We start from the raw sequence: 56,690 nt of genomic DNA on the forward strand, positions 1-56,690 counted from the left end.
CCTCCCGCTTCCAGAAGCTGGGCGGCCGCATTCCCCGTGGCGTGCTGATGGTCGGCCCCCCGGGTACCGGTAAAACCCTGCTGGCCCGTGCCATCGCCGGCGAGGCCAAGGTGCCGTTCTTCTCCATCTCCGGTTCGGACTTCGTCGAGATGTTCGTCGGCGTGGGTGCCGCGCGTGTGCGCGACATGTTCGAAAATGCCAAGAAGCACGCTCCCTGCATCGTCTTCATCGACGAGATCGATGCCGTTGGCCGCCAGCGTGGTGCCGGCCTGGGTGGTGGCAATGACGAGCGCGAACAGACGCTGAACCAGCTGCTGGTCGAGATGGACGGCTTCGAAACCGGCCAGGGCATCATCCTGATCGCCGCCACCAACCGCCCCGACGTGCTGGACCCGGCGCTGCTGCGTCCCGGCCGCTTCGACCGCCAGGTGGTGGTGTCGCTGCCCGACATCCGTGGCCGCGAGCAGATCCTCACCGTGCACATGCGCAAGGTGCCGGTGGGGCCGGATGTGAAGGCCGACGTGCTGGCTCGTGGCACGCCGGGCATGTCCGGCGCCGACCTGGCCAACCTGGTCAACGAGGCCGCCCTGTTTGCCGCCCGGCGCAATGCCCGCCTGGTCGAGATGATCGACTTCGAGCGTGCCAAGGACAAGATCCTGATGGGTACCGAGCGCCGTTCCATGGTCATGACCGAGGACGAGCGCAAGAGCACCGCCTATCACGAGTCCGGCCACGCCATCCTGGGCCGCCTGCTGCCCAAGGCCGATCCGGTGCACAAGGTCACCATCATTCCGCGCGGCCGTGCGCTGGGTGTGACCATGTCGCTGCCCGAGCGTGACCGCTACAGCTACGACCGTGTCTACATGCTGAGCCAGATCGCCATGCTCTTCGGCGGCCGCATTGCCGAGGAGGTGTTCATGAACGAGATGACCACCGGCGCTTCCAACGACTTCGAGCGGGCCACGCATCTGGCCCGCGACATGGTCACACGCTACGGCATGAGCGAGCGTCTGGGGCCGATGGTCTACGCCGAGAACGAGAGTGAGGTGTTCCTCGGCCGTTCGGTAACGAAGACCAACAATGTCTCGGAAGAGACGATGCGTCAGGTGGATCAGGAGATCCGCAGGATCATCGACGAGCAGTATTCGCTGGCCCGTCGCCTGATCGAGGAGCATGCCGACAAGATGCACGCGATGGCGAAGGCGCTGCTGGAGTGGGAAACCATCGGTGTCGAGCAGATCGACGACATCATGGCCGGCCGGCCGCCGCAGCCGCCGAAGGACTGGTCGCCGAAGGGGGGCAACAATTCGTCGCCCACGCCGCCGGCCCAGCCGCCCGCGGTGGAGTCCGAGCCCAACCCGGCGGCTTCGGCCTGATGGTGGGGGCTCCTGCCCCCTGAAAGCCACCGCTGTGGACAGTACGGAAAACGGCTCTTCGGGGCCGTTTCTGCATTCTGACGCCCCGGTTCGTGGAAGATGGCCCCGTTGGGAGAGAACTGGCAAAGCTCCGGACTGGCAGGTTGCTTCCTTTCGCTCTGGGGCAGGCAGTTTACGCAAGACGCCTTCAGGAGGCGTCCCAGGGTATGAAGGACGGCTCCGGGGGGCGCTTTGATGCATGAAGGACGACTTTGAGCGGGGCGGCGTGGGGAGGGGGGCCCTCCTGCGGCTCATACACTCACGCCAACTTTGTTGCCCACGACCTGCGTCGTGGTCAACAAACTTGTCGGGCTGACACTTTCCGACAACCGGGGCTGCGCCCCGCCCGTCAGAAAGTGTTTGCCGCCTGCCGTGAAATCGCCGCAGGAGGGCCCCCTCCCCACGCCGCTTCACGGGTTCGGGCATTGCGGCTTCGACGCGAGGGGGCGGGATGACCTGATTGTCGTTATCCTCTGGTTGCCGCCAGACCCCCACTCCTTGCAACGCTTCACAGGCGTGGGCACGGTGGCTTTGACAGTGGTCAGGCAGAGAGAGGTTTTGTGGACCAGATCTCAGCCCGTCTCCTGCCGGCCTGCTGGGGGAAACACTGCCCTGGTTCCTGTGAGCAGCGATAGCCTGGCGCCTGTCGGGCCCGGTATCAACAGGCCTCCCGGATCATCGGTGAGACTGGGTCAGTATTCATGTCGGGTCGCCCGTCTGATCAAAGTTTCGGTTGTCCGGGACACGAGCACAGTGTTTTCTTCTTCTGCCTTCTGGTGACAGGTAGACCTGCTTATCTTGAGAAAAGCGACGTGGAGCGGGACGGCACTGCGGCGATTTCGCGGTCGGCGTGAAAACTTTGCAACGGGCGGGCGTAGCCCGGTTGTTGCAAAGTTTTATAGCCATCCAGTTTTGTTGACCACGACGCAGGTCGTGGGCAACAAAACTGGATTGAGCGTATGAGCCGCAGGGGCGTACCGGTCCGCGGCGCGTGCCACATCGGAGTCGTCTTTCATGCCGCGCGAAAGCACACCGGAGCCGCCCTCCATGCCGTGAGAACACACCGAAACCATCCTGTTTCCGTTGCTCAGGCGCGCAGCCAGGGCGGATTGAACGCTGTGGCTGTCTTGCCCGCACCGGGAATTTCCTTGTTCGCAGGAAATGCATCAACGACGTCCTCCAGCAGGAACCGTTAACATAAAGATCTTTGCCGATTCGCGCCCCCTCCATGCCCGCAGCACCATCCCCCAGCCCCGAAACCCCCGCCAGCGCCCCTGCGTACTGGCAGTGCGGGCGTTTCCGGCTGGCGCTGGACCGGCCGCAGATCATGGGCATCCTGAACATCACGGACGACTCCTTCTCCGACGGCGGGCGCTTTCGCGATCCGCAGGTAGCCATTGCCGCCGCGCGGCGGATGGTGGAAGAGGGCGCCGGCATCATCGACATCGGGGCCGAATCCACCCGCCCCGGCGCGCGAACCGTCTCGCCCGACGAGGAATGGGCGCGCCTCGCCCCCGTTATCGACGCCTTGGCCGGGCTGGATGTACCGTTGTCCATCGACACGCGTCATCCTGCCACCATGGTGAAGGCCCTCGCGGCAGGCGCCAGCATCATCAACGACATCTCCGGTTTTCGCGCGCCCGAAGCACGTGCCGCCGTGGCAGCCAGCGATGCCGGTGTCGTCACCATGCACATGCTGGGCGACTCGCCCGCCACCATGCAGGCCGATCCCCGGTACGGTGATGTGGTGGCCGAGGTCGGGCAGTTCCTGCTGGAGAGCCGGGCCGCGCTGATGGCTGCCGGCGTGGCGCCGGAGCGCATCTGCCTGGATCCGGGCTTTGGCTTTGGCAAGACGCTGGCACACAACCTGGCCCTCTACCGTGGCATTCCCGGCTGGGCGCAGGTAGCGCCGGTGCTGGTGGGGGTGTCACGCAAGTCCATGCTGGGGGCCATCACCGGCCAGCCGGTGGACCGCCGTCTGCCGGCCAGTCTGGCGGCGGCGCTGGCCGGCGTGCAGGCCGGTGCAACGATCGTACGGGTGCATGACGTACCCGAAACCGCCCAGGCGCTGGCCGTCTGGGTCGCGACAGGACTGCCGGCCATGCGGGCCGGGAGCGTTCACAATGCAGCAGGCCAGACGGGCCACACTGCCGAGGAGTAAAGAGAAGATCATGGGACGTCGTTATTTCGGAACCGATGGTGTACGGGGCAAAGTGGGCGAGCCGCCCATTACGCCGGAGTTCGTGATGCACCTGGGCTATGCCGCGGGCCGGATCTTCTCCGAAGGCACGCGCGGCAAACCGGCCGTCCTGCTGGGCAAGGACACCCGGATCTCCGGCTACCTGCTCGAAGCGGCGCTCACCGCGGGCTTCACCGCAGCGGGCGTGGATGTGCACGTGACTGGTCCCATTCCCACCCCGGCCATTGCCTACCTCACGCGCGGCCTGCGCCTGAACGCCGGTGTGGTGCTGTCGGCCTCGCACAACCCGTATGAAGACAATGGCATCAAGTTCTTCTCGGCCGATGGCAACAAGCTGCCCGACGAGATGGAAGAGCGCATCGAGATGCTGCTCGACGAGCCCATCGTCAGCGTCGAATCCCACCGGCTGGGCAAGGTGCACCGGGTCGACAGCGCCGCAGGCCGCTACATCGAGTTCTGCAAAAGCACCTTCCCGTACAGCCTGGACCTGAAGGGCCTGAAGCTGGTGGTCGACTGCGCCAACGGCGCTGCCTATCACACGGCCCCGCACGTCTTCCACGAGCTGGGGGCCGAGGTGATCGCCATCGGTACCGAACCCAACGGCACCAACATCAACGCCGGCGTCGGCGCCGTGCATCCCAAGACCATGGCCGCCGCCGTGCTGCGCGAGGGGGCCGACCTGGGCATTTCGCTCGATGGCGACGCCGACCGCCTGATCATGTGCGACGCCTCCGGCCGCATCTTCGATGGTGACGAGCTGCTCTACATCATGGTCATGGACCGGCTGGCCCGTCAGGGCAAGGTCGATGGCGTGGTGGGGACGCTGATGACCAACTACGCCTTCGAGCGCGCCATGGCCGACAAGGGCATTCCGTTCGAACGTGCCAAGGTGGGTGACCGCCATGTGCTGGAAATGCTGCAGCAGCGCGGCTGGCTGCTCGGGGGCGAGAACTCCGGTCACCTGCTGGCGCTGGATGCCCACAGCACCGGCGACGGCACCATCAGCGCCCTGCAGGTGCTGGCTGCCGTGCAGCGTACCGGCCACACGCTCTCCGAACTGAAGGGCGAGCTGCACCTGATGCCGCAGAAGATGATCAACGTACGCGTCAAGAAGGGTTTCGACTGGGAAGGGCACGAGGGCCTGCAGGCCAGCATTGCCGAGGCCAAGGCCCGTCTGGGCAACGAGGGTCGCGTGTTGATCCGCCCGTCCGGTACCGAGCCCGTGCTGCGCGTGATGGTCGAGTCCAGCTCCGCCTCGCTGGCCGCCGAACTGGCACAGATGATGGCCAATTCGCTCAATCACTGAAACCACACAGCCGTCGCCGTGATCGCCTGCAGGGCAGGGGATCGCGGCCCGAAATGGAAGAACGCCGGCCAGGCAGCCTCACGGGGCCGCGCCAGCGTTGCCGTCGATGCAGGCCCCGCGCGCTCCCGTATCCCCCGGAGACAGCTCCCGGTGCGAATGGCATAGCCCCCTTGGCAAACGTATTTTGCCTCGGTTATACTCACGCATTCGGGGTGTAGCGTAGCCTGGTAGCGCGCCTGGTTTGGGACCAGGATGTCGGGAGTTCGAATCTCTCCACCCCGACCAGCAAAAAAGCCGAAAATCATGGTATTATCCTGATCTGCCCGGCTCGCTGGGGTCCATCGGCCGGAATAGAACTGCCCGTAGCTCAGCTGGATAGAGCATCAGCCTTCTAAGCTGAGGGTCACAGGTTCGAATCCTGTCGGGCAGGCCAGTAGTTTTTTGCAGTTCAGTGGTGGCTGTAGCTCAGTTGGTAGAGTCCCGGATTGTGATTCCGGTTGTCGTGGGTTCGAGCCCCATCAGCCACCCCATTTTCTTGTCCCGGTTGTATCCTCCCTCGCCTCAGGCCTCCCGTTCCGGGTTGCGCCGTCCTGTAGCAGGTTCTCTGCTGCATTTTCCTTCCCCCATTTCCCTCCGTTGCAGTTTCATAACCGGCCTTCAGGCCTGGTGCGGCGCTGCCTGCGTTGGCGTCTTCAGGAACCGCCTGCACGACAAATCATGCGTGTCTGTCCCTGATGTGCCATGCCTGGCCGTTGCCTGAATCGCAAAACCTGCTTGACGGCAGGGCCGTATCTTCGTCCGACTGCCGGAATAAAAAGAAAAGTTTTGTCTGTTTGTTGGTCTATTGGAAACTTTGAGAAAACAAAATCCTTTTGTTGACACATGAGTATACGCAGGCAATATGCGTTTACCCGCCGGAGGAGAACAGACATTGTGCAGAACATGTGCCCAGCTGAAGGCTGATTCTTCCGTTCTAGAATGAATGCAGATGACCGAATGGGCTGCCGGTTCTGCCCGTCCGGTCCAGGGCGAGGATGGGCTTGGCATGTCCTGTCCGGGTTCTGCGTGTCCGGCTGTCGTGAGTTTCTGCGTGCGCCATGGCTGTGCGTTCGCAATGGCTGACCATGTGTAAAGGTGACCACGGCGGTCCCTTGCAGATTGCGGCGCCTCACGCAGAGCGCGTAGGCCAACGTGAGTGCAGTGGCCCATGCAGATCCGTCCCGTGGTCTCAGGTGCCGGGCGCGTGAGCGCGACACCGGGAGTCAGCCACCGCCAGCAACGTTCGGCACCCAGCCGGGCGCGCAGGTTCCGCAAGGGCATTGCATCGTGGTCCCGGATGATGTTCCCGTCGTGTGCCGCATTTGCTGAACACAATGCACGGCGATTCTCATTCGGATTCCGCAGTGCCCGGATGTCGTGGTGATTGAAACCGGTGCTGACGCCCGCAGGAGGTGCATTACCCGGTTTTACCGGTTATCCGGTTCTGTCCGGAGTCAGCCACAAGGGGCCCCGGAGATGAACGGGCCCATGACACGCCCTGAAGCCTGAACACATTCATTTGAAAGGTCATGCCGACCAGGAGCATTTGACGATGAGCGTCCCGTTCCATTTCGAGCAGGTACAGACCGCTGGTGGTGTGAGAGCCCCCGGGCTCTTCTACAGTGAGACATTGCCCAAGAACCCCTCCCTGCGGGCGCGCAACCGGCAGCAGGTCATCCGCGTGCATGATGCACTCTGCAACCGGCATGACGCCAGCGTGCTCGACACCGACTTTGCCCCGGGCTTCATCGACCATTCCCCCTTCATGTCGGGGGGCCTGCAGGGCGTTCGTGAAATGCTGGAACTGCTCCCCGACCTGCACCATGAGGTCGTGCGGGTGCTCGCCGACGGCGATCTGGTGGCCATCCATGGCCGCTACACCGGTCTGGGCAGCACGCCGCTCGTGGGCTTCGACATCTATCGCCTCAGCGGCGGCCGCATCGTCGAACACTGGGCCGCCCTGGCGGCCGAAGCCGCCCCCAATGCCAGCGGTCGCACCCAGCTCGATGGCCCGACCGCGCCGGGCCGTGGCGACGCCGAAGCCAATCGTGCCTTCGTGGTCCGTCATGTGGTGGGGACCCTGTTCAACGCCAACTACAGCGGCTTTCGCTTCAGCACCGACGGCACCCGCCTGCTGCAGCACAGCCCCGAAATGGCCGACGGCGTCGACGCCGCCATCGACTGGCACGACGCCCTGCGTACACGTGGACAGGCGCCCGACTATCAGCACATCCACCGTACCGTTGCCGAAGGCCAGTTCGTCCTGACCCACAGCGAAGCCCGTCTGGGCGGCGTCCGTCATGCCTGCGTCGAACTCTGGCGCATCGAAAACGGCCTGCTCGCCGAAATGTGGGATCTCATCGTCCCCATGCCCGAAGACGAATACGCGGTTCACCAGAACGGGGTGTTCTAGACCTGGACTCGGTGCACCTTCCCGGCATACGGCCGGGGCCTGTGCGGGGATGAATGAGTTCAGAACGCGCTCTGAAGGCACAAGCCATTCACGACATTCCCCGTCGAAGCCGCGATGCACGCTTCTGGGAAGCGGTGTGGGGAGCGGGAGCCTCCTGCGGCGATTTCGCGGAAGCCGTAAAAAAACTGGGTCTTCGCGGATCAGTGTGGGTGAGATGGGGAGCGAAATTGGCGTTTGACGCCTGAAATCAAGGACTTTACAGCACAGATGATGATGTCGTATCGTGCATCGATACTGGATCGAGGTGCTGTGCATGAAAACAGGTCGCAGTCTGAGGGAACTTTTGTCCGTTCCCGGCTTCGTGGCATCGGCGAGGTTGAAGGGAATCTTCGGGGACCCCAAGGCGAGAGTCGTGCAGCTGAGACGCCGAAAAAAACGGCCATTTGCTCAAATTGCGGGCAGCGCTGCCGGGGGCGTTACGACCAGCGGAGGTGCCGTGTGCGGGATCTTCGGGTGGCAGGCTGGATGGTGTACCTGGAGTTCGAACGTTGGCGGGTACGGTGTTCGGGGTGCGGCGGCGTGCATGTAGAACGGCTTGACTGACTGGCGCAGAATCCACGCTATACCGAGCGCTTTGCGCTGCATGTCGGCAGGTTGTGCACGAGCATGAGCAACAAGGCCGTGGCAGAGCTGGAGCGGCTTCACGACAGCACGGTGAAGGATCTGTCGAAGCTGTACATGCAGGAACAGGTTCGTCGTGCCGGTCGGCTCAGGCCCAGAGCGATAGGCATCGATGAGATAGCGGTCAGAAAGGGGCATGACTATCGCGTGGTGGTCAGTGATCTGGACCAGGGCAGACCGATATGGATGGGCGGCAACGGACGCACGCAAGCCGATGTGGAGCAGTTCTTCGCCCAGCTGGGGAGCAAGGCAAGCGATGGCATCGAGCTTGTGGTGATCGACATGTGGCGCCCGTTTCGCAACGCGGTGCGCGACAAGGCTCCCAACGCAGCGATCGTGTTCGACAAGTTCCACATCATGCGGCATCTCTCGAAGGCGCTCGATCAGGTCAGACGCGACGAGTACAGGCGTCTGCAAGGCAAGGACAGGTCGTGGATCAAGGGGCAGCGCTATACGCTGCTGTCGGCGCGGGAGAACCTGACATTGGAGGGGCGGCAGGCACTCAAGAAGCTGCTGGCAGCCAATCGGCGGCTGAACACGGCCTACCTGCTGAAGGAGTCGTTTGGGCAGCTGTGGAGCTACAGAACCGAGCACGGTGCCAGGGCATTCTTCGAGCGCTGGAAACAAAGCCTGCGATGGCAGCGTCTTGAACCGTACCGAAAGTTTGCCGAAATGATCGAGCGGCACTGGGATGGCATTGCCGCCTACTGCCGCCCCGAGAACAAGGTCAGCCTGGGGATGGTGGAGGGGCTGAACAACAAGATCCGGGTCATTCAGCGCAGTGCTTACGGATACCGGGATGAGGACTATCTGAGGCTCAAGGTCATTGCTAGTTTCCTGCCCCCGCTACCCGAAAACGCCCGATTGCACCCACACTGATCCGCGAAGACCCTAAAAACTTTTCGACGGGCGGGCGCCAGCCCGGTTGTCGAAAAGTTTTATAGGCCTGACGGTTTGTTGACCACGACGCAGGTCGTGGGCGACAAAACGGCAGTGAGCGCATGAGCCGCAGGAGGTTCCCGCTCCCCGCGCCGCCCCGCCTGGAGACGTCCTCCATGGAGCACGAGCCTGCCATCAAATCCGTCCTTCATGAAGTACGAACCTGCATCAGAGCCGTCCTCCATGAAGTACGAACCTGCCATCAAAGCCGTCCTCCATTAACCACGGAACCGGTATCGAGGGGGTTTCCCAAAAAACGGCCCCCGCAGGCGCCGTTCCTTCCAGCCAGTAAGGATACAGAATCAGGCCGCCTTCTCCCCCCGTTTCCACCCCGGATCCGGCAACACCACCATCTGCTCCGTCAGCCCCGCATTCTTCACCACCACCATCGGCTTGCCGCTTTCAGGGCACACATGCTGCGCCGCGCTCACCCGGAACACCTTCGCCAGCATCTCCGCCGTCAGCACCTCCTGCGGTGAGCCTTCACCCATCAGCGCGCCATCCTTCATGATGATCAGATGGTCGCAGTACCGCGCCGCCTGGTTCAGGTCGTGCAGTACCGCCACCACCGTGGCGCCGCGGTCGCGCTGCGCGGCCATCATCTCCATCAGCGCCACCTGGTGATTCAGGTCCAGATAGGTCGTCGGTTCGTCCAGCAGCAGATAGGGCGTTTCCTGTGCCAGCGTCATCGCCAGAAAGGCGCGCTGCTGCTGGCCGCCCGAGAGCTGGTCCACCCGCTTGTCCGCGATGATGTCCGTGTGCGTGGCCGCCATCACCTGCTCGACGATCTGCTCGTCCTCCTTGCCCAGGCTGCCCCACAGGTTCAGGTACGGGCTGCGCCCATAGCCTACCAGCGTGCGCACCGTGATGCCCTCCGGCACCAGCTGGTGCTGCGGCAACAGTGACAGCCTGCGGGAAAAGGCCCGGGGGCTCATCTGGTAGATGGGCTTGCCGTCGATGGTTGCCTCGCCGGCCATCGGTGGCAGCAGGCGCGACAGCGTCTTCAGCAGGGTGGACTTGCACGAGCCGTTGGGGCCGATCAGCGCCGTGATCTTGCCTTCCGGAATGGTGGTGGTCAGGTCGTGGATGGCTTCCTTGCCGCCATAGCCCGCCTTCAGGTTTTTCACGCTCAATGCCATGGTCACAGGCTCCGACGCAGCAGGTAGAAGAAATACGGGGCGCCGATCAGCGCCGTGAAGATGCCGGCCGGCAGTTCCAGCGGTGGCCGGATGGTGCGTACCGCAATGTCGCTGATCTGCAGGATCAGGGCGCCGGTCAGAATGGAGGCCGGCAGCAGCGCCCGGTGCCGTCCGCCCACCAGCTTGCGCGCCAGATGGGGCGCCACCAGGCCCAGAAATGCGATGGGTCCGGAAATGGCCACCGCCACGGCGGCGAGCATCACGGCCAGCCCCAGCAGCAGGATACGGTTGCGGCCCACGTTCACGCCCAGTGTGGAGGCCTTGGCCTCGCCCAGCGTCAGCAGGTCGAACGATTTGGAAAACAGCAGGGCCACCGGCAGCAGCAGCACCAGCAGCGGGGCGCCCACCTCCACAAAGGACCAGGTCCGGCCCCACAGGCTGCCCGTCAGCCACACCATCGCGGTGTTCACTTCCAGCGGATGGGTCAGCATCAGGTAGTCGGTGATGGCCGCGTAGAAGGCCGACAGTGCCACCCCGATCAGCGCCGTCTGCAGCGGTCCGGCATGACGGCCGGCCACCAGCAGCAGCAGAAAGGCCACGGCCGCCCCCACGCACGCCGCCAGCGGCAGCATCCACACCGAGGTGCCCGGCAGGGCCATCAGCGTCAGCACCGCAGCCAGGCTGGCGCCGTGGTTGATGCTCAGGATGTCGGGCGAGGCCAGCGGGTTGTGGATGATGCCCTGGATGATCGTGCCCGACAGCGCCAGCGCCGCGCCCACCAGCACCGCCAGGATCGCCCGCGGCAGACGGTACTGCCAGATGTCGAAGTCATGCTGCACCAGCCCCTGCCAGACGGCGGCCGGGGTCTTGAAGGTGGAGCCGAACATCAGCGCCCCCAGGAAGCACAGCGCCATCAGCACGGCCAGTACCGTCAGATATCGTCCCGGATGGTTCATGCGTCACTCCGCTGTTTGGCAATCAACACAAAGCAGGGCGCACCCAGAATGGCCAGCACGGCCCCGGCCGGCAGCTCGGCCGGATGGGCCAGCGCCCGCGCCAGCAGGTCGGCCGCCACGAAGAGCAGGGCGCCCAGCAGCGCTGCCATCGGTACCGTGCGGCGCAGGTCATAGCCAATCCAGTAACGGGCCAGATGCGGAATCAGCAGGCCGATGAAGGCAATGGGGCCGGTGGTGGCCACGCTGGCCCCCACCCAGATCAGCACCACCACGTTCAGCCAGAAGCGCAGCGAACGCACCGACAGCCCCAGCGACTGGGCAGCTTCGTCGGACAGGTTGAGGATGTTGAGCTTGGGCACCAGCCACACCAGCGGGACGATGGGCAGCGCCACCAGCGGCCAGTAGTCCTTCACCTGCTTCCAGCTCATGTTGCCCACGCCGCCGGCCAGCCAGTTCATCACGCCATAGGCCTGGTTCTCGTCCAGAATCAGCGAGGCCTTGCCCAGCGCCGCGCAGAAGGCGCTCACGGCGATCCCCGAGAGGATCAGCCGGCTCTTCTGCAGCCGGCCATCGCGGTAGCTGATCCACATCACCAGTGCCCACGAGGCAGCACCACCCAGGGCGGCGGCGGTGGACTGGGTCAAGGCGCCCGAGCCGGTCATGAACACCCCCACCAGAATCACGCCCAGCCCGGCGCCGGCGTTGATCGACAGCAGCGAGGGCGAGGCCAGCGGGTTGCGGGTCATGGTCTGCAGCAGCAGGCCGCTGACGGCCAGTACGCTGCCACAGAGCATGGCCACGATGATGCGGGGCAGGCGGGTCTCCACCACCAGCATCTGCGGAATGCTCAGGCTGGTGCTGTTGGGCGACTTCAGCGCCACCAGGACATCGCCCGGCGTGATGTGCAGCGCCCCGGGCGAGAACATGAAGGCCGAGGCAAAGCCCAGTGCTGCCAGCAGCAGCACCGGTACCAGCCACCTCAGCCAGGCTGGGAGGAGGGACATGGTGATCCTTGGAAGAAGGGAAGCAGGTGCAGGCCCGCGGACCGGATCGGCAGCACGGCGCGCTCTGCCGGCTGCCTGCCCGGGGGCGGCCCCGACCCGGGTGGCCGGGGCACCCCCGTCATGGGAGAAACGTGATCAGTGCCTTTTCACGGATCAGTGTTTTTCCACCGCCGCCTTGACCTGATCTGCCATCAGGCTGGCTGCCGTGATGCCACGCGAACGGGCCCACAGCTGCGGGTCCACCGACACGAGCTGGTTCTGGCGGGCCACCGTCAGGGCCTTCCAGAGCGACTCCTGTTCCCATTTGCGCACCACGCTTTCCTGCCGGTAGTGGGCGATGAACATCCAGTCGGGGTTCATGGCCAGCACGTGTTCCAGGTCGATGTCGTAGATGTCCTTGCCACCGGTGTTGTCCGGCACCTTGAAGCCCAGCTCCGTCAGCAGGCCACCGGCGAAGGTGCTGCCGGTGTGCACATCCAGCGTGTTCTCGCGCGAGGCGCCGAACATGGCGGTCTGGCCCGGCTTGATCTCACCTGCGATGCCCTTGATCTTTTGCTGCAGTTCGGTGATTTTTGCCTTCATTTCGGTGGATTTGCCCACCACATCGCCGATGATCTGGTCCTGGTCCAGGATGTCGGTGAAGCCGCCGTAGCGCGAATCCAGCAGCAGCACCGGGGCAATCTTGCGCAGCTGGTCATAGGCGGCCTTGTGGCGCGAGGTGTCGGCGATGATCAGGTCCGGTTTCAGTCCGGCAATCGTTTCCATGTTCGGCTGCGAGCGCGTGCCCACCGATTTCCACGGCTGGATCAGCTTGCGCACCGGCTCGATCACGCGCGAGACCTGGTTGTCATCGGCCACGCCCACCGGCGAGATGCCCACGTTGGCCAGGGCATCCACGAACGAGAACTCCAACGCCACGATGCGGGTGGGGGCCTTGTCGAGCGTCAGTTCGCCGTGGTCGTCCTTCACGGTCACGGCGTGGGCGGCAGAGGCCAGGCCCAGGGAGGAGAGGGTCAGGGCCGTCATGCCGGCCAGCAGGGTGCGTCGGGTCAGGGACATGGGAGACTCCGGGAAACGGTGGGGGGAGCAGAGGGGCCTCCCAGAACGCGGGCAGGCAGGCATCGTCCGCACGTATGTGTGGCGCGGCCAGATCCGGCGAGGACAGACTGGCTGTTACGGCATCATTCGCGCGTGTGTGCAGCGCGACGAATTGTTACTCAAACTCCAGATGACGTGCAACAGAAACATCAATGCGACGCAGGTCAAATCCATCCGTGACAGGGAGTATCCTTTCAGTAAGTCCCCTTCTGGAGAAAATCATGGCATTCATCCACTTCCTGGCCCTGCTGGCCGTGTTTCAGTACCTGCTCTTCGTTGCCCGTACCGGTCAGGCGCGCGACCGTTATCACATCAAGGCGCCCGCCGTCACCGGTGACGAGAACTTCGAGCGGGTCTATCGCGTGCAGATGAATACGCTGGAGCAGCTGGTCGTCTTCCTGCCCGCGCTGCTCATCGCTGGGCACTACTTCGCGGGCACCTGGGTGTCCCTGCTGGGCATCGTCTATCTGGTGGGCCGCTTCGTCTACGCCCGGGCGTACGTGAAGGATCCCAAAACCCGCGCGGCGGGCTTCATGATGACCATCGGCGCCAACATCCTGCTGCTGCTCACGGCATTCTGCGCCATCATCTTCTGACCGGAACCGGAACCGGAACCGGAACCGGCACTGGCACTGGCACTAGCACTGGCATCGGTACAGGCATCGGTACCTGGCCAGGTAAAGTCAGGTCAGGCACTGGCCGGTGAGGCACAGCGCCCGGGCCGGCCGGAAGCGGCTACCGGCCGCCCCGAAAAACGGCTCCATCCCTCAGCCGCCACAGGTACAGCCGCGGCCGCCACATCCACCCGCGCGGTCGACAGCCCCGCCGCCGTCATCCGCGCCGCTTCCGTCTGCGCCGCGCCCGGCGCCAGCAGCGTGCCCGGCGACTGACGGCGGCAGGCGCTCGCCCGGCCCGGCTTCCGGCAGCAGGTCCAGCTTCAGCATCAGCCGCTGGTCGGCGTCTTCCGACGGGTTCTCCGTGGTCAGCAGTTTGTCACCGTAGAAAATCGAATTGGCGCCGGCCATGAAGCACAGGGCCTGCGTGCTCTCCGGCATGTCCTGCCGGCCGGCCGACAGGCGCACATAGCTGCGCGGCATGGTGATGCGCGCCACCGCAATCGTGCGCACGAATTCCGTCCAGTCCAGCTCGTGGGCATCGGCCAGTGGCGTGCCCTCCAGTCGCACCAGCTGGTTGATGGGTACCGATTCCGGCTGTGGCTCCAGATTGGCCAGGCTGGCAATCAGCCCGGCCCGCTGCTTGCGGGTCTCGTCCATGCCGATGATGCCGCCGCAGCACACCTTCAGCCCGGCCTGTCGCACCTTGCCCAGGGTATTGAGCCGGTCATCGAACCGGCGGGTGTGAATCAGCTCGCCGTAATAGCCCGGGTCCGTGTCCAGGTTGTGGTTGTAGTAGTCGAGACCGGCTTCCTTCAGATCCTCGGCCATGCCTTCTTCCAGCAGGCCGAAGGTGCCACAGGTCTCCAGTCCCAGTGCCTTCACCGCCCGGATGATCGCCTGCAGCTTTTCGATGTCGCGCGGCTTCGGGCCACGCCATGCTCCGCCCATGCAGAAGCGGCTGGCACCCCGTGCCTTGGCAATGCGTGCCTTCTCCAGCACGCTCTCCACGTCCATCAGCTTCTGGGCTGGCACCGCATTGGGATGATGGATGGACTGCGGGCAGTATGCGCAGTCCTCGGGGCAGCCCCCGGTCTTCACCGACAGCAGGGTCGAGAGCTGGATGCGCTGCGCATCGAAGTGCTGCCGGTGCACGGTGGCCGCACGATAGACCAGGTCCATGAACGGCGTCTCGAACAGGGCTTCCACCGCGCAGACTGTCCAGTAGGCGGCAGTGGTGTGCGGGGTGGGGCGGCGCAGCTGGACTGCGGTCATCGTATCGGTCATGCATGTGTCTCCTGGTTGTGGCCCGTCGCATCCGGTGGGTACAGTGTATCCGGTGCGTCCAGTCAGTTCCGGTCACTCCCGGTCAGTCCGGCAGTTCCGGTGGTTCCGATCATTCCGATCATTCCGGTCATTCCGGTCATTCCGATCGTCCCGGTGGTTCCAGCCCCGCCAGGGGCTCGGAAGCCGGCAGGGCAGGGCCGGCGCGTCTCCCATACCCGTATGTCTCGAATGGTGTCCTGTTGCGATGTTGACATGCAGGCAATATGGCGCCGTGAAGCGCCGTCTGCTGCGTCTTCGCGTAACAGATGCGTAAATACTATCGCAGACGTTCCGCATGACAGGAAAACCCTGCATGAATTGCCCGATAATTCCGGACGGTTCCAACTGTGATCGCTTTCCCCCATACCTTCCCGCGCCTGCGGGAATCGCTCTGTTCCAGCTCGTGACACGTCCGGCGTCGCCTTTCCGCGTCGTTCGGCTGTTCGCTTGCGGGCCGGGAAAGCGCATGTCTCTCCATGCCCCAATCCATCTCGCCTGCATTCCGGACCAGGTCGTCGCGTCCGGGTGGTGGCCAGTCCGTGCCGCCGCGTTCCTCCCTGCTCACTCCGTCGGACGGGGCGTACCGCCGCCGTTTCGTCAACCGTCTGGCCGTCCTGGTTCTGGCGGCTGCCGCTGCGGGTCTGGTCGATGATGGCGTGGCATGGCGCCGTCTGGTGGCCGACCACCATACCGATGTCGCCCGGCGCGAGGAGGTCGTCATCGACCCGCAAACCCGCCTGCTGCTCAACACCCGCACCTCGCTCGACGTGGGTGGCCAGCCCGACGCCCGTGAAATCCGCCTGCTCGACGGTGAAATCCTGCTCCGCCAGGGTCTTGGTGCCCATCCGCTGGTCGTGCACACGCCGCACGGGCGCATCCTCAGTTCCGATGCCCGCCTGGCCATCAGCCGTCTCGGCGACAGCACCGTCCTCAGTGTCCTGCATGGCTCGGCGCAGGTCCAGGCTGCAGGTGGCAGCGGCGCAGCCCGGCAGGTGCCGGCCGGTCAGCGGCTGGTCATCGGCCCGCAGGGCGCCGGTGAGCTGCAGCCCGTGCAGGAGGCCGATGTGGCCTGGATCAACGGCGAGATCGTCGTTCATGCCTTGAAACCGGTCGCCCAGGGAGGAGCCCCTGAGCGTGTCATGAACTGAGCGCATGGCGTGTGCAGGACGAAGCGGCAGGGATGCATCCCCGATGGCTTCAGGGCACTGCCAGCATGCTCGTGCATCCCAAAGGGGATTTTGCAGGGACGAACAGGTCCATGACACGCGCCAAAGGTGGCCTCGCGGAGACAGACACGCCCGGAACATGTACCCGGCCTGCTACGATCCGGGGGTGTTATCCGTCTCCCACAATGCCGGCATGTCCTTTCTTTTGACCCGAACGCATCGTCTGACCGCCCTTGCCCTGGCCTCGCTCAGCCTGCTGGTGGCCTGTGCCACCACACCTGCACAGGCTGCCCGGCGCGAGCTGCGCTTCACGGGGCCGCAGATCACCCGCCAGCTGGCTCCCTCGTTTCCGCTCAAACGCTGCGTGTTTGGCAACCTGGGCTGCGTGCGGTTGCAGAACCCCGTCGTGCGCATGCAGCCCAATGACCAGCGGCTCTTTCTCGACCTGAAGGTGCAGTTCCAGCCGCTGCCGGGGCAGGGCACCACCAGCGGTACCGCCCAGGTGGCTGGCATCCCGGCCTACGATCCCCGGCAGGGGGCCTTCTACCTGCGCTCGCCCGAGCTGCTCGATCTCTCCGTGGCCGGTCTGGGCATCGCCGAGGCCCGGCAGATCGCCAGCCTCGTCTCCGGCATGCTGGGTGATGAATTCTTCAGCGATCAGCCCCTCTGGACGCTCGACGAATCCGATCCCCGCCAGTCCATGGCCCGCCTGACCCTGCGCAGCCTGGCTGTGCGCAACGGTACGCTCATCGTCACCCTGGGGGATGACGACGAGCCCGTCGATCCGGACTCGGTGACGCCGCATACCCCACACAATCTTGCTCCCGACGGCAGCCGCCGCAGCGACAGGAGCGACAGCAACAACCGGGGTGGCAGCCATGGCAGCGGCCGTGGCAATGGAAACAGTAGCGGCAATGACAACGATGGCGGCGATGACAGCCGTGGCAGTGACGGAAGCAACGGCAGTAACGGCAGCAACGACGCCCGCCGCCCTGCACCTCCCCCCCTGCGGGACGGCAACGAAGCCACGCCAGCGCCCGGCAACGGTCCGGAAGAGGGCGACGGTGGCTCGCCCGTCTGGCTGTGATCCTACAGCGAAAACCGGTACGCAGCCCCCATCAGCAGCGATGGCATCACATGCCGCTTCACGATCGGACTGCGTGCTGCCGTGCCGGTCAGCCGCACGGCGCTGAGGCGCGCCACCCAGATCCAGTGCGGCGAGGGCTCGCCCGTCAGCCCCACCGAGGCGCCCACCTCGCGCAGGCCCGAGCCGGGGTCATACAGCGGCAGGCCACTGGCCGCATGCTCGCGCTCACCAATACCATAGCTGTTGCGCATCGAGTTGCCATTGGCCCAGGTCACGCCGGCATCCACGCTCAGCAGCAGCTTCCTGCCCAGCGGCTTGCTCCAGCCAATGCCCACCGGAATCTCGAAGCCGCCCTGGCGGCCCAGGACATCACCCAGCAGCCGCGCCTGCAGCTGGATGGTGCGCGTCAGGTCATAGCGCATCCGCAGCCGGCCGATCAGCGTACCGCGCAGTGGCTTCAGTCCCTTGGCCAGATCCTCCTCGTCCACATCCCGGCCGCGGTTGATCGACAGCCCCAGCCCGAAACTGAAGCGGTCCACATGCCACAGGGGTCCGGCCAGCCCCGTTTCCGACACCCGGCGGTTGTGACTGGCACTGGCCCGTGCCACGCTCGAGCGGCTGATCGAATAGCCCCGCCAGCTGATCCGGGCCGCCGGTGCAAAGGCGTGCCCCATCTTCCGCGAGCCGCTGTATTCCGGTGAATAGTTGCTCACCAGCCCGATGGCAAAGTGCCAGCGCGGATCATCCTCGCCCGGGCGGCGCAGCACGTCCTCGGCCCGCGTGACGGCCCGCGTGGCCTGCTGCGAAGGCGTCTGCTGTCCCTGCGACAGTGCCGGACCGGCGGTAGCGCATAACAGACCGATCAGCAGCAGCTGTCCAGACAGGGGCACGGGTTTGCGGCTATGTTTGTCGGTACGCGTCATGGGTGCATCCAGCAGGTGGCAGGGGCGGGGAAACGGGCACAGTCTGAAACGGATGAGCCGCCGTTTCCGTCCCGGGCAGACAGACGGATCACAGCGGCTGCCCGGCTCTGGGCTGCACCCTGGCGCGGGCCAGTGGCGTCCTGCTGCGCTGGCCAGAATTTCTGCAAAGTACCTGGGTATGACATGTTGAAAACCGCATTGGGCGAACTGCGTGTACTGCTGGTCGAGGATGATCCGGCCTGGCAGCACATGATCTCGGTAGGGATGGGCGAGAGGGGCATCGACGTCCAGGTCACGGATCAGCTCGGCAAGGCCATTCCCATGCTGGAACGCCTGATGCCCGATGCCGTCATGGTCGACGACTCCCTGTCGGATACCGACAGCGTGGCCTCGGTTCGGCAGCTGCGCGAAGCCATCGGCAGCCGGCAGATCCCCATCATCGTCATGTCCAATCACGACAACGACGTGGGCATCGGCAAGGCCCTGGCGGCCGGCGCCACCGACTACTGCCAGAAATCACAGCAATGGACCCAGCTGGCCGAACGACTGCTGCATGGTATCAATCTTGCCAAGGCACAGGCGGCCGGCAATGATACATCCGGGACACAAAAGGGCGAGAACAGTGGCCGCGATGCCGCTGTCGACCCCCTCGATGCCATCCGCAGCCAGCGCGAGCAGGCCAACCGCGACCCCCTGACCGGCCTGTTCAGCCGTGCCGCCTTCATGCAGAAGGGGCAGATGCTGCTGCGCCGCCGCCGGCCGCAGGGACACGTGGCCGCCATCATGATGCTCGACATCGACCGCTTCCGCCGCATCAACGAGGCCTTCGGCCAGCGGGCCGGCGATCGGGTGCTGCAGCACGTGGCCGAATGCCTGCGTCACGCCTTTCGCAACCTGCGCCAGGCCGATCCCGCCAATGCCGGCGACGACACCGACATGCCCGACCTGCTGATCGGGCGTCTCACCGGCGATGAATATGCGCTGGTCTTCTCCAGCCTGCCCAACGAGGAAACCGCCCGCAAGGCCGCCGAGATCATTCAGGCGCACCTGCGCCGCGCCTTCCAGATCGACGGGCTGGACCTGATGCTGCGCACCTCCATCGGTGCCGCCTGGTTCCCCCGGCACGGCCGCAACTTCGACATGCTGCTGGCCAAGGCCGACGTGGCCATGGGCGTGGCCCGCCAGCAGGGCGGCAACCGCCTGCTCGTCTACGATGACGCCTACGGCGAACAGCTGCGCGGCGACTTCGAACTGCAGTCGGCCCTGGCCACCGTGCTGGACCGCAACGAACTGATCCTGCACTACCAGCCCATCATCGACACCCGCTACAACCGGGTGGTGGGTGTGGAGGCATTGATGCGCTGGATGCGGGGCTCGCAGATGCTCTCGCCCGGCAAGTTCATTCCGCTCGCCGAAGACAGCGGCCTCGACTTCCGCATGGGTGAATGGGCCATTTCCGAGGCCCTGCAGCAGCTGCGCCGCTGGCAGCGGGGTGGGGTGGCCATCCCGGGTGTGTCGGTGAACCTCAGCGTGCGCCACCTGCGCCAGCCCAGCCTGCTGCGCTCCATCCTGCAGGCACTCGAAGCCACCGAAATGCAGCCGTCCGCACTTACGCTCGAACTCACCGAGATCGACGTGATGCGCGACATCGAGAACGTCCTGCCCACCCTCTGGGCGCTCAAGAAGGCCGGCATCCGCATTGCGTTGGATGACTTCGGCACCGGCTTCTCGTCGGTCTCCTACCTGACCCGCATGCCGGTCGATACCCTCAAGATCGACCGCGTCTTCGTCAGCAACATGGAAAACGACATCGCCCAGCTCAAGGTCGTGCGCAGCATCATCGCGCTGGCCGGGGCGCTGGACCTGCAGATCATCGGCGAGGGCGTCGAGCGCACCGAGGAGATGCACATGCTGCAGAAGCTCGGCTGCCAGGACCTGCAGGGCTACCTGTTCAGCAAACCCATGACAGCCGCCCAGCTGGAGCGCTGGATGACCGAGAACCACATCATGCCGGGGCGCGGCTGGCCGGGGGAGGGGACGACAGCCGGCTCCTAGACGCATTCGCCCTCGCGCTGGCTCCAGCTGTGTGCCGGAACGAGTCCACGCACGCTCTGCCCACGACCCGCAGCCCGATGGTGCCATCGTTTCGCGTCCTGCCATACAAAGCGTTACGATAACGCTTTACGGACAACAAATTGCTCCCATGGACGCAGCAGAAAAGGCCGCCCGCAAGGCCCATCAGGACGAACTCAAACAGGCCGCCGCCGAAAAGGCACTCGACTGGCTCACCCCCGGCAAGGTGGTGGGCGTGGGCAGTGGCTCCACCGTCGCCTTCTTCATCGAGGCCCTGGGGCGTCGCCGCAAGGATTTCCCCCAGGCCGTGTCCAGCTCGCTGCGCAGCACCGAACTGCTCCGTGAAGCCGGTATCGAGGTGCTCGACCTCAACCAGATCGACGAGATCGACTGCTACGTCGACGGGGCCGACGAGGTCGATCCCGGCTTTGCCCTCATCAAGGGCGGCGGTGGCGCACTCACCCGCGAGAAGATCGTCGCCCAGGCATCACGCCACTTCGTCTGCATCGTCGACGAATCCAAGTACGTCCCGGTGCTGGGCCAGTTCCCGCTGCCTGTTGAGGTCGTGCCCATGGCCATGCATCTGGTCGGTCGCCAGCTCGAGAAACTGGGTGGTACCGTCCGCGAACGTGCCGGCTACATCACCGACAACGGCAACCCCATTCTCGACGTCTCGGGCCTGCAGATCAGCGACCCCGTCGCGCTGGAAGAGACCATCAACCAGTGGCCGGGCGTCGTCACCAACGGCATCTTCGCCCGCCGCCGTCCCGAAACCGTGCTGATCGCCGGCATGCACGGCGTGCAGGCGTTGGGCAAGGACAAGGCCTGAGCCGGGGCAGGGCTGATCCTGCCTCCACATGGCGGCCCGTCGGTACATGACCGGGGCCGCGCAGGGAGGAACGCGGCCATGCAGCGCCGGGAAACTGCCCCCGGGTCAGCTGCCCGGGCCGGATCTGCCTCGGGGCCTTGCGGGCACGGCCCATCCCGAAAAGTGAAAAGCCGGCCCAGGGCCGGCTTTTCACCGCAAGCCATCAGGAAAAGGTGTCCCTTCCCGACGGCCGGCCATCAGGCCGACGGCGGCACGTAGCCTTCCGGCCGGTCGGCGCCCTCGCCGAAGAAGTAGTTTTCCATCTGCTGGGCCAGATAGCGGCGGGCACGGATGTCTGCCAGATTGAGCCGGTTCTCGTTCACCAGCATCGTCTGGTGGGAAATCCAGCCAGCCCAGGCTTCCTTCGATACGTTTTCGTAGATACGCTTGCCCAGATCGCCGGGATACGGCGGACGATCCAGCCCCTCGGCTTCCTTGTGCAGCTTGATGCAGTGGACCATACGGGCCATGGTGCTCTTCCTCAAAACAAGATGACCGCCGATGGTACCGCGTCCCCCGCCCGGCTGTGAATGGCCTGCCGCCTTTCACAGCCGCTTCAGCAGCACCTGCGACTTGCGCTGCCAGTTGTACAGCTGCCGCCGCGACCCCGGCAGGTCATCCACCGAGCCCATCACGAAACCCCGCTTCAGGAACCAGTGCGCCGTGCGCGTCGTCAGCACGAACAGCCGGGTGATGCCCGCTGCCCGTGCCCGCTGCTCGATCCGCTGCAGCAGCCGTTCCCCGTCCCCCGAACCCTGCACCGACGGGTTCACCGCCAGACAGGCCATCTCCGCCATCCGCTCCTGCGCAAACGCATACATCGCCGCACAGCCAAAGATCACCTGATCGTGCTCGATCACCGTGAAATTGCCGATCTCTGCCTCGATCAGCGCCCGGTCGCGCTTGACCAGTGTCCCGTCCGCCTCCAGCGGCTGGATCAGCGCCAGAATCCCGCTCACATCCTCGATCGTCGCCTCGCGTACCGCCTCCAGCGTCTCCCGCACCACCATCGTCCCCACACCATCGTGCAGGAAGAACTCCAGCAGTACCGAGCCATCCACCGCAAACGGCACCACGTGCGAGCGCGCCACGCCCCCTTCGCACGCCTTCAGCGCTGCCGTCAGATAGATCCGCAGCGGCAGTTCCAGATCCGGCTGCGCCAGCACCGCCCGCGCCTGCGCCTCCGAAATCTCCGTCTGGATCCGCCCGTCCTCGCCCCGCACCCCCGGCACCTCGGCCAGGAACACCAGCTTGTCCGCATTCAGCGCCATGGCCGTGATCGCCGCCACGTCCTCCATGGCCAGATTGAACGCCTCGCCCGTCGCCGAATAGCCGATATTGGACAGCAGCACGATCTGCTGGTTGTCCAGCGCATGCCGGATCGAGGCCGCATCCACCTTGCGCACCAGTCCGCTGTACGCAAAATCCACTCCATCCACGATGCCCACCGGCCGTGCCAGCGTGAAATTGCCCGACACCACCCGGATCCCCGCATTGGCCATTGGCGTATTGGCCAGCCCCTGCGAAAACGCAGCCTCCATGTCGTAGCGGATTTCGCCGGCTGCCTCCTTGGCGCATTCCAGCGCCACCGCATCCGTGATGCGCAGCCCGTCGTGATAGTGCGACGCCTGCCCGCGCAGCCGCAGCTGCGCATTGATCTGTGGCCGGCAGCCGTTGACGATCACCACCCGGATCCCGATGGAGTGCAGCAGGCTCAGATCGTGAATCAGTGCATTCAGCGCGTTTTCCACCAGCAGCATTTCCCCCGGAATGCCCACCACGAAGGTCTGCCCCCGAAACTTGTGGATCGACGGCGCCACCTGCCGCAGCCAGTCCACGAACTGCTGGTGAACCGTCTGCGCTGCCGGTTGCGCCTGCACCGGAGACGAAGCGGCCTGGCCTCCCGCAACGGGTGCGCTCAGCGCGGGCAGGGGGGAAGGGGAATGCGTCATGGCAAAACCTGCGTCATGTCTGGAACGTGTCGGGAGCCTGTTTGCAGCCGCGCAGGGTTGAGCAGATTCATGACACGTCCGGTGGTTCCGGGGATGATCGCTTCCGTGTCAGCGAAACCGAAGGGCCATTGATTCCATGATACGTTCTAGGCAGAAGGGCTGTCGCCCCCGGATGCGCTGGCCGACAGCATTCGCTCCGCTGCCTTGGCCAGAAACCCCGATCGCGTTTCGTGGTGAGCCGAGGCATAGGCGTCCACCCGTGCCAGAAGATACTCGGGCCAGCTTACATTGAAACGGGTCTGCCGGACAGAATATCGACCCACATCGAGGTCGACCAGTCCCCAGATTGCATCGGCATAGCCTTCCTGCAGCTTGAGATCGTCGATACGGCTGGCCTGAATGCCGTTGAATGCCCCGTCTTCGAGCAGCCCCTCGATGTGAAAGCCGATGGCCTCGCGCACGTTCTCCATGGCCTCCTCGACGGTTTCTCCTGCCGAAAAGCAGCCAGGCAGATCCGGCACGCTCACGCCATACACGGACGCCGGATCCTTGTGAATGGCTACCGGAAGATGGATGACACTGCTTCTGGATCGTTTGTCGTTCATTTCAGCCCTGCCTGCCTGAGTATGCTGTTGACCGTTCCCTGTGGAAGATCCTTGTTGGGATGGGGGATCGTCACGCGTCCTGGTTTCTGCGGATGCCGGTACTGCCGATGGCTTCCCCGCGTGGCAACCAGATACCAGCCATCATCCTCGATCATCCTGATCAACTGCCTGCTGTCAACCATGGGGACTCAGTATCTAAAATGTGTATTATTACACACGACAATACGGCCAGCAACGATGCTTTCCAGCAGTGCCCTGAAGTCATTGAGGATTCTGCCCCCCTGCTGCCTTCTCCTGCTCGCCCAGAGAGACAGGGACAAACAGGTCCATACACACTTCCGGCCGCACCGTACCCGGCAAGTTCCCGTCGAAGTCGCGACATGACGAGTCTGGGAAGCGGCACGGGGAGGGGAGGCTCCTGCGGCGATTTCGCGGTAGCCGTGGAACCTTTTTTGCCCCGTGGGCAAAAAAGTTCATAGGCGCCTGTTTTTGCCGGCCACGACGCAGGTCGTGGACGTCAAAAACAGGCTGAGCGCATGAGCCGCAGGAGCCTCCCGCTCCCCGTGCCGCCTCACCCGGAGCCGTCCTCCGCGAAGCCCGGTCCGAAGCCGCCTTTCGCGGCACAAGGCCCTCCCCGAGGCTGTCCCCCGTGATCCAGAACCTCGCCACGGGACGCCTTCCCCACCCCGAAGTTCCGCCGACAGGGATCCCCCGCTTCCCTATAATCGCCCCCGTGAACACGACATCTCCCCAGCCCCCGAAACCGGCTTCCCAGGCGGCCTCCCAGCCCGTGCCGGCCCGCCCCGTTCCCTCCGCCATCCAGACCGTCATCGACGCGCTCCCCGTCACCGAACACCGTGACCGCATCATCGATGCCATCCGCAATCATCGCGTCGTCATCGTCTCCGGCGAAACCGGCTCCGGCAAGACCACCCAGCTGCCCAAGTTCTGCCTCGAAGCCGGTCGTGCGGCCCGCAACGGCAGGACACGCCGCGGCGGCCTCATCGGCCATACCCAGCCACGCCGCATCGCCGCCAGCAGCGTGGCCACCCGCATCGCCGAAGAAATGGGTACCCCGCTGGGCACCGACGTCGGCTACAAGATACGCTTCAACGAAAAGGTCTCCCCCGGCACCCGCATCAAGCTGATGACCGACGGCATCCTGCTGGCCGAAAGCCAGCGCGACCGCCTGCTGTCCGCCTACGACACCCTCATCATCGACGAGGCCCACGAACGCAGCCTCAACATCGATTTTCTGCTGGGCTACCTCAAGCAGCTCATCGACGGCCCCCGGCGGGATGACCTCAAACTCATCATCACCTCCGCCACCATCGATGCCGCCCGCTTCGCCGAACACTTCGGCGAGCCCGGCAAACCGGCCCCCGTCATCGAAGTCTCCGGCCGTCTCTATCCGGTGGAAGTGCGCTACCGCGCACCCGAAGAAACGGCCGGCGAGGATGAGGACGACGAAACCGATCTTCCGTCGGCCATCGAAGCGGCCGTCCACGAACTCTGGAACGAGAAGCCCGGCGACGTGCTGGTCTTCCTGCCCGGCGAACGTGAAATCCGCGAAACCGCCGAACACCTGCAGCGTGCCGTCGCCCGTGGCGGATCATCGGGCGGCCGTGCTGCGAAGGGGCAGGGCGGTCGCAGCCGGGCCGACCTGCTGCTGGCCAGTGCCGAAATCGTTCCGCTCTATGCCCGCCTGCCGGCCGCCGATCAGCAGCGCGTCTTCAATCCGGGCAACGCACCACGCATCGTGCTGGCCACCAACGTGGCCGAAACCTCGCTGACCGTGCCGCGCATCCGTTACGTCATCGATTCGGGGCTGGCGCGCATGCTGCGCTACCGCATTCGCGGCAAGGTCGACCAGCTGCTCATCGAACCCGTTTCCCGCGCCGCTGCCAACCAGCGGGCCGGCCGCTGCGGCCGGGTGGCCGAGGGCGTCTGCATCCGCCTCTTCAGCGAATCCGATTTCCAGAACCGCCCGGCCTTCACCGACCCGGAAATCCTGCGTTCGTCGCTCGCTTCCGTCATCCTGCGCATGAATGCGCTGGGCCTGTCGGAAGTCTCGGCCTTTCCGTTTCTCGACAAACCCTCACCCAAGGCCATTGCCGACGGCTATGCTCTGCTCAACGAGCTGGGCGCCATGGACGACCGCCAGCGCCTCACCCCCATCGGCAAACAGCTGGCGCGCCTGCCGGTCGATCCGCGCCTGGCCCGCATGCTGCTGGCCGGTCACCGTACCGGCTGCCTGAACGAAACACTGATCATCACCGCGGCCCTGTCGGTGCAGGATCCGCGTGAACGCCCACCCACCGCCCAGCAGGCCGCGGATCAGGCACATGCCCGCTTCAACGTGCCCCAGTCCGATTTTCTGTCGTGGCTGAAACTCTGGCGTTACTGGCAGGAACAGCAGGCCACCCGCAGGCAGCGGGGCGAATCGCACCGCGCACTGGCCAACCGCATGGGCCGGGAATTCCTGTCCATTCGCAAACTGCGCGAATGGGCCGATGTGATCAGCCAACTCACCGAACTGGTCCGTGGTCTGAACTGGCACATCAACGAAGACGAAGCGGCGCCGGATGTCATTCACCGCGCGCTGCTCACCGGCCTGCTCGGCAACGTCGCCCACCGCCTGCCCGAAGGTCCGGGCTGGCAGGGTACGCACCAGCAGAAATTCGTGTTGCATCCGTCGTCCATTCTCAACCGCCGGGGGGCCGTGGCCAAACCCGAGCGTGGCAAACCCGGTACCCAGACCCCGCCGCAGAACCAGAAGGGTGCCCGCTGGCTGATGGCGGCCGAAATGGTCGATACGGGTCGCCTGATGGCCCGCACCAATGCCGCTATCAAGCCGGAGTGGATCGAATCGGCCGCGCAGGACCTCATCCAGCGCTCCTGGAGCAATCCTCACTGGGAAAAGAACAGTGGCCGCGCCATGGCACACGAACGCGGTGTTCTCTACGGGCTGGTGCTCTACACTGCCCGCCGCGTGCCCTACGAAAAAATCGATCCGGCCGAATCCCGCCGCCTGATGATCCGCGATGGTCTGGTGGCCGGCGAATGGCCGTTCGATACCGATTTCATCCGTCACAACCGCAAGGTCATTGCCGAGGTCGAACGGCTGGAACACAAGATCCGCCGCCCCGACCTGCTGGTCGATGAAGCATCGCTGGCCGCCTGGTTCGATGCGCAGATCCCGGAGCACATCACCAACGCCCGCGACCTGCAGCAATGGTACCGGGAGGCAACGCAGGGCAAGGGACCTGTACGGGCAAAGGGAGGCTTTGATGCAGGGAGCGCTGGAAAGGCTCAAGATGCATTGCAAGACAGCGCCGGGTCCTCGGGGCGTGAAGTCATTGCAGGCACAGCGGGATTGCTTATGCTTTCCCGTGAAGCCCTGCTGAAGAAGGACACCGACGGCATCGACGAGGCGCGTTTTCCGCGTCTGCTGCGCATGCGTGGCGTGGATTTCACGCTCGGCTACCACTTCGAGCCCGGTGCCGCCGACGATGGTGTGACGCTGACCGTGCCGCTGCACGCACTCAACCAGGTCGATCCCGACCGCTGCGAATGGCTGGTGCCCGGCATGCTGGTGCAGAAGGTGTCGCTGCTGTTCAAGTCGCTGCCGCAGCGCTGGCGCCGCCACCTGCTGCCGCTCGATGCCACTGCTGCGGAATTCGTCAATGGCCTGTCTGGAACGAACGGCCCGGCCGGTGCCGGTGCAGAAACCGGTGCAGGCAGCAAGCCGCTCATCGACGCGTTGCTCGATTTTCTGCGTGCGAAGGGCGGCTGGCGGCTGGCCGCCACCGATTTTCGGCCAGAAAACATTCCCGCCCATCTGCAGATGAATTTCCGGCTGGTCAACGAACACGGCCGCATTCTGGCCGTCTCGCGCCATCTGTCCGAACTGCAGGCCGCCTACGGTTCCCGCGCGCAGTCTGCCTTCCAGAACGAGTTTGCCCGCATTGCGGCGCAGATGCGCACCCGCAAGGAGGGGGAAGGGCAGGACAATGTGCCTGCCGCTAGGCGTGCTTCCGGTACATCCGGCGCATCAGGTGCATCAGGTGCACCGAGCGCCGCCAGGCGGGGCCGTGCTTCCGCCAGCGCCGGCATCACCGGTTCATCGGGACCGGGTGCCTCTCCGGATCACCACGACAGGGCACAGTCCGGCCGGGACGCGCAGGCCGGCGGCAGGCATGACAGCCGTGAGGCAAGCCCCGCGAAGCATGCGGTTCCAGCCGCCCGAGGTGCATCGGCCCCGCCATCCAGCCCCACGGACACCGTCATGCGCGCCGGCCAGCGGCACACCCGCTGGGATTTCGGCACGCTGCCCGAACTGCTGGAACTGCAGACGGCCGCCGGCGAGCGCCTGGTCGGTTTTCCTGCCCTGGTGGACAAGGGGGATGCCGTCGAGATCAGCGTCTACGACGATTCTGCCGTGGCGGCACGCCACCATCGGCAGGGAGTGGTGCGACTGTTCGCCCTGGCCATGGGCGAAGCCGTCAAATCACTGGCCCGCGACGTGAAAAAGAACGCCAGCCTCGAACTGGGCTTCAACGCACTGCCCGGTCACTCGGCCAGATCGGCCCCGCTGGCCGAACAGCTGGCCAGTGCTGCCATCATCCGCAGCTTCCTGCAGCAGGGCCTGCCGCAGAGCGAGGCCCAGTTCCACCAGGCCCTCGGCGAGGGCAAACCCCGCATGCTGCTCACCGCCCAGGAACTGGCGCGCCTGCTGCAGACCATCGTCACCGAACATGGTCAGATCCGCCGCAAGCTCACCGGCTCCCGCGCCGACCGTACCGCGCTCGACGACATCGAGACGCAGCTGGCGGCCCTGTTCCCGCCGGGCTTTCTGCATCAGGTGGACTACGATCACCTGCAGCATTACCCCCGCTACCTGAAGGCCGTCAACATGCGTCTGGACAAGCTGCGCGAAGACCCCGCCCGCGACCGTACCCAGATGTCCTCCATGGCCCCGCTGCTGCAGCGCTGGCGCCAGTGGCAGCGCGACATCGGCATGCAGCCCGACCGCGAGGCCGAGAGTTTTCGCTGGCTGCTCGAGGAGCTGCGCGTCTCGCTCTTCGCCCAGAGCCTGCGCACCCCCATGCCCGTTTCGGTCAAGCGCCTGACGAAGGTGCTCGACCAGCGTGATGGTCGTTGAGTACAGTGCACACCAGCAGAATTTTTGTAACGTTGTAGGGGATGCACGCCATCTGTTGCAGCGTCCCCAACATGGACGACAGCAGGCTGGCCGTCTGTCCCCGAAAAACGGCCGTTCATCGCCGTTGCCGGACGGCAGTCCGTTTCACCGGCCTGACCGGCAGGGCAGGGGGTGGTCAGTACGGATGCAAACGGCTTAAATGCCCGTGTACGGGATTGTCCGTGCACGGGGTCCAGCGTATCGGGAGCCTTTTCGGGAACGTCCGGGCCGGGTCTTCATCCGGATCCCCACCCGAAAATGGAGCCGCCACCATTCATGGACGATGCAAGCAGCCAGGGAAGTGAAGGGAGTCTGAACTTGGAGACTGAAAGTGAACGCCGGAGAAACGTCAGTCTTGCCAAGGCGACCCTGCTGCACCTGACGCAGGCCAGACTGGCGCCCACGCCGGAAAACTACGCGGCCGCATGGGCCGAGGCCGAAAAGCAGTTCGATCCCCCCACCGTGCCGATGATTCGCCCGGGGAGGCGTTTTCCGGACGGCATCGTCGAATCCTACGAAGACACCGAACTGGCCAGCGTACGCCGCCTGGCCGAGCGTCGCCAGCGCCTGATCGTCTCGCTCACCGCACTGCTCGAAACCCTCTGTGATGTCGCCCCGGTGCTGGCCGGCGAAGAGGCCTGGATCACCGAACAGTTCTCGGCCATCCGCCGGGCCGTCGGCATGCAATCCGAAGCGGTGGACCGGGGCGAACTGGAACAGGTTCGCCAGACCGTCCGCAACAACCTGAAGGAACATGGCAACCTGCTGTCCCTGCGCCGCAGCGCACTGGCCGAACTGAAACAGCTGCTGATGCAGTGGGTGGGCAACCTGTCCGAGCTGATGGACACCAGCGTGTCCTATGCCGATTCGCTCGATGGCTTCGTCGAGCGCATCGAGGGCGTGTCCGACATCGACAGCCTGGCCCAGGTGCTGGGTGACATCGTGGGCCGTACTGCCGACATGCGCGAGCATATCGAGCACACCCGCGAGCAGCTGGAGCAGACGGCACGCCGGGCCGACGAACTGGAACGCAACGTCACCGACCTCACGCACGAGCTGAGCGAGGTGGATACCGACACGCTCGTGGACGGCTCAACCTCGCTGCTCAACCGCCGGGGTCTGGACAGGGCATACCGCGAGCTGCAGGCCGAGTGCATCCGGCAGGGCAGGCCGCTGGCCGTGGCTCTGCTGGATGTCGATCACTTCAAGTCGATCAACGATGCCCAGGGGGCGCTGGCCGGCGACGATGCCCTGCATTATTTTGCGGCAGCCATCCGTGGCCAGCTGCGCCCCAGCGACCGTTGCAGCCGCTACGGTGGGGATGAATTCGTCCTGCTGCTGCCCGGCGTCGATGCCGGTACGGCGCTGGACATCCTGCGTCGCCTGCAGCGTGTGGTGGTCGAACGCACGCTCGTCTACAACAGCGGCGAGATGAACCTCAGCTTCTCGGCGGGCGTGACCGTGGCCGAACCGGGTGCTTCGCTGGAGGCCACCCTGCATCGCGCCGATGATGCCCTCTACGAATCCAAGCTGGCTGGCCGCAACCGCGTCTGCGCCTGGAACGGCCAGCGCCACCAGCTGGCAGACCCCGTTCACGAAAAGATCGTCTGATGACCGTTGCCTGCGCCTGTAGCGGGGGGCCGTGATGCAGGCAGGGGTCAGAACCCCCGCATCGGAAAGATCGTCTGACGGTCTTTACGCCAGCAGGTCAGTCAGCCTTTGCCATCTGCCTGTACAGCGCATCCGGTGCCAGATCGATCTCCCCGGGCCAGGTCACGGCACCGTAAACCACGCGTGCCCGCGAAAAGAGCGCAGGGTCGCGCAGCGATGCAAACACCCCTGCATCTTCTGAATGGATCAGTGCGGACAGATCGGTCACCCCCCGGGTTCCGTCCACGAATACCACGTCCAGCCTGTACCCGGGAAGCACCCGGACCGCATGCACACGCCATGGCATCCGGGGTACGACGGGAGGTGTCACGTCAGCGGCACGATCTTCTTGAGCGGTTGATTGCGCGTGCATAGATCCCAGTCCTCCATCAGTTCCGCGCGATGCTCCTGTGCCCATTCGAGGACCAGTGCCAGGGCGCGGCGGGGCAGCTGTCCTTCCAGGACTTCCAGTGTACGGATATCGATCAGTGCTTCGAACTCGCCATAGAGGGCATGGAAGTGAGGTGGGGCGTGATCATTCCAGAACATCTGGATGAGAATGCCATAAAACATGCTGATGGTGGGCATGGTGGATACTCGGTATCGGCAGGGGTGCCATGATAGCGGTGTTGTTTGCCAGCCACAAATCATCAAGGATGTACCGGAAGCCGGTGCACAGAAATGGGGTCAGAATCCCAGCACCGAAAAGATCGCCTGATGCACCTGCGCCAGCGGCGCATACAGCATCGGCAGCCCCATCGTCAGCAGCAGCAGCCCCGATCCGATCGTGATGGGAAAGCCGATGGCAAACACGTTGAGCTGCGGGGCCACGCGCGAAATGAGCCCCAGGCTCAGGTTCACGAACAGCAGCAGCGTCATGTAGGGCAGGGCCATCAGCAGCCCCAGCTCGAAGACCTGGCTGATCACCGCGCCGATATCCAGCCTGGCCATGAACTGCTGTACGCCAGCGCTGACCGGCAGCCGTTCGATACTGGTCATCGTGGCCGCCACCAGCAGCAGTGGCCCGTTGATTACCGCAAACGTGGTCATCGACAGTGCATTGAACAGCCGGCCCACCGCATTGGCGTTGCTGCTGGTGCTCGGGTCGAAAAAGGCCGCAAACGAAAAGCCCATCTGCAGGCCGATGATTTCTCCCGCCATTTCCACGGAGGCCAGCAGCATCCGGCAGACCAGCCCGATCGACAGGCCGATCATCACCTCGGCAGCCAGCAGCGCCGGAAAATCCGGGTCCGTGAACGACGGTGCCGGCTGCTGCGCCAGCGGAGTGGCCAGCAACGCCAGGCAGCCGGCCGCCAGCACCCGGTAGCGTACGGGAATGCTGCGCGAAGACAGCAGCGGCGCCGAGGTGAACAGCCCCAGCAGGCGGAACAGCGGCATCAGCAGTGCCGACAGCCATCCCAGAATCTGTGCTTCGCTGAAAGTGATCATGCTGCGATCAGAATCCCGGCTGCCCGTTGATCACTGCCGGAATCGACAGAATCATCCGCGAGATGAAATCCGTCAGGTTCGACATCATCCACGGCCCGGCAATCACCAGCACCGCAGCCGACAGCAGCAGCTTCGGCACGAAAGACAGCGTCGCCTCGTTGATCTGCGTGAGCGCCTGCAGCACGCTGATCAGCAGGCCCGCCACCAGAATCACCAGCAGCACGGGTGAGGCCGTGGTCATCAGCGTTTCCAGCGCCTGCCGGCCAATGGTCAATACGGTTTCCGGAGTCATGGTTCAGTCATCGATGTTCAACAATCCCGGCGTGCGTGGCCCTTGCGGATGGCGGCCGGTCCTGCCAGCACACGTCCGGAGCCAGCGCGGGGCTAGCCCGCAAAACTCGCCACCAGCGACCCCATCAGCAGGTTCCAGCCATCGGCCAGCACGAACAGCACCAGCTTGAAGGGCAGGGCCACCAGCACGGGTGACACCATCATCATCCCCAGCGACATCAGTACGCTGGCGCAGATCAGATCGATCAGGATGAACGGAATGAAGATCATGAAGCCGATCTGGAACGCCGTCTTCAGCTCGCTGATTACGAAAGCCGGTACGATCACCCGAAAGGGCATGTCCTGCGCCGAAGGGGCCTGACCCTCCCTGGCGGCCGCCGGCGATGCCTCGTGCTTCTGGGCATGTTCGCCGGTGGGCGCCACCCGGGCCATGCGGGCAAACAGTTCCAGGTCACTGGCCCGGGTCTGTTTCAGCATGAAGGCCCGCAGCGGCTCGCTGCCTTTCTGCAGCGCGGCCTCGAAGCCGATGCGCTGTTCGGCAAAAGGCTGATAGGCTTCCGTATGGATGCGCTCCAGCGTCGGTGACATGACGAACGCCGTCAGAAACAGTGCCATGCCCACCAGCACCTGGTTGGGGGGTGAGGCCTGCAGGCCCATGGCCTGCCGCAGCAGCGACAGCACGATGATGATCCGCGTGAAGCTCGTCATCAGCAGCAGCACGGCCGGAATGAACGACAGCGCCGAGAAGAACAGCAGCGTCTGCACCGGCACCGACCAGGTCGTGCCGCCATCGGCCCCCGGCGTGCTGGACAGGCTCAGCGTGGTCTGCGCCAGTGCATCCAGTGGCAGCAGTGACAGCGGCAAGGCCATCAGCGGCAGCAGGGCAGCCAGAGAATGCAGCCTTCCACGGGAAAGCGCGTCACGTGTGAGGCCGCGTGTGTCGCGATGCACGGCGGCGTATGTTTTCCCGGAGACGACGGGATGCATGGTGTCCATTCTGTTCATGAGATTTCTGTCGCGCCTGGCAGCAGGTCTGTCGTGCGTGACAGGTCTGCCTCGTCTGTCATGCCTGCTGCGTCCGGGATGTCCGGTAGCCAGGCGCGGGGACGAATGAGTTCATGACACGCGCCAGGCTGGTATCGTGCCGCGCGCCGATATGGCCTTCCATATGGCCTGGCCGTGTCACGATACCTTTCCTTTTTGCAGCCCCGCCAGCAGCGCACCGAACCCTGACGTGGAAGCGCCGGCGGCAGCCGGAAAAGCCGGCACCTCCGGCAGGCCATCCAGTTCCGTCAGCAGCTGGATCTGCTGGCTGGTGATGCCCACCACCAGCACGCGTTCGCCTACCTTCACCACGGCGATCTGCTCGCGTGGCCCCACGGTGAGGCTGGCCGGCATCGACAGCAGGCCGTTCGTGCGGTTGCCGGGCCATTGCGACAGGCGTTTGACCAGCCACAGCACCAGCGGAATCGACAGCACCACCAGCAGCAGCACGCCGAACGACAGCAGGGCAGAACTCATCGGGTCATCCTTCGCACAGGCAGGCCGCGCCAGCCGGCAGCGCCGGAAACGGCACCGATCCCGGCATCACCGGTTCCGGTGTTCCAGTCCGCTCCGGTAACCCGCGCGGACGGGACGGCAGTCATCGGCACGTTTTGCTCAGCCACGGTTGAGCCGGCGCATGCGTTCGGCCGGCGTCACGATGTCGGTCAGCCGGATGCCGAAGCGGTCGTTCACCACCACCACCTCGCCCTGCGCAATCAGGTAGCCGTTGATCAGCACATCCATCGGGGCACCGGCCTGGGCCTCCAGCTCCACCACCGAGCCGGGAGAGAGCTGCAGCACGTTACTGATGGTGGTACGGGCACGGCCGATTTCCACCGACAGCTGCACCGGAATGTCCAGAATCCGTTCGAGATCGGGCGAGCCGGCAGCCGCTGCCTGCAACGAGGCCATCACGCCGGGAATGCCGCTGGCCACGGCCGGATCGACCGGCCCGTTGCCCGTTTCGTTCCCGGCAGCCTGTTCGGTTTCCGGGGTCAGGGTATTCTGTTCAGACATGGATCAATCCTGAGGAAGGTCGGTATAGGCGTTCACGGTGTCGATGCGCACCGCATAACGGCCGTTGTGTTCGCCATAGCGGCCACTGAAAATGGGTACCTGCCCGATCTTCAGCGTGGCCTGCGGGCCGGGTTCGATCTCGATCACATCACCGGTCTGCAGTCGCATCAGTTCGCCCAGCGTCAGCGTGGCCGTGGTCAGCTCGGCCACCAGCTGCACACCGGCCGGGCGGATTTCCTGCGACATATGGCCCTGCCAGCTGCGCTTCTCTCCCGCACCCTGGGTGTTCAGCGACGAGGCCAGCGTGTTGCGCACCGGTTCCAGCACGCTGTACGGAATGCACACCTGCATCGTGCCGGACTTGCCGCCAAAATCCAGCGTGAACGTGGTACTCACCACCATCTCGGCCGGAATGGCAATGTTGGCAAACTGTGGCTGGGTTTCTGCCCGGGCAAATTCCATTTCGAACGGCATCAGCGGCGCCCAGGCGCGTCCGTATTCGGTACGGGCCAGGTCGATCAGTTTCCTGATCAGCCGCTGCTCGGTCTGCGAGAACTCGCGGCCTTCGCTTTTCTTCACCGGCCGGCCGCTGCCGCCGAACATCAGGTCCACGATGGTGCTGACCAGCTGCCCCTGGAACACCAGCAGGGCAGAACCGGCCAGCGGTTTCGTCTGCATGATGTTGATGCTGCTGGGGTTCTCCACCGTGGCCAGAAAATCGCTGTAGCGGCCCACCACCGGCTCGCTGGCCGTGATCTCGGGGTTGCGCTGCATGAAGGCAAACATCGCCAGCCCCATGCTGCGCGCAAAGCGTTCGTGAATCAGCTCCAGTGCCGGCAGCCGTCCGCGGATGATCCGCTCCTGGCGGGCGAGGTCATAGGGCTGGGGTACGCCACGGTCGACGGGCCGGCCCATGGCGCCAGCAGGGCTGCCTGCACCCTCGGTCGCGGCTTCGGTGGCCTCACCGGAGGCGGCACCATCCGCGGTTTCTGCGGCAGCCTCGCTGTCGCCGGACGCATCGGCCCCGTCGGCAGCCGTGGCTGCTGCGTCCGCAGCATCACCCTGCGGCGTGTCCAGCAGCGCATCGATTTCGTCTTGCGACAGGTACTGCTCGCTCATGGTTACTGCACCAGCAACTGGTTGAAGAGCACGGCCACCACCGGGCCCGGCACCACGATCAGGGGGGAGCCAGCCGGGGCCGCCGCTTTTTTGTCATCACCGTGGCCGCCCGTCGCCTTGTCCCACGCAATGGCCTCGGCCGTGCGCGCCTTGATCGACTCGGCCAGCGCTTCCTTGCCCTTCTCGGTCAGCAGCTGGTCGGCCTTCTGGGCCGAGGCCAGCTTCAGCACGCTGTTGCGCACCACCGGCATCACCTTCTTCAGCTCGCTCTCGGCATGCTGGTTCTGCATCTGCAGCACCACTTCCAGCTGGGCCATGCGGTCGCCCCCTTCATCGGCCAGATTCACCGTGAACGGGTCGAGCTTGACGAACACCGGTTCTGCCGAGGCCTTGTACAGGGCCAGCTTTTCGGCATCGGGGTCCTTCGGCGGCTTCAGGAAGAACCAGCCCGCACCGCCGCCGCCTGCCAGTACCACGGCCAGAATGCCGATCAGCAGACCCTTGCCACCTTTCTTTTTGCCGTCGTCGGCCTTGTCTTCCGTCTTGCCTGACATGAAATGAATCCCTGGTTGAAATGGCATGCCGCCTGCGTGTCTTCACGCGTCTGCCATGCCGTGGAGACCGGTGTGCATGGACGCGTGCACCGGTGTTTCCGCCCTGGCAGACTGGCATTGCCACGATGTCGTGGCCGTCATTGTCGTTGCCGGCCGGGGTGGACGAAAGACCGAGAAAGGCACGAAATCCCGGCCAAATCATCCTGCCCGACCAGCGGCAGTCCAAAGAAAAGGGCGCCCGCAGACGCCCCGTGCAGCGAGTGTGCCGGAACCGGTCACGCAAACAGGTCCAGCCGGCTGTCGGTTGCGGTATTGCCCCCACGGCGGCTGCCGCTGGTGCTGCCCGAAACCGCCGCCGGGCCGCTGCCGGTCGTGGCCATGTCACGGCCGGTGCTGTGTGCATCCGGTGCGCCCCGGCCGTTTCCGCCCTGGCCATTGCCCTGACCAAAGGCGGCCCCGAACTGTTGCGCGCCGGCTGCACCGTCCTGGCCGGGCTGGCGCTGCTGCGACATCAGCCCCTGGTCCATGCGGTAATCGGCCAGCCGCAGGCCATGATCGGCCAGCATCTGGCGCAGCGTGTGCACCGATGACTCGATGGCCGCACGGGTGGCGGCATGCGCCGCGGAAATGTCCAGCGCCGCTTCCTCGGCATTCAGCGCGATCCGGATACGGATGGGCCCCAGCTCGGCCGGCGTCAGCCGGATCTCGGCCCGGTCCTGTCCCTGCACCACCACGCCGGCCACCTGACGGGCAAACTGTTCCTTGAACTCCTCGCTGTGAACCGGACTGTCGATCCGGCTCGACAGCAGCGGGCTGCCATCGACGCGGGAAGGGGAGTGGGCTGGCGCCGCCGGTGTGGCCAGTCCCAGGCTGAATGGCGTGCCTTCTGCGCGCGCAGGTCCGGCGGCCAGCGGGGTGTCCGGGGTGCTCCCGGCCAGCTCGGTTGTCTCGGCACCGGCCGCAGCACGGTCTTCCTGTCCGGACGATGCCCCGGTATCTGTGCTGCTGGTGGCTGCCGCGGACCGTGTCGTGGCCGGCATCCCCGTGCCTGCACCGGCCATGTCCACCTTGCCCCGGCCAGCCTGTGTGCCTGTGCCGGCAGATGCGGTCGCGGCTGCCCCGCGGCGGCTCGAAGGAGGGACTCCTGCCGCCGTACCGGCCAGCTCACCTGCCATCGTGTCTGCGACATCCGCATCGGCCGGCACGGCCGTGGTGGTGGCGGTATCGTCCTGTGCCAGGCCCTGTCCGGTGGCGCGTGCTTCGGCGTCTGCGCCGTTCATACGAGCCATGTCCTGCGCCAGCTGCTGCAGCGTGGCTTCATCGACGGAGGCATCGGCCGTGGCATCGCTACCGTTGCCTGAGTCCATGGCGGTGGATGCCGGGGTGACGGTCACGCCCGCCGGTAGTGCCTGCCCGGCTGCGCCAGCGCCTGCCGGAGTGGACGCAGATGCACTGCCTGCGCCCATGTCGCCGGCCGGCTGTCCGGCACGTGCTGCAGTGGAACCCTGTGCTGCCGCGCGTTCCGCTGCCTGCGGCATGTCTGCCGCTTGCGCCGCAGCGCCGTCGGCCGCCTCTCCGCCCGCGGCTTTGCCAGCCGTGGCAGTGGCCGTCCCGGAAGCCATCCGGGTGCTGTCGGTGCCCGCCGTGCTGCCGGCGCTGCCTGCCTTCCCGGTCTGGGCTGCTTCGTCCGGACGGCCCATGTTTTCAGCCTGCTGCACGGTGCCCTGACGGGTTTCCTGCGCTTCGTCTGATCCGGAAGTCGCCGTGCGGGCACTGCCGCTGCGGGCTGATGGGGTGTTCTGCGCCGGTGCGGATGCGGCGGCCGGCTGCTGGCCCGATGCCCCGGTCTGGCGCGACACGTCGGTCTGCCGGGATGGCTGCGCATCCGCTGAACGGGTGCGGACCGGCTCGCTGCGCGCCGGTGCCTGCGCGCGGGTGTCGCCGCTGCGCGCGGTACGGTGCGGCTCCGGCTGACGTGGTGGTGTCAGGGCCGGGGCAGCCTGCATGTCCTCGGCGCGGGGGCGGCTGCGGTCCCGCTCACGTTCCAGACGGCCCTGTTCGGCCCGGCGTTCGGCCAGCTTCTGCGTCATGTCCCGGAACAGGTCGGCCTTTGGCTGGATGTCGGCAAACAGCGTCTGGAACGACAGGTTGGCGGACTGTCCCTTTGCCATTCCCCGTGCGGCGGCCACACTGCTGGCGCGCAGCTGCTCCAGCACCGGCTTTCCGGTGGCAGCCGGGGGCCGGTTCGTCATCGAAGTTTCGGTTTTCATGCGACGTAGCTTTCCTCGTCCAGCATCAGGGCACGGGCCATTTCGCCGTCCATGCCGGACTGGTTCAGATAACGGATGGCCGCCTGCTCGTCGGTTTCCTGACGTTCGCGGCGGGCTTCGGCAGCGGCCTGCTGCAGGGCGCGCTGCTTCATGATCGATTCCACGGCCTTCAGGCGTTTCTGCGCATCCAGCAGGATCATGCGCTTCTGTTCGATGCGTTTTTCCGCCTGCCCGACGAAGCGCAGCTGCTGTTTCACGGCGCCTTCGATGCGGGCGGCCAGATGCGTATCGAGCTGCAGTGATGTGGCCGTGCGGGCAGCCGTGCCCGGCTCGCGGCGGCGTTCCTGCAGGGTGCTGCGATAGCCTTCGAGGGTGGCCAGCGTATTGCGCAGCGAGGTCAGCTCCTTCTGCGCGTGGGCCAGCGCAGCGGCTGCCTCGTCACGCAGACGCTGATAGTTCTCGATGGCCAGTTCCAGGGCGGGTTTCATGTCGTTCAGTCTTCAGTCGATGTGTTCGGGGAGGAGGCCAGCAGCGTGCGCATCGCATCCACCGATGCCTGCAGGCTGGCCGGATCGTGCACCTCCTGGCACAGGAACGCCTCGATGTCCGGCATCAGGGCGATGGCCCGGTCGATCTTTGCGTCGCTGCCTTCCGTGTAGGCGCCGATGGTGATCAGTTCGCGGCTGCGCCGGTACGCTGACCACAGGGATTTCAGTTGCCGTGCCAGCTGCTGCTGTTCGGCGGAGGTCACCGCCGACATCACCCGGGAAATCGATTTTTCGATATCGATGGCCGGATAATGTCCTGCGTCGGCCAGCTCGCGCGTCAGCACGATGTGGCCATCGAGAAAGGAGCGGCTGGAATCGGCCACCGGATCGTTCTGGTCATCGCCTTCGGCCAGGACGGTATAGAAGGCGGTGATCGAACCCTGACCCCGTGCACCCATGCCGGTGCGCTCCAGCAGGGCCGGCAGTTTTGCAAACACCGAGGGTGGATAGCCCTTGGTGGCCGGCGATTCGCCGATGGACAGGGCAATTTCCCGCGCCGCCATCGCGTACCGGGTCAGCGAGTCCATCAGCAGCAATACGTTCAGGTTCTGGTCGCGGAAATACTCGGCAATGGCCGTGGCGTAATGCGCCCCCTGCATTCGTGTGATCGGCGGCATGTCTGAGGGCGCCGCCACGATCACCGAGCGGCTGCGGTCCGACTCGCCCAGAATGTCTTCCAGAAATTCCTTGATCTCGCGGCCACGTTCGCCGATCAGCCCCACCACGATCACGTCGGCATCGGTGTAGCGGGCCATCATGCCCAGCAGCACGCTCTTGCCCAGACCGGCACCGGCAAACAGACCGATGCGCTGGCCGCGGCCAATGGTGAGCAGCCCGTTGATGGCGCGCACGCCCGTATCCAGCGCCTCACGGATCGGCTCGCGGTCCATCGCATTGATGGCGCGCCCGTGAATGGGCCGGCTTTCCACATCGGTCAGGGCGCCGAAGCGGTCCATCGGCCTGCCGTCGGCATCCACCACCCGGCCCAGCAGCCCGCGGCCGATCGGCAGATGCCGCATCCGGTCGGACTGGCGCCGCCACGGATGGCTGCGCCGGGCCAGCGTCGGTGTCTTCACCGCCGGCTCCAGCGGGCACACCCGGGTTTCCGGCGACAGGCCGCCGGTTTCGCCTGATGGCATCAGATAGGTATGACCATGCCCAAACCCCACCACCTCGGCCTCCACCGCGTGGCCATCGGGCTGCTTCAGCAGACACAGGGCGCCCACGGGCAGGGCGATGCCGGCTGCTTCCACCAGCATGCCCGATACCTTCACCAGACGGCCCTCGGCGGCCACCGGATCGATGTGGGTGGCCAGTTGCTGGCAGTTGCCCAGAAAGGCAGAAAGCTGGTCGTCCAGGCGCATGGTCAAAAAAGGCTCGGTCGGTATCGGTCAGGGGACTCAGCCTGGGGCTGAAGGAATCAGCCGGTGGCTGATGGTTCGGTTGGTCTATCCCGTGCAGGGGAGGTGGGGGCCTGCGCCCCGATCCTGCGTTTCCTGGAAGCAGTCCGTGGCGTGTCCGTGCTGCCGCCGGTTCCCGGTATGGTTTCCGCGTCGGCCGCAACAGGTGCGTGAGCGGCCCTGTCCAGCGCGTCCGTGCTGCCGCCGGTTTCCGGTATGGCTTCCTGGCCGGCTGCAGCAGGTTCGCGACTGGCCATGTCCGGCGCGGCTGCTGTCGGCACATCACCCGCACGTCCCTGCGTTTCGCGCCCGGGCCGTGCGTCGCGGCTGTGTCCCAGCGCGGCAAAGGCGCGGGCCACCCGGGTTTCCAGCTGGCCGTCCACCCGGGTACTGCCTGCAGCCAGTGTGCAGCCGCCACGGCTCACCCGCCCAGCGGCAAGCACCCTGACGGTGATTTCCGGATGATTGGCGGCAAACCATTGTTGTGCCACGTCCACATCGGCCGGATTGACCGTCACCTCCACGTGCCGGGCCCGCTCGCTGATGTGCTTCACCGACTCCGCCAGCACGGGGGCCAGCGCCTCTCTCGACAGACGGATCTGCTCGCAGGCGATGCGCTCGGCCAGGGTGAGCGCCAGTGTCAGCACCTCGTCGGCCAGCCCTTCGTGCAGGGCCTTCAGGCCCGCATCGAAATCGGCCAGCAGGGCACCGGCCCGCGCGCGTACCGTCATGCCGTGCTGTCTTTCTTCCTCACGGTGTCTTGCGTCGGCCTCGGCCACGCCTGCCTCGTGGCCTGCCTGCCACGATGCTTCCAGCTGACGCGCCAGTTCCTGTTCTGCACGGGCGGCCGCTTCGGCCTCCAGCTCCGCCTTCGTTTTCTGCGGTGCCTGCGGGCCGTCGAACGACATCACGGCCAGTGGCTGCCAGGCATCCTGCCGGCTGATGCGGGCAGGGCGGGGCGCCGTGGCGGCAGACGCCAGCGACAGGGCATCAGACCAGGGCATCGGCGCCTCCCGTGCTCACCACGATGGTGCCTTCGTCGGCCAGGCGCTTCACCGTCTTCAGGATTTCCTTCTGCTGCGCCTCCACTTCCGACAGGCGCACCGGTCCCTTCGACTCCAGGTCTTCCTTCAGCGCCTCGGCTGCACGCGAACTCATGTTTTTGAAGATCTTGTCGCGCAGCGCCGGTTCGGCCCCTTTCAGTGCAATGATCAGCTGGTCGTTCTGCACCTCGCGCAGCACCGTCTGCACGGCGCGGTCATCCAGGCTCAGCAGGTCGTCGAAGGTGAACATCAGGTCCTCGATTTCCTGGGCCAGATCGGCGTTTTCGGCACGCAGCGTTTCCAGCAGCGTCGCCTCCTCGCCACCACCCAGGAAGTTCAGAATCTCGGCGGCTGCCTTGCTGCCGCCCAGCCGCGGGCGCTTGATGCGGTCGCTGCCGCCCGTCAGCACGCGGGAGAGGGCTTCGTTCAGTTCCTTCAGTGCGCTGGGCTGGATGCTGTCCAGTGTGGCAATGCGCAGCATCACGTCCGCCCGCAGGTCGGCCGGGAGCTGCTGCAGAATGGCGGACGCATGGTCGCGCTCCAGATGCACCAGGATGGATGCAATGATCTGCGGATGCTCGTGGCGGATCAGTTCCGCCACCGAGGCCGCATCCATCCAGCGCAGGCTCTCGATGCCCGACACGTCACTGCCCTGCACGATGCGGTCGATCAGCATGCCGGCCTTGTCGTCGCCCAGCGCCCGGCGCAGCACGCCGCGCACATAGGCGTTGGGGTCATGCACCAGCGTGCTCTGCTTCGAAGCCTGCGCATGGAATTTCTCCAGCACCTGCTCGATGTGATCCTTCGTCGTGTACTGGGTGCGGGCCATCACCTCGCCCAGTCCCTGCACTTCCTTCGGCGTCAGGTGCCGGAAAACTTCGGCTGCGGTTTCCTCGCCCAGGGCGAGGAGCAGCACGGCGGCATCACGGGTGCCGGCTTCATCAAAACCACTCATGCTGGATTGTCCGGATTGGTGCCATTGACCCAGTTGCGAACCACGGTGGCAACGGCCATCGGGTCGGTACGGGCCAGTTGCAGGGCGTTGTGCTGTGCAATCGTCATGCCGAGCCCCTGTTCGGGGTTGCCCGACAGGAGTGCCGTATTGCCGGCGATGGCGGGCTTCTCTTCGGGAGCCGGCAGGTTCAGTGCCTCGTCCACGGTTTCATCGACCTTGCTGCCTGCCGGTGCGGCCGGTGCTTCCGGCTTCTTCATCGCCTGCAGGGCAGGGCGGATGAATTTCATCAGGATGATCAGCGCCAGCAGCACGAAGCCGAACTGCTTGCCGAGATCCTTCGCCAGCGACAGCGTGTCCGGATCCTTCCACAGCGGCACGTCGGGTTCGGCCACATCCGGCCGCTTCGTGAAGGCCGCATTGACCACCTGCACCGAATCGCCGCGTTCGGCATTGAAGCCCACCGCCTGCTTCACCAGGGCCTCGATGCTCTGCAGCTCCATGGCCGACAGCGGCGTGGACACCGGCATGCCGTCGTCACCGACACTCTGCTTCTGGTTGACCAGCACGGCCACCGACAGCCGACGGATGGTGCCCGTCTGGTTGCGGGTGACCTTCACCGTCCGGTCCACCTCATAATTGGTCACCGATTCCTGCCGGCTGGACGTGGCACCGGGGCCAGCGTTTGCCGACGCGGCCCCAGCGGCCCGCGTGGCCTGTGCCGTGCCATTGATCGGCGCCGACACCGTGGCCGGCGGCTGGTTCGACAGGGCGCCCGGAATGCCGCCGGCCGCATCCGTTGCGCCGGAGCCATCGCGGCTGGCCATCGTCTGCTGGCTGCGCATCGCGGCGCTGCCCGGATTCTGGTTGGGCGCGTAGGTCTCGGCCGTGGCCTCGCTCTGCGTGAAATCGATGTCCGCCGCCACCTTGGCGCGGATATTGCCATCGCCCACGATCGGTTCCAGCAGCTCATCGATGCGCTGCGACAGTGAGCTTTCGATGCGGTTGCGGTAATTGATCTGGGCCGTGTTCATCTCGCTGCCGTCGCCCTCGAGGTCCGACAGCAGCTTGCCGTACTGATCCACCACCGACACCTGCTTCGGGCTCATGTCCGGTACCGACGAGGCCACCAGATGCAGAATCCCCTGCACCTGGCCGCGGTCCAGCGAGCGGCCGGGGTAGAGCGTGAGCATCACCGAAGCCGAAGGCTTTTGCTGCTCGCGCAGAAAACCGTTCTGCACCGGCATGGCCAGATGCACGCGCGCATGCTTCACCGCCGCCAGCGCCTGAATCGAACGTGCCAGTTCGCCTTCCAGACCGCGCTGGAAGTTCAGCCGCTCCTGAAACTGTGTGGTCCCGAAGCGCTGCTTCTCCAGCAGCTCATAGCCCGTCGTGTCGCTGCCCGGCAGCCCCTGGGCCGCCAGACGCAGGCGCGCATCGTTGACCATGCTGGCCGGCACCATGATGGCACCACCGCCCTCGGTGTACCGGTAGGGCACATTCATCTGCACCAGCTGGGCGATGACGGCACCGCCTTCGCGATCGGGCAGATTGTTGTAGAGCACCTTCCAGTCCGGCTGCTGCGACCAGAGCCACGCCGAGACGGCAACGGCCCCCAGGGCAATGACACCCACGCCGGCCTTGATCTTGGTCGCGGTCGGCATCTGGGCAAACGGACTGGTGGAAGCGGGCAGGGTATTCGTAGCCATGACAGGTGTGGAAGTACTCATGGCGCACAGTATCGGTGAAGGCCGCCCGGGGAAATTCGCCAAATACCGGGCTGGATACCTGCTATTTCAGGGACGGTTTGCGCTACCCGTCACTACGATGTCGGCAACCGGCAAATGGTTTGCCGTCAGGAAGGAGAATGGACATGAACGTGGAATTTCCCGGTTCTGCACTGAAAGCCGCCGCCGATGCTGCTGCCGCTGCCGCCCGTCCGGGTGGCGTGGGGAGCATCGGTGCCGCCTTCATGCCGGCCGGCACCGAGAAAACCGCCAGCGCCTCGTTCGGCAGCCTGCTGATGGATGCGCTGCGCAGCGTCAACGATGCCCAGACTGTTGCAGACAGGCAGCAGCGGGCCTTCGAAGTGGGTGAGGCCGGCGCAACACTGGAGAGCACCATGCTGGCCATGCAGAAAGCCCAGATCGGCTTCCAGTCGGCCGTCACCGTCCGCAACCGCCTGGTGCAGGCGTATTCGGACATCATGGGGATGCAGGTGTAAACGAAAGGCCCCGGCAGGGACGCATCCCGGCCGGGGCCTGAAATAGGATCGGCAGATCTTGTCTGGCCTGTGTCAGTCGTTGCGCACCGCCCGAACCCGGCGCTCCACATCCATCACGTACACCTGCACCCGGCGGGCAATGGCCTCGGGCAGCGCCTCGAAGCGGCAGCTCACCAGCTGCTCCCCGTTGCCGTCGGGGGCGCCGATGCGGATGATCTTCAGGTCGCAGGGCAGGGCGGGGGCGCGCACCCGCTCGATGCGCGAATGCGGCAGGGTCTGACCCACCTGCAGGGCGCCCTGGCTGGCCTGCCAGTAAAAGCACAGCCCGCCGGCTGACAGGTCGTGCAGGCGGCCGCGGGCCTCCTTCTGCTGGGGCATGCGCACCACCACCGTTGCGCCATCACCCTCCGGCGGCGTCACGCGGAAGGCGTCGCGGCGCTGGATGCGCCAGCCATGGTCCGGAATGGCGGCAATCAGCTGGCTGTTGTGGCCATCATCGCGCAGGCTCAGGGCGCTTACGGTCAGCTGGATCTTCACCGCGCCCGTCATGCCCACCAGCGTCAGCGGACCGGCCTCCATCAGTGCCTCGATATCCGCCTCGCTGCCGGCCATCGTCAGACGAAAATCCTGCGCTTCTAGCCCTTCGATACGCGTGACCAGATGCAGCGCATCATCATCGGCACTGTAAAGCACCACGTGCTCACGGGCATTCTGCAGTTCGCGCAGCATCGCGCGTACCGCCATCGTTCCGGTCACGCGGAACTGGTCCAGCCCGTCCGCCAGGGACATGGGCAGAAAACCCGGCACGCGGCCGTGGTGGGTACCAGTGGAAGGAGAGGGCATGTTCATGATCGGTTCTGGCGCTGGTGCGAAACAGGGTGCCGGTCAGGCACGCTGCAGGGGGAGGTCGGCCTGCGCGGAACGGTCCATCGGCCGGGTGGCCAGCATCGGCTGCACGCGCTGCCAGGCGGGTGAGGCAGCACGCTGGCGGATCAGCTCGTCCACACGCAGGATTTCACGAATCATTTTCACCCGCTGCCCCTCCAGCAGGGCACAGGCATCCGGATACACGGTTCGCAGCTCCTGCCAGGCGACTTCCAGGTCCCGGGCCAGTTTCGGCAGCGCCGTGCGCAGCTGCTTCACCGTGTCCCAGTCGCCGCACCGTGCCGCAGCCAGCATGTGTTCGGCCAGCAGCAGTGCCTCGTCATACTGGGGTGGCAGCAGCAGCCCGTCTGCGCCGTCATCCGCATCCGTCACGCCACGACCCGCTGCCACGGCCGCCTGGGCTGCACGGGCGATCAGTGCCTGCACATCACGATGGGCTGCATCGCTCGCTGCAGAAGGGTGTGGCGTCCTGTCTGCAGGGTCTGCCGGAGCAGAAAATCCCGTTCGAACGCCGCGCATCACATCATCGGTATAGACATCTGGACTCATGGGGCATCCGCTCCGTTCAGCTGCCGTAGACCTTCGTGTTCACCACCTGCGGGCGAATCTGCTGCCAGGCTTCGCGCAGGTCCTTCAGCAGGCGGATCACTTCCTCGTATTGATCTGCATTGCTGTGCAGGTTGGCCTGCAGCAGGGTGCGCGTCATGTAGTCGTACAGCATGGCCAGGTTGGCCGAGATTTCGCCCACCTCCGGATCCAGCGAAGCCTTCAGCCCCTCCTCGATGATGCGGATGGCACGGGAGGTGGATTCCCCCCGGGCTGCATGATTGCCGTTTCTCAGTGCCATCGTGGCCTTCATCACGGCCGTCACGGCACCGTCGAACAGCATCTCGACCAGCCGGTGCGGATCGGTCATGTGAACCGAGCTTTCGAGGTCCACGGTGTGATAGGCGGCAGCCGAAGCCTGGTGCATGCGTGCAAACATGGGGGAAATACCTGAAAAAGTCGAATCGGTGGGGCGGGATGCGAGACAGTCATGCTGCCATTCGTCGGCGACAGGCGGTCGTCACATCCGGCTGTATCTCCCCCTCTTTATCGACGGATCGGGGGGTGACTTTAGGTGTGTGACCAAAGTGACGGGCTTTGGTGCCGCTATTCCCCGCGGGGAAAACCACGCTTTTCTGCACGTCGGCCAGAAAGAACACCCCGCAACGGGCGGGCCTGCCCTGTGCCAGCCTCCCCGGGGAGGTGGTGCAGATGCGGGCCGGCAACGTTGTGGGGCGCCGGAGGAGGCAGGCGGGCCTGCCGTCTGCGGATGCCGGGCGGCGGATCAGCGCAGCAGCGAGGCGATCGACGAGAACGAGCTGGTGATCTTGCTGATGTTGGTATCCAGCCGCGAGTACTGCTGGGTCAGGCGCTCCTCGGTACGGGCCAGCTGCTGGTTCAGCTGTTCGATGCGGGTGTTGCTGGCATCCAGGCTGCGCTGCAGGGCCTTTGTGGTACCACTCAGGCTGCTGCTGTCATCCAGCACTTCCTTCAGGCGCTCGCTCAGCTGGCGGGCCACCCCACCCAGCCCGCTGCTGCTGCCCGAGAGCAGGGCGGCCGTGGCCGGGCTCATGCCGGCCGTGGCCGCCGCAGCCGGACTGGAGGTCGGCGCCTGGGCGCCCGGACTCGAGGTCGTGGTGTTGCTGCCGGGCAGCGGGGCCGTGGCCCGTGCGCCCACACCCGGCAACTGGCCGGCAAACAGCGTGCGCAGCCTGTCCGGGTTGTTCAGCAGGTCGTTGAGTTTTGCGTCCTTGATGCTGAGCGCCCCGTTGCGGTCCAGCTCGAAACCGGCCGATGACAGCCCATCCTGCCCCGGCTGGGCGCGCACCAGGCTGCGGATCTGCGACTGGATGCGGAGGATCGTGGCATTGCCCTGCAGCGTACCGGCCGTTTTCGTGGACGGGTCGTATTTCGTCTGGTCGGCAATCAGGCTGTTGACCTTGTTGTACGCCTTCACGAAAGCGTCCACATCCTCCTTCAGGCTGTCCTTGTTGGACTCGACGGACACGGTAACCGGATCCTTGTCCACCTTCTTCAGGTTCAGCGTCACGCCCTCGATCATGTCGGTGACCTTGTTCGAGGCGGACGTGGCATCCAGACCGTTGATCTGGAGTTTTGCATCACGGGCCACCTGCGTGCGCAGGCTGCCATTGGCACCCGTGGCTGCGGTGGCAGAAATGTCGAATGCGTCCAGACCGTTGCCCGTGGCGGTGATCTGGAAGGCATTTTTCGCGCCCGTGGCCGAACCCGTGAGCTGCAGGCGTACACCATTGCCGTCCGTGATCAGGCTGGCGCTGATGCCTGCATTGCTGCGGTTGATCGCGTCGCGAATGTCCTTGACCGTGGCATTTTCCGGGATGGTGATGTCCAGCGCCTTGCGCTCGCCATCGGCCGTGAAGCCGTTGCCGTTTTCATCTACACTGCCCAGCTGCACCGACAGCTTGCCGCCACCCACCACGGTATCGGCCGAGGCGAAGCTGCGCGTGGCCACCGCCTGACTCTGGGCCAGCTGCTTGACCAGAACCGAATGGTTGCCCATCGCGCCGCCCTTCGTGGCGCCGCCCGTGACCTGGATCTGGTCCTCGTTGCTGCTGGTGGCCGTGGTGGCCTGCCAGGTTTCCTGCCTGACCAGCTTGTCGGCTGCCGTCTGCAGCGCCGACAGGGCGGATTTGACCGTGCCCCAGGCCGACAGCTTGGTATTGATGCCCGCCTGCTGCTTCTGCAGCTTCGTGACGGGTTCGCGCTCCACCGACATCAGCTGTGACACGATGCTGTTGACGTCCAGCGAACCACCCATTGCCGTGATCTTTGCCATATCAACCTCGATGATTCCGGAAGTCCGCCGCGGCTTCGGGACCGTGCGCATCCGCAGGACGGATGTTGTACGGTGCCGGGCCGGCAGTCAGACCTCCTGACGGTTTTCGATGGTCATCATATCGGCGCGTCCCCTGACCTCATAAGGGCCACGCCGACCAGTGGGGCAGTTGCCATGCCTGCCGGCAGGGGGATGGGCCGATAAGCCGGGGAAAGGCCCATCAAAAGCGGGTGGGTGGAATCTGCTTCTGTGCTCCTGTGCAGATCCGGTAGATGCGCTCAAACAAAAAGGCCGCAACCCGAAGGGAGCGGCCGGTGGTTTTGCTGTGCACAGAGCGTGTCGTGAACTCATTCGTCCCCGCTCCGGGCCCCCGGAGGGGCAGGGTACCGGTGTGTTACCGGCGCCCGTGCCGATCAGCGCAGCAGGGAGAGCACGTTGTTGGGCAGGGAGTTGGCCTGCGAGAGCATGGCGGTGCCGGCCTGCTGCAGGACCTGCGAGCGGGTCAGGCTGGCCGTTTCGGAGGCGAAATCGGCGTCCATGATGCGGCTGCGGGCAGCGGTCTGGTTCTCGGCGCTGACCTGCAGGTTCTCGATGACGGCCTGGAAGCGGTTCTGGATGGCTCCGAACTCGGCACGCTTGGAGTTGATCTCGCCCAGCATGATGTCCAGTTTGCCCAGCGCATCGGTGGCAAAGGTGAAGGAGGAGATGCCGGGAGCAGAGGCTGCGGCACCGCCTACACCCATGGAGCCCAGAGCACCGGTCAGTTTCTGCTCTCCCGTCATGGTTGCGGTGGTGATGGTGATCTGGTCGGTCGTGGCGTTGTTGGCGCCGACCTGGAAGGTCAGGGCAGATCCCGCAGCGAACAGTTTGGTGCCGTTGAAGGAGGTGCCAGCAAGGTTGCGTTTGATCTCTTCAGCCAGGGCCTGGTATTCCTGGTTCAGGGCCTTGCGGTCTTCATCATTGTTGGTGGCATTGGCAGACTGGACAGCCAGTTCACGCATGCGCTGGCCCATGTCGTTGATCTTGGACAGGGCACCCTCGGCGGTTTGCGACAGGGAGATGGCGTCGTTGGCGTTGCGGATGGCGACGTTCATGCCGCGGACCTGGGTGTTCATGCGCTCGGCAATGGCCAGACCGGCGGCGTCGTCCTTGGCGCTGTTGACGCGCAGGCCGGTGGACAGGCGCTGGACCGAGGTGGCCAGGGCGGATTGCGTGGCGCTCAGGTTGCGCTGGGCGTTGAGCGACATGATGTTGGTGTTGATGATCTGTGCCATGTTCTTGCTCCGGTAGGGAAGAGATGCGTTTGTGAGCCTGGGTTGATCCGGTTGCCCGGGTTGTGAGTCCTGTTCCCGCGTATTCGGTCTGGACAGCGGGAGACGCTCCCGATGACCAGAATATCGGCGGGTTGGGTGTGGGCTTGATGCAACAGGCAGCCGTTGGGTGGCGGGCAGGCCACCGGCCATCGGTCATGGCGCAGAAAAGGGGGAATTTGCTGCTGCTGATGCGGGTGTTGGCGTGCCAGCTCAGGGAGCCAGGGAGATGGGCTTATGGCGTGCTGGGGCAGGGGGAAGGTTCGGGCGGGACTTGCGCCAGGCAGGTGTGCCCCCGTGCCGGGTGCACACAGCAAACGGCGCATCTCAGGATGCGCCGTTTTGGGGTGATGTTGCAGCGAATGGTTCTCAGTGGCAGGCGGTTGTCGTCTTGTCTTGTTCCCGCCTTGCCCTGATCAGACATGGGGCGTGCTCACTGCAGCCGGAACACCTCGTCCAGCGTCTGGGCTGACAGGATCCGGCGTGACCAGTGCTTCAGCTCGTCCAGACTGGCCGAGGCCAGGCGCTGGGTAACGGCTTCGTCCAGCGGGCCGAAGCGTTCGGCCAGCTGCTCGGCCAGCGTTTCCTGGCGGCCGCTGAGTTTGCCTGCCTGTTCACCCAGCAGGATGCCCTCCTGCCGCCCTTTCTGCCAACCTTTCTCGATCCAGCTTTCTGCCAGTTGGTTCATGTGTCGTTTCTCCTGTGGGTACAGCCGAGCGTACAGTTGCTGCTCTGTGGTGTCGAGTTTCAGATAGGTGTGGATGATGCCCAGGTACTTCACCAGCTGGTCGGGGTCCGGCTCCAGTTCCAGCAGCCCCTGCCAGGCCTGACCGTACACCCGAACCCGGTCTTCCGGGGTACTGGGGTAGTCCATCAGGGCCGTCAGGATGCGCACGGCAATGTTGGGGCTGTGGGTGTAGTCCGCTGCCCGCAGGGCGGGCAGATGGCAGCGCAGGAAGCCGAACTGCAGGGTGGTTACATGGTCTCCGCCGAGGGTGAGACTCTCTTCCATTGTGCCACGCTTGACGGAGATGACAATCTGTACGATGCGCCGGGTCTGTTCCCGCCGCATCATCCGTACCGTGTAGCCCAGCAGCCGCTCCGGGTTGAAGCGGGAGGGTACGGTCTCTTCTTCCAGCAGGATGATCAGATCCTCCCGGGAGCCGTCCCGCCAGCGTACCCGGATCGGCATGTCGAGGATCAGCTTGCCCTCGGTCATGTCCGTTTCGGGTGGTTCCTGGCCGAGGAAGGTGATCTCGATGTCGTCGTCCAGCCCGATGTGCTCGTCGGCTGCAAAGAAGGCCAGCGCCGCCTGCGGATAGTCCTGCACGAGATTCTTGAAGATCCAGTCGTGGTTGATGGGGGGAGGTGGTGCTCCCGGGCCCGGGGACGTGCCCGGATCCATGGGGATGTTGGAGTCTTTACTGGCGTTCATGATGGAAGCCTGCAGGGTGTTCAAGAAAAACAGCCTGGGCATTTCATCAGGATGGCAAGGGGCAGGCAGCGCAGGGATGCCCTTTCGTACCATCTGACCTAGGCCAGATGGCCAACAGGGGATGGCCCGTTGAGCCGCGTCTGGCAGGTGCGCCTCATGCCCTGGCCGGGGACAGGCTGTCTGTTCTGCGAACCCGACATGGCAGGAGGTCGTGACTGGTATCCGTGACGGTGAGGCGGGAAGGTACGTGCTGTGTTCTGGCCGTGAGTTAACCCCTGCTTTTCCGGGCATCACAGTCCAGCGCCTGGGGCCAGAATGCGCATCAGGCGCCGCCAGAAGGGACTGAGGCCATCCTCCCATGCAGCGGTGCAGCTGCCGGTTGCGTGTTCCCCATGGGTACTGTCACCCATCCACAACGCCTGTTGCACGGCCGCCAACGCCCCGATGCATCGGCGACCTGCGCCATTCGTGCCCACCGATCCGCCGGTCATCATGCCCTGTCGCGGGCTTGCATCATCTGCCCGGCACCAGCGGACAGCCGCGTCCGACGGGTGCCCTTGGTCACTTTCCGTGCCTGCCGCCTGCCTGTCCCAGGTATCCGCCTGCCGTTCGGCCACCGGTCGGCCTGCCGTGGGCGCCAGCCGGCTGTGCGTTCATAGTCTGCCCTGTGCCGCACGCAACGCTGCGTGCCGGCTCCATCTGGAAAGCCGAACTTCAGGAAAGGGCAGGTATGAACGAAGAACGAATTCTTGCAGAGATCAGAGAGGCGAATCTGTCGTATCTGATTCTGGCGCAATCGCTGATCCGCACGGACCGCGTGCAGGCGCTGTATCGCCTGGGGCTGTCGGAAGAGGTCGCCGATCTGCTCGACCAGCTCTCGCCGGCCCAGATGATGCGCATGGCGCAGGGCAACATGCTGCTGTGCCGCTTCCGCTTCGACGATGCCCTGCTGTGGCAGCTGCTGGTCGACCATGGTGAAGCCACCGGGACGGAAGAGGGCAGCGAGCGCAGTGCTTCCCGCCTGCATGCCGCCATTCTGCGTTCGGGCCGTTTTGAGGAGACGCTCGATGAGCGCGCGTAGTCTGCTTGAAGACAACCGGCAGATCGTCAAGGCGATCCGCATGATCGAACTGGGCGCCCGTCTGCAGATGCTGCAGTCGGAAACCGATCTGCCCTATGAGCGTCTGCTGAAACTGTACAAGGAGGTGGCCGGCAAGTCGCCCTCCAAGGGCCAGCTGCCATTCTCGACCGACTGGTTCATGACCTGGCAGCCGAACATTCATGCCTCGCTGTTCTACAACATTCACACATACCTGATGAAGTCGGCGCCCATCGATGATTCGGACGCCATCATCAAGGCGTATGAGCTGTACACCGCCGAGGTGAAGAGTTACGGTGTCGAACCGATGCTGAGTCTGACGCGTGCCTGGCGTCTGGTGCGCTTCATCGATACCGGGCTGGTGACCGCCATGCAGTGCCGTCGCTGCAAGGGGCAGTTCATCAACCATCCCTATGAGCTGGAAGACCGCTTCGTATGCGGATTGTGCGAACCGCCGGCCCGTGCGGGCAAGGCACGCAAGGCGGGCGCGATCCACTGAGCGGAAGGAGAGGCTGACTCCTCCCGCCTCACATGCATACGAGGCTTTTGAGGCATTCACGGTTTCCCGGCTGGGAGGTTCGTGAGTGCCTTTTTTTCAGGAGGTGGGGGACGAACTTTCAGGGCTTCTCCTTGAGGGAGAGTCCATGGCAGCGTGATTCCATGAACGCTCTACTGGATCAACCCAACCTTCCGGGCCATGGTGTCGTTCAGTACGATGACGGGATACCCCGTGATGCCCCATGTCCTGACAAGAGGGCGCATGACCCGTGAGAGTTCGTCTTTCAGGGGAGGCAACCACTCAGCCTTGTGCCCATGGATGACCAGTACAAAACGTACGGTATGCCGGAGAAACTCCGGAGACCTGAAATCGGCTGGAAGTTCTTTCTGGGCATGTGGGTGACGCTGCAGATGGGCCGCCATGCCGAGCAGGAAGGCATTGGTGAGCTTGGCCCTGATTTCTTCAATGAAACCGTCAAATCCGGGCTGGGTCTCTGGCCTTGTGATTCCCCACAACTTTCTCAATGAAATCAACATGACAAGAGAGAATCGCCCATAATTCAGAGGAAGAGAACGAGGCAAAGCCGAACCGGAGGACGCTGCAATGGGCAAGGCAGATCGGACAGAGGTTGAAGTGCAGGATCTGGGTACCCAGTGGGTTGACGAAGAGATCAGTGGCGCGCAGATGCCGGATGCGCGTCTGAAGGCACGCCTGGGCGAGATCATGCGTCATCTCGGCAAGGACGTGACCAACTCGATTCCGTCCTCGTTCGAGGATTGGGCTGCGACGAAAGCAGCGTACCGGATGCTGTCCAATGATCGGGTGGACGTCCAGGCGATCATTTCGGGGCACCTGCAGGCCACACGGCGTCGCGTGCAACAAAGCGAGGGGCAGATTCTGGTGCTGCACGATACAACCTCGTTCACGTTTGATCGGCTGTATCCAGAGGATGTGGGTTTTTTGGGCAGGCTGGCGGGAGCCGAGGAGGAGACGCGGATCTGCGGGATGCTGATGCACGCGAGTCTGGCCATCACGCAGGATGCGCTGCCCCTGGGGCTGTGTGCGCTGCAGTTCTGGAACCGGCAGGAATTCAGCAAGGATCAGGCAGCAGGCAGGGCCGCGCGCAAGCGTGTCGAGGACAGGGAAAGTCATCGCTGGGTCGAGGGGCTGCAGCAGGCCACGGCGTTGCTGCAGGCGGAGTCCGGGCGATGCGTGCACATCGCGGACCGCGAAAGCGACATCTACGCGCTGTTTTACGCGGCCAGGGAGCTGGGCACACATTTCCTGGTGCGCACCAGCACGGATCGCCCGACAGGTAACGGCCAGCAGACAGTGGAAGAGGAGATGGCCGACGCGCCGGTCAAGGGCCTGCACCGGGTGTTCTTTCGTGATCGTTGGGGCCATGCGCACGAGGCGACCATGACGCTGCGTCATCGGCGTCTGCGGATACGGCCGCCGCAGAAGCACAAGGAGTTGCCCGAGCTGACGCTGACGGTACTGCACGCCACGGAGCGAGGCGCGCCGCTCAATCGCAAGCCCCTGAGCTGGAAGCTGATCACGGATCTGCCGGTTCAGTCGCGCGAGCAGGCCATCGAGAAGCTGGACTGGTATGCGATGCGCTGGAACATCGAGACGTTCTTCAAGGTGATGAAATCGGGCTGCAAGGCCGAGGACGCGCAGCTTCGCACCGCAGAACGGTTGAGCAACCTGATGGCGGTGTACTGCATTCTGTCATGGCGGCTGATGTGGATGACGATGCTCAATCGCCTTGAACCCGAGGCCGACCCGAGGGTGGTGTTCACGGAGCAGGAGATCCGGGCTCTGAAGGCGCTGGTGACGGTACGCTGGAAGAACAAGGTGCCTGAGCCAGAGACGCTGCATGACTGCGTGATCCTGGTGGCGCGCCTTGGCGGCTATCTGGCCAGAAAGAATGACAGGCCACCGGGGAACGAGGTTATCTGGAAGGGGATGCGCCGGCTTGATGACATCGTTCTGGGAATGTCCATGTGATCAAAGATGTGGGGAATCACAAGGTCTCTGGCCGGGGGCTGCTTGACTTTGCTTCCACGACCCACAGGGAGGTTCCGGCTTGCTGTCTGCGCAGGAGCAGGAACTCCGCGATCTGGATGCCATTCTGGATCTGTCTGTAGCAGTGACTTCGTTCGATATGAAAGCACTGCCCAGCCGGGAATGGACCAAATGCCATGCCGGACTCGTGGATGGTGAGCGAACTCATTGCAGTGCCAGCTCCACTTCCTGTTGATAGAGCCGAACGGACTCGTCAATGATCTGGTTGTCCGGCATGCCTTCCATGAGGTCATTCTGGTTCCAGATGGTGTCTCCGGCGTGCTCCTCACCGGACAGCACCGGAATGGACCAGCTGCGTTCCTGTGCAATGAGCAGCAGCTTCTTGACCACGAAATAGGAGTGGCTGGCCAGGAAGAACTGAAGGCCAGCTTCTGCCAGCGCGGCAATGATGTCGAGCAGCCGGGAAATGGCCGAGGGGTGCAGCGCCGACTCTGGCTCATCGATCAGGACGATGGAGTGGTTGTCCAGGTACCTGTTTCCCAGGAGTGTGTCCAGAATGGCAATTTTCTTGATGCCTTCTGCCGTGACGCCAATGGGAAACCGGTTGCGGCCCTTCACGAAAATCCAGCGTCCCGATCCTTCGTCGTATTCAATCGAGCCGCCCAGTATCTTTTCCAGATCCTTTCTTGATTTTGAGAATGCCCGATAGTCATTGCCACGGGTGGGGGTAATGCGCAGTGCCCTGGCAAGGTCGAAGTAGGTGTCATCGAAACCAAAGGCGCGGTCCTGCTCCCGCGACTTCAGGATGATCTGGTGCAACGACAGAACTTCCTTGGCAGGCAGGAATACGGAATTGCTGCTGCGTGGCGCAACGTGATTTTCCAGCGAAGAAATCTGGCGCGTGGTTTCCCTGCCGAAGCCATAGACGAAGTCATGGCCATCGATGCTGACGTGGCTTTTCAGGGGGGCGGCTGAGCCCCGGGTGACCAGATCCCCGATCCTTTCCGCCTGGAATGTCCAGTACAGCCTGTCGGCAAGAATCTCCGGCGCCGTGCGCTGCTCGTTGCCCCGCCGGTACTCCTCCAGCGTCCGAAGGCTTGCATAAATGGCCTTCAGCAGAAAGGTCTTGCCGCTCCCATTGCTGCCGATGACCAGATTGATTCTGCCAAGCCCATCCCACTGGATGGATGACAGGGGGCCAAAGTTGGATAACCGCAGACTGGTGATCATGACGTCGTTCCGGGGATGTGGGCCGAAGGCTGGGTAACCCGACCAGCCGCCCATTCTACCGATACTGTCCATCAGGTGCCATGGCTCACAGATCAGGGGCTGGCTCAGGGATAAATCCTTTCGCCGGTATGGCCGGAGTCGTGGTGTACGAGCTTGAGAAGCGGTACGGGGAAGGGCATCCCTCACGCTCCCCATGCCTCAAGGCGCCACAAACCGTCCGTCTGGCCGCTCCCCCTGCCACCCGCGGCTGCCTGCCTCAAGAATGCCCGCCATCGTCCGAAAAGAGGGAGAGCGCCCGGCCCCGGCCCGGCGTGAACCAGTCAAGGGAAACACAGCATGTTTGTCATCATCGGATACATCGTAGTGGTGGGCTCCGTCATTGGCGGCTACGCCATGGCAGGCGGACACATCGGCGCCCTGTTCCAGCCCCTGGAACTGCTGATGATCGGTGGCGCCGCCTTCGGCGCGTTCATCGTGGCCAACCCCGGCAAGGACCTGAAGGCTGCCATGGGGGCCATCCCCGCCGCCTTCAAGGGCTCCAAATACACCAAGGAGCGCTACCTGTCGGTCATGGCCATGCTCTACGACATCCTCACCAAGGCCCGGAAAGAGGGCCTGATGGCCATCGAGAACGATGTCGAACAGCCCGAGAGCAGCCCGCTGTTCACCCGTTACCCCGAACTGCTGGCCGACCACCATCTCATCGAGTTCGTCACCGATTATCTGCGGATGATGATTTCCGGCAACCTCAATGCCCTGGAAATCGAGAACCTGAT

51 protein-coding genes and 3 tRNA genes (2 of these 54 running past the window's edge) are annotated in these 56,690 nt (G+C 64.7%); 22 read left to right on the plus strand and 32 right to left on the minus strand.

Translation table 11 applies throughout. The features are described from left to right. From ftsH to EHV23_RS02415, 9 genes are all read left to right on the plus strand, one after another. A protein-coding gene (gene ftsH / locus EHV23_RS02380; RefSeq protein ID WP_125094548.1) for an ATP-dependent zinc metalloprotease FtsH crosses the window boundary here: on the plus strand, positions 1 to 1,376 show its 3' portion. The gene continues 532 nt to the left of window position 1, outside the view; the window shows 1,376 of its 1,908 coding nt (coding positions 533-1,908); the start codon falls outside the window, past its left edge; the stop codon is at positions 1,374 to 1,376. Positions 1,377 to 2,643: 1,267 nt separating this feature from the next. Then, complete coding sequence (gene folP / locus EHV23_RS02385) at positions 2,644 to 3,576, plus strand: dihydropteroate synthase (RefSeq protein ID WP_125094549.1); 933 nt, start codon at positions 2,644 to 2,646, stop codon at positions 3,574 to 3,576. A gap of 10 nt (positions 3,577 to 3,586) precedes the next feature. Beyond that, positions 3,587 to 4,921 (plus strand): phosphoglucosamine mutase, encoded by a 1,335-nt coding sequence (gene glmM / locus EHV23_RS02390; RefSeq protein ID WP_125094550.1) that lies wholly within the window; start codon positions 3,587 to 3,589, stop codon positions 4,919 to 4,921. Between the two features lie 208 nt (positions 4,922 to 5,129). Beyond that, positions 5,130 to 5,206 (plus strand) — tRNA-Pro (locus tag EHV23_RS02395). 71 nt (positions 5,207 to 5,277) lie between these two features. Continuing rightward, a tRNA-Arg gene (locus tag EHV23_RS02400) sits at positions 5,278 to 5,354 on the plus strand. A gap of 21 nt (positions 5,355 to 5,375) precedes the next feature. Continuing rightward, positions 5,376 to 5,451, plus strand: a tRNA-His gene (locus EHV23_RS02405). A gap of 1,061 nt (positions 5,452 to 6,512) precedes the next feature. Then, positions 6,513 to 7,373: a nuclear transport factor 2 family protein gene (locus tag EHV23_RS02410; RefSeq protein WP_125094551.1), complete on the plus strand. Its 861-nt coding sequence runs from the start codon at positions 6,513 to 6,515 to the stop codon at positions 7,371 to 7,373. A 273-nt stretch (positions 7,374 to 7,646) separates the two neighbouring features. Then, entirely contained in the window at positions 7,647 to 7,976 is a 330-nt protein-coding gene (locus tag EHV23_RS16565) for a transposase family protein (protein ID WP_420813042.1), read from the plus strand. Then, positions 7,977 to 8,933 (plus strand): ISL3 family transposase, encoded by a 957-nt coding sequence (locus EHV23_RS02415; RefSeq protein ID WP_203228924.1) that lies wholly within the window; start codon positions 7,977 to 7,979, stop codon positions 8,931 to 8,933. Positions 8,934 to 9,295: 362 nt separating this feature from the next. Here the strand turns inward: EHV23_RS02415 and EHV23_RS02420 are convergent, their stop codons facing one another. The 4 genes from EHV23_RS02420 to EHV23_RS02435 all read right to left on the minus strand — a co-directional run bounded on the left by EHV23_RS02420 (position 9,296) and on the right by EHV23_RS02435 (position 13,151). Then, positions 9,296 to 10,132: an ATP-binding cassette domain-containing protein gene (locus EHV23_RS02420; RefSeq protein ID WP_125094552.1), complete on the minus strand. Its 837-nt coding sequence runs from the start codon at positions 10,130 to 10,132 to the stop codon at positions 9,296 to 9,298. A 2-nt stretch (positions 10,133 to 10,134) separates the two neighbouring features. Next, entirely contained in the window at positions 10,135 to 11,088 is a 954-nt protein-coding gene (locus EHV23_RS02425) for an iron chelate uptake ABC transporter family permease subunit (protein ID WP_125094553.1), read from the minus strand. After that, positions 11,085 to 12,092, minus strand: coding sequence for an iron chelate uptake ABC transporter family permease subunit (locus EHV23_RS02430; protein WP_125094554.1), 1,008 nt, complete (start codon positions 12,090 to 12,092; stop codon positions 11,085 to 11,087). The genes EHV23_RS02425 and EHV23_RS02430 overlap by 4 nt, the downstream gene beginning before the upstream one ends. 153 nt (positions 12,093 to 12,245) lie before the next feature. Beyond that, entirely contained in the window at positions 12,246 to 13,151 is a 906-nt protein-coding gene (locus tag EHV23_RS02435) for a Fe(3+) dicitrate ABC transporter substrate-binding protein (RefSeq protein WP_125094555.1), read from the minus strand. A gap of 260 nt (positions 13,152 to 13,411) precedes the next feature. On the opposite strand from EHV23_RS02435, the gene EHV23_RS02440 reads away from it, so the two are divergent. Continuing rightward, entirely contained in the window at positions 13,412 to 13,786 is a 375-nt protein-coding gene (locus EHV23_RS02440; RefSeq protein ID WP_125094556.1) for an MAPEG family protein, read from the plus strand. Between the two features lie 171 nt (positions 13,787 to 13,957). On the opposite strand, the gene bioB is transcribed toward EHV23_RS02440, so the two are convergent. After that, positions 13,958 to 15,091 (minus strand): biotin synthase BioB, encoded by a 1,134-nt coding sequence (bioB, locus tag EHV23_RS02445; protein ID WP_162499728.1) that lies wholly within the window; start codon positions 15,089 to 15,091, stop codon positions 13,958 to 13,960. A 515-nt stretch (positions 15,092 to 15,606) separates the two neighbouring features. Here bioB and EHV23_RS02450 point away from each other — a divergent pair. After that, on the plus strand, positions 15,607 to 16,278 hold the full coding sequence (locus EHV23_RS02450) for a FecR domain-containing protein (RefSeq protein WP_125094557.1): 672 nt from the start codon (positions 15,607 to 15,609) through the stop codon (positions 16,276 to 16,278). Between the two features lie 211 nt (positions 16,279 to 16,489). Continuing rightward, complete coding sequence (locus EHV23_RS02455; RefSeq protein WP_158615797.1) at positions 16,490 to 17,383, plus strand: DUF1439 domain-containing protein; 894 nt, start codon at positions 16,490 to 16,492, stop codon at positions 17,381 to 17,383. A gap of 2 nt (positions 17,384 to 17,385) precedes the next feature. Here the strand turns inward: EHV23_RS02455 and EHV23_RS02460 are convergent, their stop codons facing one another. Continuing rightward, positions 17,386 to 18,306 carry a MipA/OmpV family protein gene (locus EHV23_RS02460; protein WP_125094559.1) on the minus strand — a complete coding sequence of 307 codons (921 nt, stop codon included), beginning with the start codon at positions 18,304 to 18,306 and terminating at the stop codon, positions 17,386 to 17,388. Positions 18,307 to 18,489: 183 nt separating this feature from the next. Between EHV23_RS02460 and EHV23_RS02465 the strand changes: the two genes are divergently transcribed. After that, positions 18,490 to 20,361 carry a two-component system response regulator gene (locus tag EHV23_RS02465; RefSeq protein WP_158615798.1) on the plus strand — a complete coding sequence of 624 codons (1,872 nt, stop codon included), beginning with the start codon at positions 18,490 to 18,492 and terminating at the stop codon, positions 20,359 to 20,361. 148 nt (positions 20,362 to 20,509) lie between these two features. Next, a complete protein-coding gene (rpiA, locus tag EHV23_RS02470) occupies positions 20,510 to 21,208 on the plus strand; it encodes a ribose-5-phosphate isomerase RpiA (protein ID WP_125094561.1) in 699 nt (232 codons plus the stop codon). Positions 21,209 to 21,444: 236 nt separating this feature from the next. On the opposite strand, the gene EHV23_RS02475 is transcribed toward rpiA, so the two are convergent. From EHV23_RS02475 to EHV23_RS02490, 4 genes are all read right to left on the minus strand, one after another. Further along, entirely contained in the window at positions 21,445 to 21,717 is a 273-nt protein-coding gene (locus tag EHV23_RS02475) for an oxidative damage protection protein (RefSeq protein WP_125094562.1), read from the minus strand. Positions 21,718 to 21,792: 75 nt separating this feature from the next. Beyond that, positions 21,793 to 23,199 (minus strand): amino-acid N-acetyltransferase, encoded by a 1,407-nt coding sequence (gene argA, locus EHV23_RS02480; protein ID WP_125094563.1) that lies wholly within the window; start codon positions 23,197 to 23,199, stop codon positions 21,793 to 21,795. A gap of 146 nt (positions 23,200 to 23,345) precedes the next feature. Then, positions 23,346 to 23,804, minus strand: a complete 459-nt coding sequence (locus EHV23_RS02485) for a type II toxin-antitoxin system HicB family antitoxin (protein ID WP_238990243.1) — start codon at positions 23,802 to 23,804, stop codon at positions 23,346 to 23,348. After that, positions 23,801 to 23,986: a type II toxin-antitoxin system HicA family toxin gene (locus EHV23_RS02490; RefSeq protein ID WP_125094564.1), complete on the minus strand. Its 186-nt coding sequence runs from the start codon at positions 23,984 to 23,986 to the stop codon at positions 23,801 to 23,803. The genes EHV23_RS02485 and EHV23_RS02490 overlap by 4 nt, the downstream gene beginning before the upstream one ends. A 551-nt stretch (positions 23,987 to 24,537) precedes the next feature. Here EHV23_RS02490 and hrpA point away from each other — a divergent pair. Then, complete coding sequence (gene hrpA, locus EHV23_RS02495) at positions 24,538 to 28,968, plus strand: ATP-dependent RNA helicase HrpA (RefSeq protein WP_238990244.1); 4,431 nt, start codon at positions 24,538 to 24,540, stop codon at positions 28,966 to 28,968. 357 nt (positions 28,969 to 29,325) lie between these two features. Then, positions 29,326 to 30,618 (plus strand): GGDEF domain-containing protein, encoded by a 1,293-nt coding sequence (locus EHV23_RS02500; RefSeq protein WP_158615799.1) that lies wholly within the window; start codon positions 29,326 to 29,328, stop codon positions 30,616 to 30,618. 97 nt (positions 30,619 to 30,715) lie between these two features. Here the strand turns inward: EHV23_RS02500 and EHV23_RS02505 are convergent, their stop codons facing one another. The 15 genes from EHV23_RS02505 to fliF all read right to left on the minus strand — a co-directional run bounded on the left by EHV23_RS02505 (position 30,716) and on the right by fliF (position 44,074). Continuing rightward, the gene (locus EHV23_RS02505; protein WP_338034480.1) at positions 30,716 to 31,075 is read right to left on the minus strand and encodes a DUF2442 domain-containing protein; all 360 of its coding nucleotides are present in this window, start codon (positions 31,073 to 31,075) and stop codon (positions 30,716 to 30,718) included. After that, positions 30,985 to 31,245 (minus strand): DUF4160 domain-containing protein, encoded by a 261-nt coding sequence (locus EHV23_RS02510; protein WP_125094567.1) that lies wholly within the window; start codon positions 31,243 to 31,245, stop codon positions 30,985 to 30,987. Before EHV23_RS02510 ends, EHV23_RS02505 begins: the two co-directional genes overlap by 91 nt. Positions 31,246 to 31,344: 99 nt before the next feature. Next, positions 31,345 to 32,106, minus strand: coding sequence for a flagellar biosynthetic protein FliR (gene fliR, locus EHV23_RS02515; RefSeq protein ID WP_125094568.1), 762 nt, complete (start codon positions 32,104 to 32,106; stop codon positions 31,345 to 31,347). 7 nt (positions 32,107 to 32,113) lie between these two features. Then, entirely contained in the window at positions 32,114 to 32,398 is a 285-nt protein-coding gene (fliQ, locus tag EHV23_RS02520; RefSeq protein WP_125094569.1) for a flagellar biosynthesis protein FliQ, read from the minus strand. A gap of 92 nt (positions 32,399 to 32,490) precedes the next feature. Further along, entirely contained in the window at positions 32,491 to 33,267 is a 777-nt protein-coding gene (gene fliP / locus EHV23_RS02525) for a flagellar type III secretion system pore protein FliP (RefSeq protein ID WP_125095472.1), read from the minus strand. Positions 33,268 to 33,579: 312 nt separating this feature from the next. Next, positions 33,580 to 33,918: a flagellar biosynthetic protein FliO gene (gene fliO, locus EHV23_RS02530; protein ID WP_125094570.1), complete on the minus strand. Its 339-nt coding sequence runs from the start codon at positions 33,916 to 33,918 to the stop codon at positions 33,580 to 33,582. A 138-nt stretch (positions 33,919 to 34,056) separates the two neighbouring features. Beyond that, a complete protein-coding gene (gene fliN / locus EHV23_RS02535; RefSeq protein WP_125094571.1) occupies positions 34,057 to 34,458 on the minus strand; it encodes a flagellar motor switch protein FliN in 402 nt (133 codons plus the stop codon). A 3-nt stretch (positions 34,459 to 34,461) separates the two neighbouring features. Then, positions 34,462 to 35,577, minus strand: a complete 1,116-nt coding sequence (fliM, locus tag EHV23_RS02540; protein WP_125094572.1) for a flagellar motor switch protein FliM — start codon at positions 35,575 to 35,577, stop codon at positions 34,462 to 34,464. 2 nt (positions 35,578 to 35,579) lie between these two features. Continuing rightward, a complete protein-coding gene (locus tag EHV23_RS02545; protein WP_158615800.1) occupies positions 35,580 to 36,131 on the minus strand; it encodes a flagellar basal body-associated FliL family protein in 552 nt (183 codons plus the stop codon). Between the two features lie 275 nt (positions 36,132 to 36,406). Further along, positions 36,407 to 38,401, minus strand: a complete 1,995-nt coding sequence (locus tag EHV23_RS02550; RefSeq protein WP_125094574.1) for a flagellar hook-length control protein FliK — start codon at positions 38,399 to 38,401, stop codon at positions 36,407 to 36,409. Continuing rightward, positions 38,398 to 38,889, minus strand: a complete 492-nt coding sequence (fliJ, locus tag EHV23_RS02555) for a flagellar export protein FliJ (protein WP_125094575.1) — start codon at positions 38,887 to 38,889, stop codon at positions 38,398 to 38,400. The genes EHV23_RS02550 and fliJ overlap by 4 nt, the downstream gene beginning before the upstream one ends. Positions 38,890 to 38,894: 5 nt before the next feature. Further along, positions 38,895 to 40,313, minus strand: a complete 1,419-nt coding sequence (locus EHV23_RS02560) for a FliI/YscN family ATPase (protein WP_125094576.1) — start codon at positions 40,311 to 40,313, stop codon at positions 38,895 to 38,897. Between the two features lie 56 nt (positions 40,314 to 40,369). After that, positions 40,370 to 41,353 (minus strand): FliH/SctL family protein, encoded by a 984-nt coding sequence (locus tag EHV23_RS02565; RefSeq protein ID WP_125094577.1) that lies wholly within the window; start codon positions 41,351 to 41,353, stop codon positions 40,370 to 40,372. Then, on the minus strand, positions 41,340 to 42,347 hold the full coding sequence (gene fliG / locus EHV23_RS02570; RefSeq protein WP_125094578.1) for a flagellar motor switch protein FliG: 1,008 nt from the start codon (positions 42,345 to 42,347) through the stop codon (positions 41,340 to 41,342). The genes EHV23_RS02565 and fliG overlap by 14 nt, the downstream gene beginning before the upstream one ends. Further along, the gene (fliF, locus tag EHV23_RS02575; protein ID WP_238990245.1) at positions 42,344 to 44,074 is read right to left on the minus strand and encodes a flagellar basal-body MS-ring/collar protein FliF; all 1,731 of its coding nucleotides are present in this window, start codon (positions 44,072 to 44,074) and stop codon (positions 42,344 to 42,346) included. Before fliF ends, fliG begins: the two co-directional genes overlap by 4 nt. 143 nt (positions 44,075 to 44,217) lie before the next feature. Between fliF and fliE the strand changes: the two genes are divergently transcribed. Further along, positions 44,218 to 44,568, plus strand: coding sequence for a flagellar hook-basal body complex protein FliE (gene fliE, locus EHV23_RS02580; protein WP_158615801.1), 351 nt, complete (start codon positions 44,218 to 44,220; stop codon positions 44,566 to 44,568). A 72-nt stretch (positions 44,569 to 44,640) separates the two neighbouring features. On the opposite strand, the gene EHV23_RS02585 is transcribed toward fliE, so the two are convergent. The 6 genes from EHV23_RS02585 to EHV23_RS02610 form a co-directional block, all read right to left on the minus strand. Beyond that, positions 44,641 to 45,411: a flagellar brake protein gene (locus EHV23_RS02585; protein WP_203228855.1), complete on the minus strand. Its 771-nt coding sequence runs from the start codon at positions 45,409 to 45,411 to the stop codon at positions 44,641 to 44,643. Positions 45,412 to 45,453: 42 nt separating this feature from the next. Beyond that, positions 45,454 to 46,002, minus strand: a complete 549-nt coding sequence (locus tag EHV23_RS02590; RefSeq protein ID WP_125094581.1) for a hypothetical protein — start codon at positions 46,000 to 46,002, stop codon at positions 45,454 to 45,456. Between the two features lie 16 nt (positions 46,003 to 46,018). Further along, entirely contained in the window at positions 46,019 to 46,438 is a 420-nt protein-coding gene (gene fliS, locus EHV23_RS02595; RefSeq protein ID WP_125094582.1) for a flagellar export chaperone FliS, read from the minus strand. Between the two features lie 345 nt (positions 46,439 to 46,783). After that, positions 46,784 to 48,313, minus strand: coding sequence for a flagellar filament capping protein FliD (fliD, locus tag EHV23_RS02600; RefSeq protein WP_158615802.1), 1,530 nt, complete (start codon positions 48,311 to 48,313; stop codon positions 46,784 to 46,786). A 413-nt stretch (positions 48,314 to 48,726) separates the two neighbouring features. Further along, positions 48,727 to 49,587, minus strand: a complete 861-nt coding sequence (locus EHV23_RS02605; protein WP_125094584.1) for a flagellin N-terminal helical domain-containing protein — start codon at positions 49,585 to 49,587, stop codon at positions 48,727 to 48,729. Between the two features lie 469 nt (positions 49,588 to 50,056). Further along, positions 50,057 to 51,058, minus strand: coding sequence for an RpnC/YadD family protein (locus EHV23_RS02610; RefSeq protein ID WP_125094585.1), 1,002 nt, complete (start codon positions 51,056 to 51,058; stop codon positions 50,057 to 50,059). Between the two features lie 730 nt (positions 51,059 to 51,788). Here EHV23_RS02610 and flhD point away from each other — a divergent pair. The 4 genes from flhD to EHV23_RS02630 all read left to right on the plus strand — a co-directional run bounded on the left by flhD (position 51,789) and on the right by EHV23_RS02630 (position 54,666). Continuing rightward, a complete protein-coding gene (gene flhD / locus EHV23_RS02615; RefSeq protein ID WP_125094586.1) occupies positions 51,789 to 52,139 on the plus strand; it encodes a flagellar transcriptional regulator FlhD in 351 nt (116 codons plus the stop codon). Beyond that, positions 52,126 to 52,656 carry a flagellar transcriptional regulator FlhC gene (gene flhC / locus EHV23_RS02620; RefSeq protein ID WP_125094587.1) on the plus strand — a complete coding sequence of 177 codons (531 nt, stop codon included), beginning with the start codon at positions 52,126 to 52,128 and terminating at the stop codon, positions 52,654 to 52,656. Before flhD ends, flhC begins: the two co-directional genes overlap by 14 nt. 314 nt (positions 52,657 to 52,970) lie before the next feature. After that, positions 52,971 to 53,183: a hypothetical protein gene (locus tag EHV23_RS02625; RefSeq protein WP_125094588.1), complete on the plus strand. Its 213-nt coding sequence runs from the start codon at positions 52,971 to 52,973 to the stop codon at positions 53,181 to 53,183. Positions 53,184 to 53,259: 76 nt separating this feature from the next. Further along, entirely contained in the window at positions 53,260 to 54,666 is a 1,407-nt protein-coding gene (locus tag EHV23_RS02630) for an IS4 family transposase (RefSeq protein WP_125094589.1), read from the plus strand. Positions 54,667 to 54,888: 222 nt separating this feature from the next. On the opposite strand, the gene EHV23_RS02635 is transcribed toward EHV23_RS02630, so the two are convergent. Further along, positions 54,889 to 55,914, minus strand: a complete 1,026-nt coding sequence (locus tag EHV23_RS02635) for an ATP-binding protein (protein WP_125095474.1) — start codon at positions 55,912 to 55,914, stop codon at positions 54,889 to 54,891. 336 nt (positions 55,915 to 56,250) lie between these two features. On the opposite strand from EHV23_RS02635, the gene motA reads away from it, so the two are divergent. Further along, on the plus strand, positions 56,251 to 56,690 hold the 5' portion of the coding sequence (gene motA, locus EHV23_RS02640; RefSeq protein WP_125094590.1) for a flagellar motor stator protein MotA. Its footprint extends 418 nt past the window's final position; 440 of the gene's 858 nt are visible here — the first part of the coding sequence; it begins with the start codon at positions 56,251 to 56,253; the stop codon falls past the right edge of the window.

Source organism: Lautropia dentalis, from assembly GCF_003892345.1.
GTDB classification, from domain to species: domain Bacteria; phylum Pseudomonadota; class Gammaproteobacteria; order Burkholderiales; family Burkholderiaceae_E; genus Lautropia; species Lautropia dentalis.

Bases quoted from the DNA above. Each gene is read 5' to 3' on its own strand.
- EHV23_RS02590 (WP_125094581.1), bottom strand. From the start codon at position 46,002: ATGAGTCCAGATGTCTATACCGATGATGTGATGCGCGGCGTTCGAACG.
- EHV23_RS02410 (WP_125094551.1), top strand. From the start codon at position 6,513: ATGAGCGTCCCGTTCCATTTCGAGCAGGTACAGACCGCTGGTGGTGTG.
- fliS (WP_125094582.1), bottom strand. From the start codon at position 46,438: ATGTTTGCACGCATGCACCAGGCTTCGGCTGCCGCCTATCACACCGTG.
- EHV23_RS02455 (WP_158615797.1), top strand. From the start codon at position 16,490: ATGTCCTTTCTTTTGACCCGAACGCATCGTCTGACCGCCCTTGCCCTG.
- EHV23_RS02605 (WP_125094584.1), bottom strand. From the start codon at position 49,587: ATGGCACAGATCATCAACACCAACATCATGTCGCTCAACGCCCAGCGC.
- EHV23_RS02565 (WP_125094577.1), bottom strand. From the start codon at position 41,353: ATGCCCTGGTCTGATGCCCTGTCGCTGGCGTCTGCCGCCACGGCGCCC.
- EHV23_RS02435 (WP_125094555.1), bottom strand. From the start codon at position 13,151: ATGTCCCTGACCCGACGCACCCTGCTGGCCGGCATGACGGCCCTGACC.
- glmM (WP_125094550.1), top strand. From the start codon at position 3,587: ATGGGACGTCGTTATTTCGGAACCGATGGTGTACGGGGCAAAGTGGGC.
- flhC (WP_125094587.1), top strand. From the start codon at position 52,126: ATGAGCGCGCGTAGTCTGCTTGAAGACAACCGGCAGATCGTCAAGGCG.
- EHV23_RS02430 (WP_125094554.1), bottom strand. From the start codon at position 12,092: ATGTCCCTCCTCCCAGCCTGGCTGAGGTGGCTGGTACCGGTGCTGCTG.
- EHV23_RS02630 (WP_125094589.1), top strand. From the start codon at position 53,260: ATGGGCAAGGCAGATCGGACAGAGGTTGAAGTGCAGGATCTGGGTACC.
- EHV23_RS02510 (WP_125094567.1), bottom strand. From the start codon at position 31,245: ATGCCCACCATCAGCATGTTTTATGGCATTCTCATCCAGATGTTCTGG.
- EHV23_RS02450 (WP_125094557.1), top strand. From the start codon at position 15,607: ATGCCCCAATCCATCTCGCCTGCATTCCGGACCAGGTCGTCGCGTCCG.
- fliJ (WP_125094575.1), bottom strand. From the start codon at position 38,889: ATGAAACCCGCCCTGGAACTGGCCATCGAGAACTATCAGCGTCTGCGT.
- EHV23_RS02465 (WP_158615798.1), top strand. From the start codon at position 18,490: ATGTTGAAAACCGCATTGGGCGAACTGCGTGTACTGCTGGTCGAGGAT.
- bioB (WP_162499728.1), bottom strand. From the start codon at position 15,091: ATGACCGATACGATGACCGCAGTCCAGCTGCGCCGCCCCACCCCGCAC.
- EHV23_RS02560 (WP_125094576.1), bottom strand. From the start codon at position 40,313: ATGCGCCTGGACGACCAGCTTTCTGCCTTTCTGGGCAACTGCCAGCAA.
- EHV23_RS02625 (WP_125094588.1), top strand. From the start codon at position 52,971: ATGGATGACCAGTACAAAACGTACGGTATGCCGGAGAAACTCCGGAGA.
- EHV23_RS02460 (WP_125094559.1), bottom strand. From the start codon at position 18,306: ATGACGCGTACCGACAAACATAGCCGCAAACCCGTGCCCCTGTCTGGA.
- fliN (WP_125094571.1), bottom strand. From the start codon at position 34,458: ATGTCTGAACAGAATACCCTGACCCCGGAAACCGAACAGGCTGCCGGG.
- fliG (WP_125094578.1), bottom strand. From the start codon at position 42,347: ATGAGTGGTTTTGATGAAGCCGGCACCCGTGATGCCGCCGTGCTGCTC.
- folP (WP_125094549.1), top strand. From the start codon at position 2,644: ATGCCCGCAGCACCATCCCCCAGCCCCGAAACCCCCGCCAGCGCCCCT.
- EHV23_RS02585 (WP_203228855.1), bottom strand. From the start codon at position 45,411: ATGCCCTCTCCTTCCACTGGTACCCACCACGGCCGCGTGCCGGGTTTT.
- EHV23_RS02550 (WP_125094574.1), bottom strand. From the start codon at position 38,401: ATGAAAACCGAAACTTCGATGACGAACCGGCCCCCGGCTGCCACCGGA.
- EHV23_RS02610 (WP_125094585.1), bottom strand. From the start codon at position 51,058: ATGAACGCCAGTAAAGACTCCAACATCCCCATGGATCCGGGCACGTCC.
- EHV23_RS02425 (WP_125094553.1), bottom strand. From the start codon at position 11,088: ATGAACCATCCGGGACGATATCTGACGGTACTGGCCGTGCTGATGGCG.
- fliQ (WP_125094569.1), bottom strand. From the start codon at position 32,398: ATGACTCCGGAAACCGTATTGACCATTGGCCGGCAGGCGCTGGAAACG.
- EHV23_RS02440 (WP_125094556.1), top strand. From the start codon at position 13,412: ATGGCATTCATCCACTTCCTGGCCCTGCTGGCCGTGTTTCAGTACCTG.
- fliD (WP_158615802.1), bottom strand. From the start codon at position 48,313: ATGGCAAAGATCACGGCAATGGGTGGTTCGCTGGACGTCAACAGCATC.
- EHV23_RS16565 (WP_420813042.1), top strand. From the start codon at position 7,647: ATGTCGTATCGTGCATCGATACTGGATCGAGGTGCTGTGCATGAAAAC.
- EHV23_RS02635 (WP_125095474.1), bottom strand. From the start codon at position 55,914: ATGATCACCAGTCTGCGGTTATCCAACTTTGGCCCCCTGTCATCCATC.
- argA (WP_125094563.1), bottom strand. From the start codon at position 23,199: ATGACGCATTCCCCTTCCCCCCTGCCCGCGCTGAGCGCACCCGTTGCG.
- EHV23_RS02490 (WP_125094564.1), bottom strand. From the start codon at position 23,986: ATGGTTGACAGCAGGCAGTTGATCAGGATGATCGAGGATGATGGCTGG.
- fliE (WP_158615801.1), top strand. From the start codon at position 44,218: ATGAACGTGGAATTTCCCGGTTCTGCACTGAAAGCCGCCGCCGATGCT.
- rpiA (WP_125094561.1), top strand. From the start codon at position 20,510: ATGGACGCAGCAGAAAAGGCCGCCCGCAAGGCCCATCAGGACGAACTC.
- flhD (WP_125094586.1), top strand. From the start codon at position 51,789: ATGAACGAAGAACGAATTCTTGCAGAGATCAGAGAGGCGAATCTGTCG.
- fliR (WP_125094568.1), bottom strand. From the start codon at position 32,106: ATGATCACTTTCAGCGAAGCACAGATTCTGGGATGGCTGTCGGCACTG.
- EHV23_RS02485 (WP_238990243.1), bottom strand. From the start codon at position 23,804: ATGAACGACAAACGATCCAGAAGCAGTGTCATCCATCTTCCGGTAGCC.
- fliO (WP_125094570.1), bottom strand. From the start codon at position 33,918: ATGAGTTCTGCCCTGCTGTCGTTCGGCGTGCTGCTGCTGGTGGTGCTG.
- fliM (WP_125094572.1), bottom strand. From the start codon at position 35,577: ATGAGCGAGCAGTACCTGTCGCAAGACGAAATCGATGCGCTGCTGGAC.
- EHV23_RS02420 (WP_125094552.1), bottom strand. From the start codon at position 10,132: ATGGCATTGAGCGTGAAAAACCTGAAGGCGGGCTATGGCGGCAAGGAA.
- fliP (WP_125095472.1), bottom strand. From the start codon at position 33,267: ATGGCCTTGCCGCTGTCACTGCTGCCACTGGATGCACTGGCGCAGACC.
- EHV23_RS02505 (WP_338034480.1), bottom strand. From the start codon at position 31,075: ATGGGCACAGGAGCATCGCGCGGAACTGATGGAGGACTGGGATCTATG.
- fliF (WP_238990245.1), bottom strand. From the start codon at position 44,074: ATGAGTACTTCCACACCTGTCATGGCTACGAATACCCTGCCCGCTTCC.
- EHV23_RS02475 (WP_125094562.1), bottom strand. From the start codon at position 21,717: ATGGCCCGTATGGTCCACTGCATCAAGCTGCACAAGGAAGCCGAGGGG.
- EHV23_RS02545 (WP_158615800.1), bottom strand. From the start codon at position 36,131: ATGTCAGGCAAGACGGAAGACAAGGCCGACGACGGCAAAAAGAAAGGT.